57 protein-coding genes, 1 other RNA gene and 1 riboswitch (2 of these 59 cut by a window edge) are annotated in these 54,943 nt (G+C 65.7%); of the genes, 37 read left to right on the top strand and 21 right to left on the bottom strand.

The window, feature by feature from the left end:
- Together BMG00_RS04540 and nudC are read right to left on the bottom strand one after the other, a co-directional pair.
- On the bottom strand, positions 1-182 hold the beginning of the coding sequence (locus BMG00_RS04540; protein ID WP_078524854.1) for an SRPBCC family protein. Its footprint begins 283 nt before the window's first position; 182 of the gene's 465 nt are visible here — the first part of the coding sequence; the start codon lies at positions 180-182; its stop codon lies beyond the left edge, outside the window.
- Positions 183-238: 56 nt separating this feature from the next.
- Entirely contained in the window at positions 239-1,255 is a 1,017-nt protein-coding gene (nudC, locus tag BMG00_RS04545) for an NAD(+) diphosphatase (protein ID WP_425443996.1), read from the bottom strand.
- A gap of 217 nt (positions 1,256-1,472) precedes the next feature.
- On the opposite strand from nudC, the gene BMG00_RS04550 reads away from it, so the two are divergent.
- From BMG00_RS04550 to BMG00_RS04610, 13 genes are all read left to right on the top strand, one after another.
- Positions 1,473-3,395, top strand: coding sequence for a 5'-nucleotidase C-terminal domain-containing protein (locus BMG00_RS04550; protein ID WP_078573507.1), 1,923 nt, complete (start codon positions 1,473-1,475; stop codon positions 3,393-3,395).
- A 172-nt stretch (positions 3,396-3,567) separates the two neighbouring features.
- Positions 3,568-4,581 carry an ABC transporter substrate-binding protein gene (locus BMG00_RS04555; protein ID WP_078573508.1) on the top strand — a complete coding sequence of 338 codons (1,014 nt, stop codon included), beginning with the start codon at positions 3,568-3,570 and terminating at the stop codon, positions 4,579-4,581.
- 71 nt (positions 4,582-4,652) lie between these two features.
- A complete protein-coding gene (locus tag BMG00_RS04560; RefSeq protein ID WP_078573509.1) occupies positions 4,653-5,441 on the top strand; it encodes an ABC transporter ATP-binding protein in 789 nt (262 codons plus the stop codon).
- Entirely contained in the window at positions 5,441-6,202 is a 762-nt protein-coding gene (locus BMG00_RS04565) for an ABC transporter permease (protein WP_078573510.1), read from the top strand. The genes BMG00_RS04560 and BMG00_RS04565 overlap by 1 nt, the downstream gene beginning before the upstream one ends.
- 178 nt (positions 6,203-6,380) lie before the next feature.
- Positions 6,381-6,477, top strand: an RNA gene (gene ffs / locus BMG00_RS04570) — signal recognition particle sRNA small type.
- A gap of 89 nt (positions 6,478-6,566) precedes the next feature.
- A complete protein-coding gene (locus BMG00_RS04575; protein ID WP_158521678.1) occupies positions 6,567-7,478 on the top strand; it encodes an MBL fold metallo-hydrolase in 912 nt (303 codons plus the stop codon).
- A 63-nt stretch (positions 7,479-7,541) separates the two neighbouring features.
- Entirely contained in the window at positions 7,542-9,278 is a 1,737-nt protein-coding gene (locus tag BMG00_RS04580) for a DNA polymerase III subunit gamma/tau (protein ID WP_078524868.1), read from the top strand.
- A 250-nt stretch (positions 9,279-9,528) separates the two neighbouring features.
- Positions 9,529-9,873: a YbaB/EbfC family nucleoid-associated protein gene (locus BMG00_RS04585; protein WP_078524870.1), complete on the top strand. Its 345-nt coding sequence runs from the start codon at positions 9,529-9,531 to the stop codon at positions 9,871-9,873.
- A 1-nt stretch (position 9,874) separates the two neighbouring features.
- Positions 9,875-10,474 carry a recombination mediator RecR gene (recR, locus tag BMG00_RS04590; protein ID WP_078524872.1) on the top strand — a complete coding sequence of 200 codons (600 nt, stop codon included), beginning with the start codon at positions 9,875-9,877 and terminating at the stop codon, positions 10,472-10,474.
- A 169-nt stretch (positions 10,475-10,643) separates the two neighbouring features.
- Positions 10,644-11,309, top strand: coding sequence for an FtsZ-binding protein FzlA (fzlA, locus tag BMG00_RS04595; protein ID WP_078524874.1), 666 nt, complete (start codon positions 10,644-10,646; stop codon positions 11,307-11,309).
- A 76-nt stretch (positions 11,310-11,385) separates the two neighbouring features.
- On the top strand, positions 11,386-12,411 hold the full coding sequence (gene queG / locus BMG00_RS04600) for a tRNA epoxyqueuosine(34) reductase QueG (protein ID WP_245794951.1): 1,026 nt from the start codon (positions 11,386-11,388) through the stop codon (positions 12,409-12,411).
- A 42-nt stretch (positions 12,412-12,453) separates the two neighbouring features.
- The gene (locus BMG00_RS04605; protein WP_078573513.1) at positions 12,454-13,395 is read left to right on the top strand and encodes a DMT family transporter; all 942 of its coding nucleotides are present in this window, start codon (positions 12,454-12,456) and stop codon (positions 13,393-13,395) included.
- Between the two features lie 102 nt (positions 13,396-13,497).
- Positions 13,498-13,683 (top strand): hypothetical protein, encoded by a 186-nt coding sequence (locus BMG00_RS04610; RefSeq protein ID WP_078524880.1) that lies wholly within the window; start codon positions 13,498-13,500, stop codon positions 13,681-13,683.
- 97 nt (positions 13,684-13,780) lie between these two features.
- Here BMG00_RS04610 and BMG00_RS04615 read toward each other — a convergent pair whose 3' ends face one another.
- Positions 13,781-14,650, bottom strand: a complete 870-nt coding sequence (locus tag BMG00_RS04615; RefSeq protein ID WP_078524882.1) for a branched-chain amino acid aminotransferase — start codon at positions 14,648-14,650, stop codon at positions 13,781-13,783.
- A gap of 153 nt (positions 14,651-14,803) precedes the next feature.
- On the opposite strand from BMG00_RS04615, the gene BMG00_RS04620 reads away from it, so the two are divergent.
- From BMG00_RS04620 to BMG00_RS04645, 6 genes are all read left to right on the top strand, one after another.
- On the top strand, positions 14,804-15,301 hold the full coding sequence (locus BMG00_RS04620) for a MarR family winged helix-turn-helix transcriptional regulator (RefSeq protein ID WP_078524884.1): 498 nt from the start codon (positions 14,804-14,806) through the stop codon (positions 15,299-15,301).
- A complete protein-coding gene (locus BMG00_RS04625; RefSeq protein ID WP_078573514.1) occupies positions 15,301-16,014 on the top strand; it encodes a response regulator in 714 nt (237 codons plus the stop codon). The genes BMG00_RS04620 and BMG00_RS04625 overlap by 1 nt, the downstream gene beginning before the upstream one ends.
- A 319-nt stretch (positions 16,015-16,333) precedes the next feature.
- Complete coding sequence (petA, locus tag BMG00_RS04630; protein ID WP_078524888.1) at positions 16,334-16,894, top strand: ubiquinol-cytochrome c reductase iron-sulfur subunit; 561 nt, start codon at positions 16,334-16,336, stop codon at positions 16,892-16,894.
- Between the two features lie 12 nt (positions 16,895-16,906).
- Positions 16,907-18,223 carry a cytochrome b gene (gene petB, locus BMG00_RS04635; protein WP_078524890.1) on the top strand — a complete coding sequence of 439 codons (1,317 nt, stop codon included), beginning with the start codon at positions 16,907-16,909 and terminating at the stop codon, positions 18,221-18,223.
- Positions 18,224-18,243: 20 nt separating this feature from the next.
- Positions 18,244-19,050, top strand: a complete 807-nt coding sequence (locus BMG00_RS04640) for a cytochrome c1 (protein ID WP_078524892.1) — start codon at positions 18,244-18,246, stop codon at positions 19,048-19,050.
- A gap of 162 nt (positions 19,051-19,212) precedes the next feature.
- The gene (locus tag BMG00_RS04645) at positions 19,213-19,986 is read left to right on the top strand and encodes an NYN domain-containing protein (protein WP_078524894.1); all 774 of its coding nucleotides are present in this window, start codon (positions 19,213-19,215) and stop codon (positions 19,984-19,986) included.
- Positions 19,987-20,002: 16 nt separating this feature from the next.
- Here the strand turns inward: BMG00_RS04645 and BMG00_RS04650 are convergent, their stop codons facing one another.
- Positions 20,003-20,620 carry a TetR/AcrR family transcriptional regulator gene (locus BMG00_RS04650; RefSeq protein WP_078524896.1) on the bottom strand — a complete coding sequence of 206 codons (618 nt, stop codon included), beginning with the start codon at positions 20,618-20,620 and terminating at the stop codon, positions 20,003-20,005.
- Between the two features lie 198 nt (positions 20,621-20,818).
- Positions 20,819-21,919, bottom strand: a complete 1,101-nt coding sequence (gene aroC, locus BMG00_RS04655) for a chorismate synthase (RefSeq protein WP_078573515.1) — start codon at positions 21,917-21,919, stop codon at positions 20,819-20,821.
- 214 nt (positions 21,920-22,133) lie between these two features.
- Positions 22,134-22,240, top strand: a riboswitch (TPP riboswitch).
- A 36-nt stretch (positions 22,241-22,276) separates the two neighbouring features.
- Between aroC and thiB the strand changes: the two genes are divergently transcribed.
- From thiB to BMG00_RS04670, 3 genes are read left to right on the top strand one after another with little or no spacing between them, the layout of a single operon-like run.
- The gene (gene thiB / locus BMG00_RS04660; RefSeq protein WP_078573516.1) at positions 22,277-23,269 is read left to right on the top strand and encodes a thiamine ABC transporter substrate binding subunit; all 993 of its coding nucleotides are present in this window, start codon (positions 22,277-22,279) and stop codon (positions 23,267-23,269) included.
- Complete coding sequence (locus BMG00_RS04665; protein ID WP_078524903.1) at positions 23,245-24,795, top strand: thiamine/thiamine pyrophosphate ABC transporter permease ThiP; 1,551 nt, start codon at positions 23,245-23,247, stop codon at positions 24,793-24,795. Before thiB ends, BMG00_RS04665 begins: the two co-directional genes overlap by 25 nt.
- Complete coding sequence (locus BMG00_RS04670) at positions 24,779-25,492, top strand: thiamine ABC transporter ATP-binding protein (protein WP_078573517.1); 714 nt, start codon at positions 24,779-24,781, stop codon at positions 25,490-25,492. The genes BMG00_RS04665 and BMG00_RS04670 overlap by 17 nt, the downstream gene beginning before the upstream one ends.
- Here BMG00_RS04670 and irrA read toward each other — a convergent pair.
- Positions 25,489-25,914 (bottom strand): iron response transcriptional regulator IrrA, encoded by a 426-nt coding sequence (gene irrA / locus BMG00_RS04675; protein WP_210401907.1) that lies wholly within the window; start codon positions 25,912-25,914, stop codon positions 25,489-25,491. The two genes, BMG00_RS04670 and irrA, sit on opposite strands and share 4 nt — an antisense overlap.
- A gap of 149 nt (positions 25,915-26,063) precedes the next feature.
- Here irrA and fabA point away from each other — a divergent pair, with 149 nt between their 5' ends.
- The 5 genes from fabA to BMG00_RS04700 all read left to right on the top strand — a co-directional run bounded on the left by fabA (position 26,064) and on the right by BMG00_RS04700 (position 30,304).
- Complete coding sequence (gene fabA, locus BMG00_RS04680) at positions 26,064-26,573, top strand: bifunctional 3-hydroxydecanoyl-ACP dehydratase/trans-2-decenoyl-ACP isomerase (RefSeq protein WP_078524910.1); 510 nt, start codon at positions 26,064-26,066, stop codon at positions 26,571-26,573.
- Between the two features lie 32 nt (positions 26,574-26,605).
- Entirely contained in the window at positions 26,606-27,835 is a 1,230-nt protein-coding gene (gene fabB / locus BMG00_RS04685; protein WP_078524912.1) for a beta-ketoacyl-ACP synthase I, read from the top strand.
- A 27-nt stretch (positions 27,836-27,862) separates the two neighbouring features.
- Positions 27,863-28,651, top strand: a complete 789-nt coding sequence (locus tag BMG00_RS04690; RefSeq protein ID WP_078573518.1) for an enoyl-ACP reductase FabI — start codon at positions 27,863-27,865, stop codon at positions 28,649-28,651.
- Positions 28,652-28,787: 136 nt separating this feature from the next.
- Positions 28,788-29,567, top strand: coding sequence for a pyrroline-5-carboxylate reductase family protein (locus BMG00_RS04695; RefSeq protein WP_078573519.1), 780 nt, complete (start codon positions 28,788-28,790; stop codon positions 29,565-29,567).
- A gap of 65 nt (positions 29,568-29,632) precedes the next feature.
- On the top strand, positions 29,633-30,304 hold the full coding sequence (locus tag BMG00_RS04700; RefSeq protein WP_078573520.1) for a haloacid dehalogenase type II: 672 nt from the start codon (positions 29,633-29,635) through the stop codon (positions 30,302-30,304).
- Positions 30,305-30,353: 49 nt separating this feature from the next.
- On the opposite strand, the gene BMG00_RS04705 is transcribed toward BMG00_RS04700, so the two are convergent.
- Positions 30,354-30,944, bottom strand: a complete 591-nt coding sequence (locus BMG00_RS04705) for a hypothetical protein (RefSeq protein WP_078573521.1) — start codon at positions 30,942-30,944, stop codon at positions 30,354-30,356.
- Positions 30,945-31,005: 61 nt separating this feature from the next.
- On the opposite strand from BMG00_RS04705, the gene BMG00_RS04710 reads away from it, so the two are divergent.
- A complete protein-coding gene (locus BMG00_RS04710) occupies positions 31,006-31,827 on the top strand; it encodes an alpha/beta fold hydrolase (RefSeq protein WP_078573522.1) in 822 nt (273 codons plus the stop codon).
- 3 nt (positions 31,828-31,830) lie between these two features.
- Positions 31,831-32,727 carry a DMT family transporter gene (locus BMG00_RS04715; RefSeq protein WP_078573523.1) on the top strand — a complete coding sequence of 299 codons (897 nt, stop codon included), beginning with the start codon at positions 31,831-31,833 and terminating at the stop codon, positions 32,725-32,727.
- A 6-nt stretch (positions 32,728-32,733) separates the two neighbouring features.
- Here the strand turns inward: BMG00_RS04715 and mnmH are convergent, their stop codons facing one another.
- The 3 genes from mnmH to BMG00_RS04730 form a co-directional block, all read right to left on the bottom strand.
- A complete protein-coding gene (gene mnmH, locus BMG00_RS04720) occupies positions 32,734-33,786 on the bottom strand; it encodes a tRNA 2-selenouridine(34) synthase MnmH (protein ID WP_078573524.1) in 1,053 nt (350 codons plus the stop codon).
- Entirely contained in the window at positions 33,786-34,364 is a 579-nt protein-coding gene (locus BMG00_RS04725) for a L,D-transpeptidase (protein WP_078524928.1), read from the bottom strand. The genes mnmH and BMG00_RS04725 overlap by 1 nt, the downstream gene beginning before the upstream one ends.
- 111 nt (positions 34,365-34,475) lie before the next feature.
- Entirely contained in the window at positions 34,476-34,685 is a 210-nt protein-coding gene (locus tag BMG00_RS04730; protein ID WP_078524930.1) for a YgaP family membrane protein, read from the bottom strand.
- A 139-nt stretch (positions 34,686-34,824) separates the two neighbouring features.
- On the opposite strand from BMG00_RS04730, the gene BMG00_RS04735 reads away from it, so the two are divergent.
- Both BMG00_RS04735 and BMG00_RS04740 read left to right on the top strand, forming a co-directional pair.
- Positions 34,825-37,257, top strand: a complete 2,433-nt coding sequence (locus BMG00_RS04735) for a heavy metal translocating P-type ATPase (protein WP_078573525.1) — start codon at positions 34,825-34,827, stop codon at positions 37,255-37,257.
- Positions 37,258-37,358: 101 nt separating this feature from the next.
- Positions 37,359-37,820 carry a lytic transglycosylase domain-containing protein gene (locus BMG00_RS04740; protein ID WP_078573526.1) on the top strand — a complete coding sequence of 154 codons (462 nt, stop codon included), beginning with the start codon at positions 37,359-37,361 and terminating at the stop codon, positions 37,818-37,820.
- 132 nt (positions 37,821-37,952) lie between these two features.
- On the opposite strand, the gene BMG00_RS04745 is transcribed toward BMG00_RS04740, so the two are convergent.
- Entirely contained in the window at positions 37,953-40,460 is a 2,508-nt protein-coding gene (locus BMG00_RS04745) for an ABC transporter permease (RefSeq protein WP_078573527.1), read from the bottom strand.
- Positions 40,457-41,146, bottom strand: a complete 690-nt coding sequence (locus BMG00_RS04750; RefSeq protein WP_078573528.1) for an ABC transporter ATP-binding protein — start codon at positions 41,144-41,146, stop codon at positions 40,457-40,459. The genes BMG00_RS04745 and BMG00_RS04750 overlap by 4 nt, the downstream gene beginning before the upstream one ends.
- Between BMG00_RS04750 and BMG00_RS04755 the strand changes: the two genes are divergently transcribed.
- The gene (locus BMG00_RS04755) at positions 41,145-41,852 is read left to right on the top strand and encodes an arylesterase (RefSeq protein WP_078524940.1); all 708 of its coding nucleotides are present in this window, start codon (positions 41,145-41,147) and stop codon (positions 41,850-41,852) included. The two genes, BMG00_RS04750 and BMG00_RS04755, sit on opposite strands and share 2 nt — an antisense overlap.
- A gap of 17 nt (positions 41,853-41,869) precedes the next feature.
- Here BMG00_RS04755 and BMG00_RS04760 read toward each other — a convergent pair whose 3' ends face one another.
- Complete coding sequence (locus BMG00_RS04760; protein WP_078573529.1) at positions 41,870-43,183, bottom strand: MFS transporter; 1,314 nt, start codon at positions 43,181-43,183, stop codon at positions 41,870-41,872.
- Positions 43,184-43,280: 97 nt separating this feature from the next.
- Here BMG00_RS04760 and BMG00_RS04765 point away from each other — a divergent pair, with 97 nt between their 5' ends.
- Complete coding sequence (locus BMG00_RS04765; RefSeq protein WP_078573530.1) at positions 43,281-43,841, top strand: acyl-CoA synthetase family protein; 561 nt, start codon at positions 43,281-43,283, stop codon at positions 43,839-43,841.
- 7 nt (positions 43,842-43,848) lie between these two features.
- On the opposite strand, the gene hemC is transcribed toward BMG00_RS04765, so the two are convergent.
- Positions 43,849-44,802: a hydroxymethylbilane synthase gene (hemC, locus tag BMG00_RS04770; RefSeq protein ID WP_093469903.1), complete on the bottom strand. Its 954-nt coding sequence runs from the start codon at positions 44,800-44,802 to the stop codon at positions 43,849-43,851.
- 96 nt (positions 44,803-44,898) lie between these two features.
- Here hemC and hemE point away from each other — a divergent pair, with 96 nt between their 5' ends.
- A complete protein-coding gene (gene hemE, locus BMG00_RS04775; RefSeq protein WP_078524946.1) occupies positions 44,899-45,930 on the top strand; it encodes a uroporphyrinogen decarboxylase in 1,032 nt (343 codons plus the stop codon).
- Here the strand turns inward: hemE and BMG00_RS04780 are convergent.
- Both BMG00_RS04780 and hemF read right to left on the bottom strand, forming a co-directional pair.
- Positions 45,927-46,556 (bottom strand): LysE family translocator, encoded by a 630-nt coding sequence (locus tag BMG00_RS04780; protein WP_078573531.1) that lies wholly within the window; start codon positions 46,554-46,556, stop codon positions 45,927-45,929. The two genes, hemE and BMG00_RS04780, sit on opposite strands and share 4 nt — an antisense overlap.
- Before the next feature lie 112 nt (positions 46,557-46,668).
- On the bottom strand, positions 46,669-47,568 hold the full coding sequence (hemF, locus tag BMG00_RS04785) for an oxygen-dependent coproporphyrinogen oxidase (protein WP_078573532.1): 900 nt from the start codon (positions 47,566-47,568) through the stop codon (positions 46,669-46,671).
- 112 nt (positions 47,569-47,680) lie between these two features.
- On the opposite strand from hemF, the gene BMG00_RS04790 reads away from it, so the two are divergent.
- Positions 47,681-48,088, top strand: a complete 408-nt coding sequence (locus BMG00_RS04790; protein WP_078524952.1) for a hypothetical protein — start codon at positions 47,681-47,683, stop codon at positions 48,086-48,088.
- Positions 48,089-48,120: 32 nt separating this feature from the next.
- Here the strand turns inward: BMG00_RS04790 and BMG00_RS04795 are convergent, their stop codons facing one another.
- From BMG00_RS04795 to clpS, 3 genes are all read right to left on the bottom strand, one after another.
- Positions 48,121-48,930 (bottom strand): SDR family NAD(P)-dependent oxidoreductase, encoded by an 810-nt coding sequence (locus tag BMG00_RS04795; protein WP_078524954.1) that lies wholly within the window; start codon positions 48,928-48,930, stop codon positions 48,121-48,123.
- 40 nt (positions 48,931-48,970) lie between these two features.
- On the bottom strand, positions 48,971-50,038 hold the full coding sequence (locus BMG00_RS04800) for a class I SAM-dependent methyltransferase (RefSeq protein ID WP_078573533.1): 1,068 nt from the start codon (positions 50,036-50,038) through the stop codon (positions 48,971-48,973).
- 73 nt (positions 50,039-50,111) lie between these two features.
- Positions 50,112-50,435, bottom strand: coding sequence for an ATP-dependent Clp protease adapter ClpS (gene clpS / locus BMG00_RS04805; protein WP_093470013.1), 324 nt, complete (start codon positions 50,433-50,435; stop codon positions 50,112-50,114).
- 125 nt (positions 50,436-50,560) lie between these two features.
- Here clpS and BMG00_RS04810 point away from each other — a divergent pair, with 125 nt between their 5' ends.
- Positions 50,561-51,259: an HAD family hydrolase gene (locus BMG00_RS04810; protein WP_078524958.1), complete on the top strand. Its 699-nt coding sequence runs from the start codon at positions 50,561-50,563 to the stop codon at positions 51,257-51,259.
- Positions 51,260-51,500: 241 nt separating this feature from the next.
- Complete coding sequence (locus BMG00_RS04815; protein WP_078527124.1) at positions 51,501-53,387, top strand: D-alanyl-D-alanine carboxypeptidase family protein; 1,887 nt, start codon at positions 51,501-51,503, stop codon at positions 53,385-53,387.
- A 95-nt stretch (positions 53,388-53,482) separates the two neighbouring features.
- Here the strand turns inward: BMG00_RS04815 and ccoS are convergent, their stop codons facing one another.
- Together ccoS and BMG00_RS04825 are read right to left on the bottom strand one after the other, a co-directional pair.
- Positions 53,483-53,644: a cbb3-type cytochrome oxidase assembly protein CcoS gene (ccoS, locus tag BMG00_RS04820; RefSeq protein ID WP_038072065.1), complete on the bottom strand. Its 162-nt coding sequence runs from the start codon at positions 53,642-53,644 to the stop codon at positions 53,483-53,485.
- Between the two features lie 12 nt (positions 53,645-53,656).
- A protein-coding gene (locus BMG00_RS04825) for a heavy metal translocating P-type ATPase (protein WP_078573534.1) crosses the window boundary here: on the bottom strand, positions 53,657-54,943 show its 3' portion. The gene runs 939 nt beyond the window's last position; only the last 1,287 of its 2,226 coding nucleotides appear in the window; its start codon lies off the right edge, out of view; it ends in the stop codon at positions 53,657-53,659.

Here is a 54,943-nt window from a genome sequence, read left to right on the forward strand (position 1 = left end):
TTGCCGCGAAAGCGAAAGCCGATATCCCAGGACATGCCCGCCCCCGGCTCGGTCAGCGCATCAAGGCGCTGGAGCGTGATCCCGCGACGCAGCGCCACCCGCTCGAAAGACCCGAAATCGGCCAGACGCTCGAAGACGAACTCCGCAGGCGCTGCGATGTCGGTGCGGGTCGAGAATTTCATCGGCGGGCTCCTTGCGCGTCAGTGCGGGGCATCCCCCTTCGGACGGCAAAGTGGCGTCAATCGAGCCGGTCCGCAAGCCACTCGCGCATCAGCCATCCCGCAATCGCACCGGCGCGCGGCGGACTGATCTCCGGATCACGCCCGGCCAGCACGCACAGAAGCCGCTCGCGCGAAATCCAGCGCGCATCGGCGATCTCGACCGGGTCGATGGTGATCTCGGAACTGGTGGCGATGCCGTGACAGCCCAGCATCAGCGAGGCCGGGAAGGGCCAGGGCTGCGAGGCGACGAAGCGCACCGGCCCGACATGCACGCCCGCCTCCTCGAACACCTCGCGGCGCACGGCCGCCTCAAAGGTCTCGCCCGGCTCCATGAAGCCCGCAAGCGCCGAATACATGGTCTCGGGCCAATGCGGACCGCGCCCCAACAGCACTTCGTTGCCGCGCGTGATCAGCATGATCACCACCGGGTCGGTGCGCGGAAAATGCGGCCGCTCGCAATCGGGGCAACGGCGTTGCCAGCCCGACTGCTCGGGCACGCTCGCGGCACCGCAAAATGAACAGAAGCTGTGTGAGCGGTGCCACTCCAGCATCGCCCGAGCGGTCGCGGCGATTTCGGCCTCGGCCGGGGTCAGCAATCCCATCCGGCCGCGCAGCTCGGCGAAGACGACGCCTTCGGGCAGGTCCGGATGGCGCTGCTCGCTCGGATCGAAGAAAGCCGCGCCGTCGGGACGCTCTCCCTCGGGCTCGAACGCCGAGAGATCCCGGGCGAAAATCGCGCGGCCATCGGCGAGCCCCACGAACAGCTCCAGCCCATCAATCCCGGCAAGGACCGGATCGGCACAGGGCAACAGATGAAGCCCCTGCGCATCGAACAGCGGCCGCCCACGCCAGAGCCCGATCACCCGCGATTGCGGATCCGCGCGAAACGCCGCAAGCGCCTCGGCGTCCCCGCGCAGATGGGCGGCTCGGTCCAGCCCGCCTTGTGGATTGACGAAAGCCAGCCCCCTCGGGTCGAGACGCCCTCCCCTTGCGGGCGGCATGGCAGAGGCGGCGGCGGGGCGAGGATCGGTCATGGGAGGCTCTCCTTTATCCAAAGGCTTCTCACAGCACAGACGGCGAAGCCAGAGCGCAATCGACATACAAGCACCCCGCTCGCGCAAAAGAGAAAATCAATGTTGCGCGCAATTTAGCTACTAGCGAAGTGCAAACCTCTACTTTAGGTTGACTCGAAGAATGTTGGCCTATTTCGGTCAGGGCGCGATCGCGGCAAACCGCGACTAAGGGAAGAAGATGGGGCAACGACCTCACCGGGCAACCGGGCAGAATGCTGATCTGCGTTGTGCGACGCTTTCGCTGAGGCTTCTTGAAACCACGGACCTCCACGGCCAGCTGCGCGCCTACGACTATTTTGCCGACCGGCCCGCGCCCCATACAGGGCTTGCCGCTCTTGCGCCCGAAATCGCGCAGGCACGCTCCGAGGTCTCCAACTGCCTTCTCTTCGATTGCGGCGATTTCCTGCAGGGCACGCCGATCACGCAGATCTGGGGCGATGGCGATCCCGCCCTCGCAGACAGCCCGAACCCGATGATCGCGGCGATGAACGCGGTGGGATATGACGCGGCTGCGCTTGGAAATCACGAGTTCGATTTCGGCCTCGCCCAGCTCGAAAGGGCCGTGGCCGAGGCGAATTTCCCGCTCGTCTGCGCCAATCTCGAACGCGCCCCCCACAGCGAGAGCCCCGAAGCCCGGGGCAAGGTCGTACCCTGGCTGATGATCGAGCGCGAGATGCAAGACGACGCAGGCCAGCCGCAGCCAATGCGCATCGCGGTGATCGGCGTGCTGCCGCAACCGACGCTGGGCTGGATGCAGAAACGTCAGTCCAATGAGATGACGACGACCTGCCTCGAGCAGGCCTTGCGCCACCATCTCGTGCATATCCGCGAAACTCGCCCCGATCTGGTGATCGTGCTGGCCCACACGGGGATTGCGCCGCTCGAAGCGGGCGAGCACGACCGCGCTCGCGACGCCGAGCATGCAGCGCTGGCAGTGGCAGAACTGGACGGGGTCGATGTCGTGCTCGCAGGCCATGACCACCGTCTCTTCCCTGATCGCACCCGCCCCGCCACTCCCGGAATCGATCCGATCGGAGCGACACTCGCCGGAAAACCCGCGATCAACGCCGGCGCGGCAGGAACCCGTCTGGGCGTGCTCGATCTGACGCTGGAGCGCCGCGACGGGCGCTGGCAGATCGTCCGACACACCGCAGCCCTGCGCCGCGTCCGCCCCGGCGAGCCACGCGAATGCACCGAGATCCTGAACGCGAGCGCCCCCGCCCATGCCGCGACGCTTGCCCATATGCGCCGCGAGATCGGCGAGAGCACGGTGCCGCTGCACAGCTATTTCAGCATGATCGCCCCGGACCGCAGCCTCTCCTTGAAGGCGCGCGCGGGCTTTTCCCATGCCGCCGAACGGTTGCGCGGGCACCCGCTCGAAGCACTCCCGCGTCTGGCCGCCGTCTCGATTTTCAAATCCGGCGGGCTTGGCGGTGCGGGCAATTTCATCGACATTCCCGCGGGCAAGCTGCGGGTGAGCCATATTGACGATCTCTACCTGTTCAACAACGGCATCGGCGCGGTCGAGATCACCGGCGCGGAACTGCTCGACTGGCTTGAACAATCGGCCTCGGTTTTCGTCCAGCTCACCCCGGGCGAGGATGCGCCGCGCCTGCGAGACCCAAGTTTCGCGAGCTACCAGTTCGACGTGATCTCGGGGCTGCGCTACGAGATCGACCTGAGCCAGCCGCCCCGCTACGCCGCCGACGGGCGTTGCATCGCGCCCAGCGCCACGCGCATTCGCAACCTCACCCATGCGGGCCGCCCCATCGCCCCGGCCGACCGCTTCGTCTTGCTGAGCAACGATTTCCGGCTCTCGGGTGGCAACGGCTTCCAGCTCCGAGGGCGACCGATCGGACTTGATCCAGAACCGGTTCTGGTTCGCGAACTCCTGCAACGCGAAATTCGGGCCGCGACACCCGCCCTCGAAATCGAGGCCGAGCCGATATGGCGCTTCGCGCCGATGCCGGGCACGCGGGTCATCTGCCTTACAGGGCCGGGCGCGCAGGCCCATCTGCACGAGCTTGCGGCCCACGGGGTGCGTGCCACCCCCCTGCCTCTCGATACTGACGGCTTCCTGCCACTGCAGATCGCTCTGTGACGCCGCAACGCGGCGCCCAATTTTCTTGCAATAGCAAAACTCACCGCCCAAAACTTAATCACACAACCGTGAGCCCGCGCTCCGAGCCCGCGCCGTGTCCGGTTTCGATTTACCCTCCGGCGCGCGTGGAGAGGATCGGGCTCGACATCCGATCAGATCAGTGAGGGACACCATGCTGCATATCAAACCGGGCCTCTTCGCGGCCCTCGCGCTCGGCCTCTCGGCCACGTTCGCGCAAGCTGAAACCAAGATGCCTTTCGCGCTCGACTGGAAATTCGAAGGCCCCTCGGCGCCCTACTTCCTCGCCGTTGACGAAGGCTTCTACGGCAATGCCGGGCTCGACGTGGAGATTGCCGAAGGCAAGGGCTCGCTCGACGCGATCCCGAAAGTCGCGACCGGCGCTTATCCGGTTGGCTTTGCCGATATCAACTCGCTGATGAAATTCCTAGACCAGAACCCCGGCGCGCCGGTCACGGCGGTGATGATGGTCTATGACAAGCCGCCTTTCGCCGTCGTGGGCCGCAAGTCGCTGGGTGTGAACGAACCCAAGGATCTCGAAGGCAAGGTGTTGGGGGCCCCGCCGCCGGACGGCGCCTGGGCGCAATTCCCGATCTTCGCCAAGGAAACCGGCCTCGACATGGACAAGATCAAGGTCGAGCCCGTCGGCTTCCCGACCCGCGAGCCGATGCTGGCCGAAGGCAAGGTCGATGCGGTCACCGGCTTCTCCTTCTCCTCGACGCTCAACCTCAAGCGCCTCGGCGTGGCGATGGACGACCAGTCGGTGCTCTTGATGGCCGATTACGGCGTGGCGCTTTACGGCAACGCGATCATCGTGAACACCGATTACGCAAAAGCCCATCCCGAAGAGATCACCGGCTTCATCAAGGCCACTGCCGAGGGCTGGAAAGCCGCCATCGCCGATCCGGGCAAGGCGGTCGACTCGCTTCTCAAGCGCAACCCGGCAGCCGACAAGGCGCTGGAGACCGAGCGCCTGCAGATGGCGATCGACGCGAACGTGCTGACCGATTACGTCAAGGCCAACGGCATGGGCGGGATCGACGCGGACCGCATGGCCACCGCGATCGAGCAGACGAAAACCGTCTACGAGTTCCAGAACGCGCCCGACGCGGCCGCTTATTTCGACAGCGAATACCTGCCCGACGCGGCGGATCTGAAGATCGACTGATCCTTCCTCTTGGGGGCGGACCTCCTCCCGTATCGTCCGCCCCCTCTTTTTCTTTCTCTTCCCGGCCCCTCATGGAAAACCTCATCGACATTCGCGGCGTCACCCACGCCTACAAGACCAAGCATGGGGCGCTGCCGGTGCTCGACAATCTCGACATCCAGGTGCCGCAGGGCGAGTTCTGCGCCGTCGTCGGCCCATCGGGCTGCGGCAAGTCCACGCTGACGCGGCTCGTCGCCGGGCTGATGAAACCCGATCAGGGCGAAGTCTGGTTGCATGGCGAGAAGGTCACCTCCCCGCGCAAGACCGTCGGCATGGCCTTCCAGAACCCGGTGATGCTGGAATGGCGCTCGATCATCGACAACGTGATCCTGCCGCTCGAGATCGTCGCCCCCTCGATGTCCAAGGCCGAGAAATACGCCCGCGCCGAACACCTGCTCGAGATGGTCGGCCTCAAGGGGTTCAGCAACAAGCGCCCCTCTGAACTGTCGGGCGGCATGCGTCAGCGCGCCTCGCTGTGCCGCGCCATCGTGCACAAACCGGACGTGCTGATCATGGATGAACCCTTCGGCGCGCTCGACAATTTCACCCGCGAGGACCTGTGGCAGACGATGCGCGACCTGCGCGCCGCCGAACCCTTCACCGCCGTTCTCATCACCCACGACCTGCGCGAGAGCGTGTTCCTCGGCGATCAGGTCATCGTGCTCTCGGGCCGCCCCGCCCATACGCAATATGTGCTGGATGTGGACCTGCCCGCAGATCGCACGATCGACATTCTCTACGAGCCGAAAGCCGTCGACATGCTGCACCTGCTGCGCGACCAGATCCGGATCGCACAGGGCCGCGACGGGGAGGTGCACTGATGGACTTCAAGAAAATCCTCACCCCGATCCTGTCGATCATCGCCTTCCTCGCGCTCTGGGAGTTCATCGTTTGGGTCAATGGCTGGCCAAATTACGTGATGGCCTCGCCCTCGGATCTGCCCGCCGCCTATATCCGCTACTGGCAGCTGTTCCTGATCGACAGCTGGCAGACGCTCTGGCGCACCGTCGCGGGGCTCGCGCTGGCCATCGTCTTCGGCACGTTCCTCGGCATGGTGATGGGCTTTTCCAAGACCGCCCGCGACGCGCTCTACCCGCTGCTGGTGGGCTTCAACGCGATCCCGAAGGCGACCGTGGTGCCGGTTCTGGCGCTCCTTTTCATCGGCGCGCATGACTTCAACACCGTGCTGATGGCCTTCATGATCTCTTTCTTTCCGATCGCGGTGTCGGTGGGGATTGGCCTGTCGACACTCGAGCCCGAATATCGCGACATCCTCGGCGCGCTCGGCGCGTCGAAATTCACCATCTTCCGCAAGATCGCCCTGCCGAAGACGCTTCCCGAATTCTTCGGCGCGCTGAAGGTCTCGGTGACGCTGGCCTTCATCGGCACCAACCTCGTCGAGATCATCTCGCCACACGGAAAAGGCCTCGGCGCGCTGTTTCTCTCGGGCCAGACCAACGGGGATTACCCGCTGATGTTCGCGGTCCTCATCGCCTTGGCCTTCCTCGGCATCCTTCTTTATTACGCCGTCGTCGCGCTGGAGAAGATCTTCGCCGGCTGGGCCGAGCGGCAACCGGGCTGAGGGGGCGCTGCCCCCTCTGGCTTTGCCATTCACCCCCGGGATATTTGAGCCAAGAGGAAGTAACCGGTCTTCATCTGGCCGAAAATACTCCAGGGGGAGGTGCGGCGCGCACCGGGGGCAGAGCCCCATTCACGCTCCGCGCTTGCGAATCTGGTTCGGGTTTCCTATATCGCCTCTCGAGAGGTTGGCGCGGGCGAGCGCCTCGCCAACCCGGTCAGGTCCGGAAGGAAGCAGCCGCAACGAGCCCCGCTTGGGTCGCTGTCCAGCCTCTCACCTTATCCCCCCGAAATGGCGCCGCGTCACCATGCCAGCTTGTGAGCGCTCGCCTCTTCGCTAATCTTCGCGTCAAATGGGAGGATTTGCCATGTTCCGTATCGCTTTGGCCGCTCTGGCCTTTCTGCCTGCGCCGCTCTTCGCGGGCACGCTCACCACGGTCGAGGTCGCGCCGAATATTTATGCCATCGAAGGCCCGTTCGGGCAGCGCGACGCCGAGAACCTCGGCAACAACGCAACCTTCGGGCTGATCGTGACGGAGGAGGGCGCGGTTCTGGTCGATGCGGGGGGCTCCTACAAGGGGGCAGCGGCGCTTGACGCGGTGATCGGCACGCTGACCGATCAGCCGGTGAAATACGTCATCGACACGGGCGGGCAGGATCACCGCTGGCTCGGCAATGGCTACTGGAAAGAGCACGGGGCCGAGATCATCACTTCGGAGGACGCGCTCGCCGATCAGAAGGCCCGCGCCTCGATGGAGCTGACGATGCTCGACGCGCTGCTGGGCAAGGAGGCGCTTGCGGGAACCGAGCCGGTCTATGCCGGAACCACTTTCGACGAGAGCTACACGCTTACCCTGGGCGGGCGCGAGATCGCGATCACCCATCCCGGCCCCGCCCATACGCCCGGCGACAGTTTCGTCTGGCTGCCTGCGGAGAAGGTGATGTTCACCGGCGATATCGTCTTCGTCGGCCGTATCCTTGGCGTGCTCGACATGTCCTCGTCGAAAGGCTGGGTCGAGGCGTTCGAAGCCATGGCCGCGCATGAGCCCACCCATGTCGTGCCCGGTCACGGCCCAGCCACCGATCTCGCCACAGCCACCCGCGACACCTATGATTACCTGACCAATCTGCGTGCCCGGATGGCCGAGTATATCGATGGCGGCGGCGATATCATCGGCTCGGTCGACGTGGACCAGTCGCAATTCGAATACCTTCAGGATTTCGACACGCTCTCCAAGCGCAACGCGCAGGCTGTGTTCAGCCAGATGGAATGGGAATGAGCCGGGTGGACGCCGGAGGCGCGGGGGCCTAATCTGGCGCCTGCGCAAGACACCGGAGCCCCGATGACCGACACCCAATACCAGGTTCTCGCCCGCAAATACCGCCCCGCCACCTTTGCCGACCTGATCGGTCAGGATGCCATGGTGCGCACGTTGAAGAACGCCTTCGCCGCCGACCGGATCGCGCAGGCCTTCATCATGACGGGGATTCGCGGCACGGGGAAAACGACCACGGCGCGGATCATCGCGAAGGGGCTCAATTGCGTGGGCCCCGATGGTCAGGGCAACCCCACCACCGAGCCCTGCCTGCAATGCGAGCATTGCAAGGCCATCGCCGAGGGCCGCCATGTCGACGTGATGGAGATGGACGCCGCCTCGCGCACGGGCGTCGGCGATATCCGCGAGATCATCGAGTCAGTGCATTACCGGGCGGCCTCGGCGCGCTACAAGGTCTATATCATCGACGAGGTTCACATGCTCTCCACGAGCGCGTTCAACGCGCTTCTGAAGACGCTGGAGGAACCGCCCGCCCATGTGAAATTCATCTTCGCCACGACCGAGATCCGCAAGGTCCCGGTGACGGTGCTCAGCCGCTGCCAGCGCTTCGATCTGAAGCGGATCGAGCCCGAGGTGATGATCGACCATCTCAAACGGATCGCGGAAAAGGAAAACGCGCAGATCGCGCATGACGCGCTGGCGCTGATCACCCGTGCGGCAGAAGGCTCGGTGCGCGATGCGATGTCGCTGCTCGATCAGGCCATTGCCCACGGTGCAGGCGAGACCACGGCCGAGCAGGTCCGCGCGATGCTGGGCCTTGCCGATCGCGGCCGGGTGCTCGATCTTTTCGACATGATCCTGCACGGGCAGGCCGCCGAGGCTCTGACGGAACTCGCCGCGCAATATGCCGACGGGGCCGACCCGATGGCGATCCTGCGCGATCTGGCCGAGATCACGCATTGGGTCTCGGTGATCAAGGTGACGCCCGAAGCCGCCGAAGATCCGACCGTCCCCCCCGAGGAGCGCAATCGCGGCCAGGAGATGGCCGCCGCCCTGCCGATGCGGGTCCTGTCGCGGCTCTGGCAGATGCTCCTGAAGGCGCTGGAAGAGGTCGCGGGGGCACCCAATGCGATGATGGCGACCGAGATGGCGGTGATCCGCATGACCCATGTGGCCGACCTGCCCGACCCTGAAACGCTGATCAAGAAGATCCAGCAGGGCAGCGCGCAGACGCAAGCTGCGGGCCGTGGCCCCGCGCCCTCGACCGGCCCTGTCCATGGCGCGACGCTGCGCGCCCGGCGCGCCGGTGGCGGCGCGGTCGCCGCCGCAGCCCCTGCCCCGCAGCACGACCCGATGGCCGATGCGCTCGCGCGCTTTGCCAGCTTCGACGACGTGGTCGACCTGATCGCCCGGATGCGCGACATGACCCTGCTGCTCGAGGTCGAGAGCAACCTGCGCCTCGTGAGCTACCGCCCCGGCCGGATCGAGTTCGAACCGACCCCGCGGGCCTCGCGCGATCTCGCCGCGACCCTTTCGGCACGGCTGCAAGGCTGGACCGGCGCGCGCTGGGGGGTCTCCGTGGTCTCCGAAGGCGGCGCGCCCACCATAGCCGAGGTGAAAGCCGCCGAGATGGCCAAGGCGCAATCCGAGGCGATGGCGAACCCGCTAGTCGCCGCGATCTTCGAAGCCTTCCCGCAAGCGCAATTCGACGAGATTGCAACCGCCGAGGACCTGGCCGCCGAGATCGAGACCGAGGCACTGCCCGAGGTCGAGGATGAATGGGATCCCTTCGAGGAAGGGTGAAGCCGCTCCCTGCGGCTCGGGCGACCAGCCCGGACCGCTCCCGACCGGCCTCCGGAAAGGCTCATTCGCAAGAAAACGCGGGTACGCGCGCCTTCACGACAAAGCGCCAGACCACATCTACCAGCCATGCACCCCAGAGGATCGGGCGAGAAGCATACGGACTTCGCCAATCGTTTTCCCGCCTTCTCCCTTGTCCGTCCCCGCGCCGATGCGTATCTCTGGACCCAAGCCAAACGTGACGGAGTGAGCGATGTTCAAGGGATTGGGCGCCATGGGCGACATGGCCAAGATGATGAAGGCCGCCAAGGAAATGCAGGAGAAGATGGGCCAGCTCCAGGAGGAGCTGAAATCCATCGTGGTCATCGGCGAGGCCGGGGCCGGCCTCGTGCAGGCGCGCGCTACCGCCAAGGGTGAGCTGACCGGCCTCTCCATCGACCCCTCGATCCTTCAGGCCTCGGAAAAGGAAGTCGTCGAGGATCTGATCCTCGCCGCGATCAAGGACACGCAGGCCAAGGCGAAGATCCGCGAGCAGGAAGAACAAAAGCGCCTCCTGCGCGAGCTCGGCCTGCCCGAGAACATGGACCTGCCGGTCTGAGATGACGGGCGGGCGCGACGAGATCGAGGCGCTGATCGCCCTGATGGCGCGGCTGCCGGGGCTCGGGCCCCGCTCGGCGCGCCGGGCGGTGCTGCACCTGATTTCGAAACGCGCCCAGTTGATGGGACCCTTGGCCGAATCCATGGCCGGGGTCGCCCGCACGGCGCGTGAATGCGCGCGCTGCGGCAATATCTCGACCTCCGCCATCTGCGACATCTGCGAAGACGAGCGCCGTGCCACGGGCGAGATCTGCGTGATCGAAGACGTGGCCGATCTCTGGGCGATGGAACGCGGCCACGCCTTCAAGGGTCGCTACCATGTGCTGGGCGGCACGCTTTCCGCGCTCGACGCGATCGGGCCCGAAGACCTGCGCATCCCCGATCTTTTGGAACGGGTCGCGGCCGAGGGGATCTCGGAAGTGATCCTCGCGCTCAACGCGACCGTCGAAGGCCAGACGACCGCTCATTACATCGCCGAAGCGCTCGAGGGGCGCGGCGTCACGGTCACCAGCCTCGCGCAAGGCGTGCCGATCGGGGGCGAGCTCGACTATCTCGACGATGGCACGATCCAGGCAGCCCTTCGCGCCCGCAAGGCGTTCTGAACGCCTCCTTCCTCTTGGCTGAAATATCCCCGCCGGAGGCTCCTGCCCCGGCCTGCTCGCACTATCGTCAGGCAGGAGCTTGCCGGGTTGCGGCTGCCCACCATTGAACCCGCGCGCGGCCCTCGCTATCAGGGATGAAACCCCAACGAGAGATGAGAACTTCGAGCCGATGATCCGCCTCTATCATGTCGCCCTCTCCCCGTTCTGCCGCAAGGTCCGCCTGACGCTGGCCGAGAAGAAGCTCGAAGTCGAACTCGTCGAGGAGCGCTACTGGGAGCAGCAGCCCGATTTCCTGCGCCGCAACCCGGCGGGCAAGGTGCCGGTGCTGAAGATGGACGGGATGGTCATGGCCGAGAGCCAGGCGATCTGCGAATATATCGAGGAAACCCACCCCGAGGCCCCACTGATGCCGCGCGATCCCGCCGCGCGCTACGAAGTGCGCCGTCTTTGCGCCTGGTTCGACGACAAGTTCAACGACGAGGTTACCGCGAAGGTGATGGGCGAGCGGGTCTGGAAGAAGGTCCGCAAGGAAGGCTATCCCGACAGCAAGACCGTGAAGGCGGGGCTTTCGGCGATCAAGTATCACCTCGACTACATGGGCTGGCTGCTCGATCAGCGCCGCTGGCTCGCAGGCGATGTGATGACGCTCGCCGATTTCGCCGCCGCCGCGCATCTGAGCTGCCTCGACTATATCTCGGATGTGGACTGGAACCGTCAGGAGGCGGTGAAGGACTGGTATGCGAAGATCAAGTCGCGCCCGGCCTTCCGTTCGCTTCTGGCCGATCAACTGCCGGGCATGCCGCCCGCGCCGCAATATGCGGAGCTGGATTTCTGAGATCCGGCGTCGAGGGGCGCTGCCCCGCTCCCTGCGGGAGCCCCCGGGATATTTTCGCCAAGAGGAAGAGGCCGCCGTGGACGATCTGAAGACACGGTTGGTCGCGAGGGCCCTCGAAGAAGGGTTCTCGAAGGCGCGGGTGACCACGCCCGATGCGATCCCGCAGGCCGCCGAGCGGTTGGAAGCCTTTGTGGATGCCGGGATGCATGGTCAGATGGGGTGGATGGAGGAGCGCCGGAACTGGCGTGGCAATCCGGCGGCGCTCTGGCCCGAGGCGCGCTCGGTCGTGATGCTGGCCGAGGCCTATACGCCGGATTACGACCCGCTGGACTTACTGGCGAGGCGCGACCGTGGCGTGATCTCGGCCTATGCGCAGGGCAAGGACTATCATGATCTGGTGAAGAAGCGACTCAAGCGGGTCGGGCGTTGGCTGCTCGATCAGGTCGAGGGCGAGGAGATCAAGGTCTTCGTGGATACCGCGCCGGTGATGGAGAAGCCCTTGGGACAGGCGGCGGGACTTGGCTGGCAGGGCAAGCACACGAACCTTCTGGCGCGCGATCTGGGGAGCTGGTTTTTTCTCGGTGCGATCTTCACCACCGTCGAACTGCCGCCCGACACGCCTGAGATCAGCCATTGCGGGTCCTGCACGGCCTGCCTCGACATCTGCCCGACCGACGCCTTCCCCGCGCCCTATCAACTCGATGCGCGGCGCTGCATCTCCTACCTGACGATCGAGCACAAGGGGCAGATTGCGCCGGAGCTTCGCACGAAACTCGGCAACCGGATCTATGGCTGCGACGATTGCCTGGCGGCCTGCCCGTGGAACAAGTTCGCCGCCGAAGCGCGGGAGTTGCGCTATCACGGGGGCGTCGGCGCGCCGCCGCTGGCGGAGCTCGCGGCCCTTGACGATATGGCGTTCCGGGCACGTTTCGCGGGCTCGCCGATCAAGCGGATCGGGCGGGATCGGTTCTTGCGCAATGTGCTTTATGCGATCGGAAATTCCGGCGATCCGACGCTGCGCGACGCGGCCCGCCCCCATCAGAACGACCCCGACCCGGTGGTGGCCGAAGCGGCCGCCTGGGCCCTGATGCGACTGGCGTAAAATCGCGATTGCAAGCCCGGCGCGCCGCGCTAGCTTGGCGGCATGACCAGTTCTGCGCTTCCCACACCTTCGCCGATGACCGGCATCAGCCTCAAGCTCGGAGCCGTGATCGGTTTCGTGGTGATGCAGGCGATGATCAAGGCCGTGGCCTCGGAGGTGCCTCCGGGCGAAGCGGTCTTCTTCCGGTCGTTCATCGGGATTCTCCCGATCCTGATCTGGCTGGCCTGGCGACACGAGCTGGGACAAGGGCTGCGCGTGGCCAAGCCGATCAATCACGTGATGCGCGGGGTGATCGGGACGACGGCTATGGGCATGGGCTTTGCCGCGCTTGCCTTCCTTCCCCTGCCCGAAGCGACCGCGCTCGGCTATGCGGCCCCGCTTCTCACCGTGGTCTTCGCGGCGCTCTTGCTGAAGGAAACGGTGCGCGTTTTCCGGATTTCGGCGGTGGGGCTCGGCCTTCTGGGCGTGCTGATCGTGCTCTGGCCCAAACTCGGCGGCGAGGGCCCCGATGCCGGCGCCGAAGCGTTCGGCGCGGCGCTGGCATTGTCCGGGGCCACCTGCGCGGCGCTGGCACAGATCCAGATCCGGCGCATGGTCGGCACCGAGCGTGCCTCGGCCATCGTGTTCTGGTTCTCGGCCACCGCGAGCGTGCTGTCGCTTCTCTCCCTGCCCTTCGGCTGGGTGATGCCCGGACCACGTGAGGCGGCGCTTTTGATCGGGGCGGGGCTGCTGGGCGGGACGGCGCAGATTCTGCTCACCTCGGCCTATCGCTTTGCGGATGCCTCGGTCGTGGCCCCCTTCGATTACGCCTCGATGATCTTCGCGCTGGCGATCGGTTATTCGGTCTTCGACGAGATCCCGACGGCGGCGACGCTTTGGGGGGCCGCGCTGATCATCGCGGCGGGGATTGCGATTATCCTGCGCGAACATTGGCTTGGACTGGAACGACGCCGAGCGCGCAAGGCTGGCACACCCCAAGGTTGAGCCGCTTTCCGCCTGCGACGAAAAAACGTCGCCCCAAGCATCCCCGACTCATTACAAATCTGTTATAAACACGGCGTAGCGATGAAGAGAGGAGGAAGATCCATGTCCCGTCACATCATCGACCACGCCAAGCCGAATTCCGACGGTTCGCGTCTCAAGCGGTTCCTCGAACTGCAGCGGCGTGAGGGCATCCATCCCGCGATCAAGGAGCTCAGCAAACGCGAGCAGCCCGTCAACGGTGCGCGCATGAAGCAGTTCCTCAAGATCGAGCGGGCCGAAGCGACCTGAGCACCGCACGACAGGGCCTTCTGCGGAAGACCGGCATAGCAAAAAGGGCGCGCCCGATCCGGTGCGCCCTTTTCCGTTTGTCTGGCGTTGAGGCGCGTCAGGCGCGCACGAGTTTCTCGTAGGTCTCGGCGATATCGCGGGTGAGCGCACCGACCTCGAAGTTGAACTCGCGGATCTGGCTCACGGGCGTGACCTCGGCGGCGGTCCCGGTCAGCCAGCACTGTTCGAACTCGGCCAGTTCGGTCGGCTCGATCAGGCGTTCATGAACGGTGACGCCCTTCTCCTTGAGCAGCCCGATCACGGTCTGGCGGGTGATGCCGTTGAGGAACACGTCGGCCTTGGGCGTATGCACTTCGCCATCCTTCACGAAGAAGATGTTCGCGCCGGTCGCCTCGGCCACGTAGCCGCGCCAATCCATGAAGAGCGCGTCCGAATAGCCACGATCCTCGGCCGCGTGCTTGGACATGGTGCAGATCATGTAGAGACCGGCGGCTTTCGCCTCGGCCGGGATCGTGCGCGGGTCGGGGCGGCGCCATTTCGCGATGTCGAGCTTGGCGCCCTTCATCTTCGCGTCACCGTAGTAGTTGCCCCATTCCCAGCCGGCCACGGCCAGACGGACCGGGTTCTTGCGCGCCGAGACACCCATGTCCTCGCCCGCACCGCGCCATGCCACCGCGCGCACATAGGCGTCGGTCCAGCCATTGGCCTTGAGCATGTCGTATTTCGCCTTTTCGATCTCTTCGACCGAATAGGGGATCTCCATGTCGAGCAGGTTGGCGGACTTGCGCAGGCGCTCGGAATGCTCGACGCCTTTGAAGATCTTGCCATTGTAGCAACGCTCGCCCTCGAATACCGAGGAGGCATAATGCAGCGCGTGGGTCAGAATGTGGACATTGGCGTCGCGCCATTCCACCAGTTTGCCATCCATCCAGATCTTGCCATCACGATCCTCATACGACCCGGCCATCATACCCTCCTTGCGGCTATGCCGATTTACGAATATTGCGCAATATTAGTCCGGTTCGGACATATTCTTGCGCGAAAACTGTCGCTCGGTAACAGTTGAGTCTTGGAAAGTCAACAAGGCTGACATAAAGTCACGCAAAAGAGAGGGAGAGAGATGGCCGAAAGCGGAAGCCCCGGGGGCGAAACCCTTCTGTTTCTGACCGACGAGCAACTGCGCAAGGGAATCGAGGCGATGTTCTTCGCCTATCGCGCCTTTACCGCGGATCCCGACCGGCTTCTCGAGGAACACGGCTATGGCCGCGCTCATCACCGGGCGCTGCACTTCATCAACCGCCAGCCGGGCCTGACCGTGACCACGCTGCTCGCGGTGCTCGGCGTGACCAAGCAATCGCTCAACCGAGTGCTGCGCACCCTGATCGAGGACGGGCTCGTCGAAAGCCGGGTCGGCAAACGCGACAAGCGCGAACGCCGGCTGCATCTCACCGAAGAGGGCGAGGCGCTGGAGCGGGCGCTCTCGGAGGCCCAGCGTGGTCGGATGCGCGCCGCCTATCGCGCGGCGGGGCCGCAGGCGGTGGCCGGCTTCCGGCAGGTTCTCGAGGCAATGATGGGGCCGGACCTGCACAAGCTCTACCAGATGATGAAAGACGAGTGATGCCCTACTCTGCCGATCCTCACCTGCTCATAATCGATGACGACGAGCGCATCCGCACGCTGCTGAAAAGCTTCTTGCAGCGTAACGGCTTTCTGGTGACGGCCGCGCGCGATGCCACGCACGCGCGAGCGCTTCTGGCGGGGCTCGAGTTCAGCCTGATCGTGATGGATGTGATGATGCCCGGCGAGGACGGCCTGAGCCTGACGCGCGACCTGCGCAGGACGATCGCGACACCGATCCTGCTGCTGACCGCGCGCGGCGAGACCCGCGACCGGATCGAGGGGCTCGAGGCGGGCGCGGATGACTACCTGCCCAAGCCTTTCGAGCCCAAGGAACTCTTGCTGCGGATCAACGCGATCCTGCGCCGCGTGCCGCAAGAGGCCGAGACGGGGCCGAAATTCCTCTCGCTGGGCCCGCTGAAATACGATCAGGACCGGGGCGAGCTCTGGGACGGCGAAACCCCGGTGAAATTGACCGCGACCGAGGTCCAGCTGATGAAAATCTTCGCCTCCCATGCCGGAGAGGTCGTCAGCCGAACCGCATTGATCGAAGAGCTCGGGCGCGAACGCACGGCGAGCGAGGATGGCGCGGGCGGCGACCGCGCGGTCGACGTGCAGATCACCCGCCTGCGCCGCAAGATCGAGCGCGATCCACGCGAGCCGCGCTACCTTCAGACCGTACGCGGGCTGGGCTATATGCTTGCGCCGGACTGAGTTTTCGGCAGCGCCCCGCCAAAGATGTGAAATCGCTGTATGATTTCACAAGATTGATTCGTTTTGTCGCAGAGCGCAAAGGTCGCAGACCGGACCGCTCAAGGCAGTTGGTGCTCGCAGTCGCCTATTCACTCGAATGACCCGGCGTGACGTGTTGCAAGAGCGTCATTTACCTTGGTTGAGCCGACGTTGAGACCGAATGACTTCTGGACTGACAAATTCGTGATTGCTATGAGAGCGGCCATGTTGGGCGGCACTTCGCACGTGCCCCGGCACGTCACTATCGGCCCATCCCACGGGCCCGGGAAGGAGAGACAACGTGTCCCACGCAGATAATAACGCAGGCTCCCGGAGGGATTTCCTCTACTACGCCACCGCCGGCACCGGCGCGGTCGTCACCGGGGCGGCCGTTTGGCCGCTGGTGAACCAGATGAACGCCTCTGCCGACGTCAAGGCGCTCTCGTCGATCTTTGTGGACGTTTCGGGCGTCGAGACCGGCACCCAGCTCACGGTGAAATGGCGCGGCAAGCCCGTCTTCATCCGCCGCCGGACCGAAGAAGAGATCAACATGGCGCGTGAAGTCCCGCTCGACGAGCTGACGGACCGTTCCGCCGAGAACGCCAACAAACCGGGCGCGGACGCCTCCGACGAGAACCGCGCGCTCGACGAGGCGGGCGAGTGGCTGGTGATGATCGGCGTGTGCACCCACCTGGGCTGCGTGCCGATCGGCAATGGCTCGGGCGACTACCATGGCTGGTTCTGCCCCTGCCACGGCTCGCATTACGACACTGCCGGGCGGATCCGCAAAGGTCCCGCACCGCGCAACCTCGATATCCCGGTGGCGCAGTTCACCGACGAAACCACGATCCTGCTGGGCTGAGGAGGCACTGAGATGTCGGGCATTCCCCACGACCATTACAAGCCCAAGACGGGCGCCGAGAAATGGGTGCATTCGCGCCTTCCGATCATCGGGCTGATCTATGACACGATCATGATCCCCACCCCCAAGAACCTGAACTGGTGGTGGATCTGGGGTATCGTGCTGGCTTTCTGCCTGGTGCTGCAAATCGTCACCGGCATCGTCCTGGTGATGCATTACACCCCGCATGTTGACCTGGCCTTCGCCTCGGTCGAGCACATCATGCGTGACGTGAATGGCGGCTACGCGCTGCGTTACATCCACGCGAACGGCGCCTCGCTGTTCTTCCTCGCCGTCTATATCCACATCTTCCGCGGCCTGTATTACGGCTCCTACAAGGCGCCCCGCGAGATCACCTGGATCGTCGGCATGATCATCTACCTGTGCATGATGGGCACGGCGTTCATGGGCTACGTGCTGCCCTGGGGCCAGATGTCCTTCTGGGGCGCGACCGTGATCACCGGCCTGTTCGGCGCGATCCCGGGCATCGGTCCGGACATCCAGGCCTGGCTGCTCGGCGGCCCGGCGGTGGACAACGCGACGCTGAACCGCTTCTTCTCGCTGCACTACCTGCTGCCCTTCGTGATCGCCGCGCTGGTCGTGGTCCACATCTGGGCCTTCCACACCACAGGCAACAACAACCCGACCGGCGTTGACGTCCGCAAGGGCTCGAAGGCGGAAGCCGAGAAAGACACCCTGCCCTTCTGGCCCTACTTCGTGATCAAGGACCTGTTCGCGCTGGCCGTCGTGCTGCTGATCTTCGCCGCGGTCGTGGGCTTCATGCCGAACTATCTCGGCCACCCCGATAACTACATCGAGGCGAACCCGCTGGCGACGCCTGCGCATATCGTGCCCGAATGGTACTTCCTGCCCTTCTACGCGATCCTGCGCGCCTTCACCGCCGATGTCTGGGTCGTGATGCTCGTGAACTGGATCACCTTCGGCATCGTCGACGCGAAGTTCTTCGGCGTGCTCGCGATGTTCGGTGCGATCATCGTGATGGCGCTGGCACCGTGGCTCGACACCTCCAAAGTGCGTTCGGGCGCCTATCGCCCGATGTTCAAATGGTGGTTCTGGCTGCTCGCGATCGACTTCGTGGTGCTGATGTGGGTGGGCGCGATGCCGACCGACGGGATCTACCCCTACATCTCGCTGATCGGCGCGACCTACTGGTTCGTCTACTTCCTGGTCATCCTGCCGCTGCTGGGCCTGATCGAGAAGCCGGCGCCGTTGCCCGCGACGATCGAAGAAGACTTCAATCATCACTACGACATCAAACCGGCCGAGTGAGTAAGGAAGAGGGACGCAAAATGAAAAATCTTCTGATCTCCGCCATTTCGGCACTGGCCATCGGCACCGGCTTCTTCGCCGGTCCCGCTCTGGCCGCGGGCGGTGGCGAAAGCCATGTCGAGAATATCGACTTCTCTTTCGAGGGCCCCTTCGGAACCTTCGACCAGCAGCAGCTGCGTCGCGGCTTCCAGGTCTACCGGGAGGTCTGCTCGGCCTGCCACGGCATGAAGTTCGTGCCCTTCCGCACGCTGGCCGATGAAGGCGGCCCGATGATGGACCCGGCTTGGGTTCGTGCCTACGCCGCCGAGTTCGACATGGTCGACAAGGAAACCGGCGAGGACCGTCCCGGCAAGGAAACCGACCACTTCCCGAAAGTGACCGGCGAGGGCATGGGCCCGGACCTGTCGCTGATGGCGAAGGCGCGGGCGGGCTTCCACGGCCCCTACGGCCTCGGCCTCAACCAGCTCTTCCGCGGCATGGGCGGCCCCGAGTACATCTTCTCGATCCTGACCGGCTATACCGGCGAGGAAAAGGAAGAGGCGGGCTCGATCTTCTACGGAAACCACACCTTCGCGGGTGGCTGGATCGCGATGCCGCCTCCGCTTTCGGAAGACCTCATCGAGTATGAGGACGGCACCCCCGCGACCGTCGAGCAGATGGCGCAGGACGTCGCGGCCTTCCTGATGTGGACCGCGGAACCCAAGCTCGAGGCGCGCAAGCGCTGGGGCTTCGTGGCCGTGATCATGCTCGTGCTGCTCAGCTCGCTTCTCTACCTGACGAACAAGAAGCTCTGGGCCCCGCACAAGGGCAAACATGTCGATCTGTGATCGCTGCTAAATCGAGATGAGAGACGCCCCCTCGGACACGAGGGGGCGTTTTTCGTTGGAATACTGCAGGTCGCCGCCGCCCCGCCACGCGATCCGCACCACGAACGGTTGCCAAGCAAGGGGCAGCGCCTTACCTCACAGGGGACAACGTCAGGAGAGACAATGCCCGAGCTGCCCGACTTCCCCCACGCCTCGCCCGCCGCCCGCGCGCCACGGCTCTGCGTGCTGATCGACGCTGACAACGTGCCTGCCTCCTACGCCGAGGCGATCTTCGAGGAGATCGCCTCGCTGGGCGAGGCCTCGGTACGCCGGATCTATGGCGACTGGTCGGCGCAGCGCCTGGCGGGTTGGGCAAAGCGCGTGGCCGAGCTCGGCCTGGTCGCGGACCAGCAATTCGCCAATACCAAGGGCAAGAACGCCTCCGATATCGGCCTCGTCATCGCGGCGATGGATTTCCTGCATTCCGGCCTCTTCGACGGGTTCGTGCTGGTCTCCTCCGACAGCGATTTCACCCGGCTCGCCGCGCGCATCCGCGAGCAGGGTCTCGATGTCTACGGCATCGGCGAGCAGAAAACCCCCGAGGCCTTCCGCAAGGCCTGCAAACGCTTCATCTATGTCGAGAACCTCGGCAATGGCGAGACGCCCGGCCCCAGCGCGAAACCCAGCCCCGGTAAAGGCAGCGCACCGAAATCCACCGGCGGCAAGCAGGAGCCGAAAGAGGCGATCCCGATCATCACCAACGCGATGAAGGCGATCGGCCTGGAAGAGGAATGGTATTCGCTCGGCCAGCTCGGCCAGTTCATCACCCAGGCGAACCCGGATTTCGACACCCGCACCTATGGCAGCGCGAAACTCTCGGACCTGCTGATCAAGACGGGTCGGTTCCAGCTCCAGCGCGGCGAAGGCAATCAGTGGATGGTGCGCGACCTGGCCTGACCAGCCCCGCGCGCCGTCAGCCTTTCGTGCCGTAGCGCGCGAGGAACATCTCGACCGCGCCCTTGATCACGCGCTCCTTGTCGAGAGAGGAACAAGAGCCCATCCCGAAAAGCAGCTTGGCATGCAGCTCGGCCTTGCACAGCTCTGCGAAAAGATGCGCCGCAAGATCGAGATCGTCGATCTCCAGCTCCCCCCGTGCGACCGCCTGCTCGAGATAGGCGCAGATCTTGTCATGCACGAGCTGCGGGCCCGAGGCATAAAAGGCCCGGCCCAGATCGGGGAAGCGTTCGACCTCGGCCACGCAGAGCCGGTAGATCCCCTGCCCCAGATCGGAGGCCATGAAATCGATGATCTGCTCGGCCGCCAGAGGCAGCACCACTTCGGGCGGCTGGCTGAAATCGATCGTCTCGCTCGCCTGCTCGGCCTGACGCTGGCACTCGGTTCGCGCCACCTCGAGAAACATCAGCCGCTTGTCGGGGAAATAGCTGTAGAGCGTGGCCTTGGAGACGCCCGCCTCCTTCGCGATATCGTCGACCGAGGCACCGTCAAAACCGTCGCGCAGGAAGATCTCGCGCGCGCCTTCAAGCACCTGATCGAATTTGCGTCCGCGATGGATCTGATCTGCGTCGGCCATTCACCTCTCCACTCCCGGGCGAAGCGGCCCGGACCTTCAGAATAAACCGTCCCGTTCAGTCCCTGCAAGGCGGCGCAACGTCACGTCATGCCTGCCATGCATCAGACCGGCGGGAGGTGGCGCTTTTCGCGCCTTCGAATTGGCAGAAATATCCCGGGGTGAGGCGCGCAAGCGCCGAGGGGCAGCGCCCCTCTCCCTTTACCCGATCGTGCCGCGAATCCCGCCCGTCTGGGCGCGGTCCATCAAGAACTGATCGAGGATCACGCAGGCCATCATCGCCTCGGCCACCGGCACCGCGCGGATACCGACACAAGGGTCGTGGCGGCCCTTGGTGATCACTTCCACCTCTTCGCCCGCGACATTGACCGAGCGGCGGGGCGTCAGGATCGACGAGGTCGGCTTGACCGCGAAGCGCACGAGGATCGGCTGGCCGGTCGTGATCCCTCCGAGGATGCCGCCGGCGTGGTTCGACAGATATTCCACCCCGTTCGGCCCCATCACCATCTCGTCGGCATTGTCGACGCCGGTCAGCGCCGCTGCCGCCATCCCCTCGCCGATCTCGACACCTTTCACCGCGTTGATCGACATCATCGCCGCGGCGAGTTCGGTATCCATCTTCGCATAGATCGGCGCGCCGAGACCCGCCGGGCAGCCTTCCGCCACAACCTCGATCGCGGCGCCCACCGAGTTCTGCCCCTTGCGGATCGCGGCGAGGTAATCGGCCCATTCGTCGACCGCCTCGGCATCGGGAATGAAGAAGGGGTTTTGCAGGATCTGGCTGCGGTCGAAGCGCGCGCGGTTTATATGCTTCGCACCCATCTGGACCATGTAGCCGTAGATCTTCAGATTAGGGACCAGCTGGCGCAGCACCGCGTGCGCCACACCGCCAGCGGCAACACGGGCCGCCGTCTCGCGGGCGCTCGAGCGCCCGCCGCCGCGATAATCGCGCACACCGTATTTCTGGTGGTAGGTGATGTCTGCATGACCGGGGCGGAACTGCCGCGCGATCTCGCCGTAATCCTTAGACCGCTGGTCGGTATTCTCGATCATCAGCTGGATCGTGGTGCCTGTCGTCTTGCCCTCGAACACGCCCGAGAGGATGCGCACCGCATCGGGCTCCTTGCGCTGGGTCGTCTCCTTCGACTGGCCCGGACGGCGGCGGTCGAGGAATTGCTGGATGAACCCCTCGTCGATCTCGATCCCCGGAGGGCAACCATCCACCGTCGCGCCCAGAGCGGGCCCGTGGCTTTCGCCCCAGGTGGTGACGCGAAACAGGTGACCAAATGTGTTGAAGGACATGGGCGCGGCCTCGATCGGGTATGTTTGGCGTCTGCTTTAGCAACCGGGGCGTGGCGAGGCAACGCGGATGGTGGTGCGCAACATAGGAAAGGCGCGCCACGAGGCGCCGCCGCGGAGCGCTTGGCGAATGCCCTCTCACCACTCTATCGCACCATGACCTGCGCCGGCGCCCTCGCCTTCATACTTGCACCGCCCTGCGCCTGCCCTTAGGTTGCGCCTCACCTCGGGGTGCCGGCGCAAGGCTGGCTGAGATGCGATCTTCGCGAACCCGTTGAACCTGAACCGGTTAAGACCGGCGGAGGGAAGGTAGCCGGATCCCCCGGCCCCACTCCGCCCGGCAAGCCCAAGGAGTGAGGCATGAAAACCCACCTGATGCTTGCGGGAGCCCTGAGCCTGATCGCCACGATGGCGGCGGCCGAGGACAAGCCCGTGCTCACCGTCTACGCGCCCGACTACTTCACGAGCGAATGGGGCCCCGGCCCCGCGATCGAGAAGGGGTTCGAGGCGATCTGCGACTGCGATCTGAAATTCGTGGCAGGCGATGTGCTGCCGCGCATCCTGCTCGAAGGCGACAAGACCCAAGCCGATATCGCGATTGGTCTCAATACCGACGTGACCGCCAAGGCGCGCGCCACCGGCCTCTTTGCACCGCATAACGAGGATACTTCCGATCTGACCATGCCGGTCAAATGGGACGATCCGATCTTCCTGCCCTTCGACTGGTCCGAGCTCGCTTTCATCTATGACAAGACGAAGCTGCAAAACCCGCCCAAAAGCTTCGAGGAACTGCTCGACGCTCCGAAAGACGCCTACAAGATCGTCATCGAGGATCCGCGCAGCTCGATCGCGGGCCTGTCGCTGCTGCTCTGGGTGAAGGATATCTACGGCGACAAGGCCGAGGCTGCCTGGGAAAAGATGGCCCCCAAGGTGCTGACCGTGACGCCGGGCTGGTCCGAAGCCTACGGGATGTTCACCGATGGCGAAGCGGACATGGTTATGAGCTACGTCACCTCGCCCGCCTATCACATCATGGCGGAAGAAGATGACAGCAAGGTCGCGGCGATCTTCCCCGAGGGGCATTACTTCTCCCCCGAACTGGTCGCGCAGCTCAAGACCTCGAAGCACCCGGAGCTGGCGCAGAAATTCCTCGATTACGTGCTGAGCCCCGATTTTCAGGGCATGATCGCGACGGCCAACTGGTCCTTCCCGGCGAAGCTGCCGCATGCCCAGCTGCCCGAGGTCTTCCAGACCCTGCCGATGCCCGACAAGACGCTCTATCTGGGCGAGGACGAGGCTGAGAAACTGCGCGGACCGGCGCTGGAAGAATGGCAGCGCGCCTTCGCGAAATAACGCCTGCGGCCCTGGCGAGCGCGGCTCTGGTCGCGCTCGTTCTGGGCACGCTGGCGGCGGTGGCGATCCGAGCAGGCGGGCTGACCGGGCTGCGCGCAACCGATCTCGCCGCGATCCGCTTCACGCTTTGGCAGGCGGCGCTTTCGGCGCTGATCTCCTGCGTGCTCGCGATCCCGGTCGCGCGCGCGCTTCACCGCCGCCGCTTTCCCGGGCGCGGGGCGCTGATCTCGCTGCTTGGCGCACCCTTCATCCTGCCGGTGATCGTCGCCGTCTTCGGCCTGATCGCGGTTTTCGGGCGGCGCGGGCTGGTCAACGCCATGCTTGCGCCTCTGGGGATCGAGCCGATCACGATCTACGGGGCGCAGGGGGTGATCATCGCCCATGTCTTCTTCAACCTGCCGCTGGCGACGCGGATGATCCTACATGGCTGGCAGGCGATCCCTGCCGAGCGCTTCCGCCTTGCCGCGACGCTTGGCTTCGGCCCGTCCGAGGTCACCCGCCATCTCGAACGCCCGATGTTGCGCTCTGTCCTGCCCGGCGCGTTCCTCGCGATCTTCCTCGTCTGCCTGACCTCTTTCGCGGTGGCACTGACCCTTGGCGGCGGCCCGCGCGCCACCACGGTGGAGCTTGCGATCTATCAGGCCTTCCGCTTCGATTTCGACATGGGCCGCGCCGCGAGCCTCGCGCTGGTGCAGGTCGCGATCTCGGTCACGGCGCTGCTGATCGCGGCGCGCGTAACGATGCCCGCGAGCTTCGGCGCGGGCCATGACCGCACAACGCGACCCATCCCGCAACTCGCAGGTGGTGCGGGGCGCACCTCCCTCGACGCGCTCGCGATCGTGCTCGCCGCCGCCTTCCTGCTCGCCCCGATCGGCGCGGTCTTCGCGCGTGGTCTGCCCGCCCTGCCCGAGCTGCCCGCGATGATCTGGCCCGCGACGCTGACCTCACTTGTGATCGCGCTCGCCTCCACCCTCGTCACGCTCATCATCGCCCTGCCGCTGGCGCTGGCCGCCACCCGCCACCGCTGGGCCGAGATCGCGGCGATGCTGCCGATGACGGCCTCGGCGCTGGTGATGGGCACGGGCGCGTTTCTCATTGCGCGGCCCTTCATCAACCCCACGAGCCTCGCCCTGCCGATGGTACTGCTGACGAATGCCGCGCTGTCGATCCCCTTTGCGACCCGCATCCTGATGCCCGAGATCCGCACGCTGCAATCCGACTACGACCGGCTCGCCGCCTCGCTGGGGATGCGCGGGATCGCGCGGCTGCGCCTGCTGACGCTGCCGCGTCTCGCCCGGCCTCTGGGTTTCTCGGCAGGGCTCGCGGCGGCGTTTTCGATGGGTGATCTCGGCGTCATCACGCTTTTCTCCGATGGCCAGACCCGCACGTTGCCGCTGGCGCTGTTCCAGCTGATGGGCTCCTATCGGATGGATCAGGCGGCGGGCGCGGCGACGCTCTTGCTGTCACTTACATTCGCGCTCTTCTGGGCGCTCGACCGCGCAGGACATCATGCTGACTCTCGATAAACTGGCCATCGAACAGGGCGACTTCCGCCTGAGCGCCGATCTTGAGATCGAAACCGGCGCGAGCGTCGCCGTGATCGGCCCGTCGGGCGCGGGCAAATCGACGCTGCTTTCGGTGATCGCCGGATTTCTTGCGCCGAGTGCGGGACGGGTGCTCTGGGACAGTGCAGAGATCACCGGCACTGCGCCGGGAGAACGCCCGCTGTCGATCCTGTTTCAGGATCAGAACCTCTTTCCGCATCTGACGCTTGAAACGAACCTCGCCCTCGGCCTGAACCCGAAAGGCAAAATCGACCGCGCGGCACGCGCGCAGATCGAGGGAGCCCTTGCCCGCGTCGGATTGGAAGGGTTGGGCAAGCGCAAGCCGGGGCAGATCTCGGGGGGACAGCAAAGCCGGGCGGGCCTTGCGCGCGCTCTGCTGCGGGCGCGACCGATGCTGCTGCTCGACGAACCTTTCGCCGCCCTCGGTCCCGCGCTGAAGACGGAGATGCTTGCGCTGGTGGCCGAGATCGCGCGCGAACAGGGAACGACCGTTCTGATGGTCAGTCACGATCCCGAGGACGCGCGCGTGCTCTGCCCGCAAACCGTTCTCGTGGCCGAAGGCAAGGCGCATCCGCCGCAGGACACGACCGCGCTGCTGGCCGATCCGCCGCCAGTGCTGAGAGAATATCTGGGCGAAGGGGCGCGGCCGCGCGATTAGGTCTTGCGGACCCGGATCACCACATCGACGCGGGTGATTTCTGCGCCTTCGGGAGGCTTGGGCACCGAGAGAAGTTTGAGTTCCTCGGCAGGCGCGTCCGACAGGCGGTTGTCATCTTCCCAGAAGAAATGCGGGTGATCGTCCATCCGGGTGTCGAAATAGCTCCGCGATGCATCCACGGCGATCTCATACATCAGCCCCGCCTCGCAAAAGGCCTTGAGGGTGTTGTAGACGGTCGCGAGGGAAACTTTCTCGCCGCGCTCAAGTGCGGAGGCATAAAGGCTCTCGGCAGTGACGTGACGGTTGTTGCCATCGCCCACGAGAAGCGTCGCCAGCGCAAGACGCTGACGGGTCGGGCGCAGCCCGCCCTTGGCGAGCCATTCCTGCCCGCGACGCTGTTCTGTCGAGCTTTTCACAGCCATGTTGGCCCTCCTCGTCATCTTATATGCGACTTTTCGCCTCGGGTTTCAATGGAACCGTTCGGATGCGCCCGCGCCGTTACCCTTGCGCCGCTCAGCCGCGCGGTGATAGAGGGTTTTCAAAAGCACGCCAAAACCGGGAAGGAGCGCCAATGGCAGGGTTTCCGACGAGCTTCGGGAAAGAGGATCTTCTGAAATGCGCACGCGGGGAGCTGTTCGGCCCCGGCAACGCGCAGCTTCCGGCTCCTCCGATGCTGATGATGGATCGCATCACCGAGATCTCGGGCGATGGCGGTCTGCACGGCAAGGGCCATGTGGTCGCCGAGTTCGATATCACCCCCGACCTGTGGTTCTTCGAGTGCCATTTCCCCGGCAACCCGATCATGCCCGGCTGTCTCGGCCTCGATGGCCTGTGGCAGCTCACCGGGTTCAACCTAGGCTGGCGTGGCTGGCAGGGCCGCGGCTATGCGCTCGGCGTGGGCGAAGTGAAGCTCACCGGCATGGTCCGTCCCGATCGTAAAATGCTGACTTACAAGGTCGATTTCACCAAGGCCGTGCAGACCCGCCGGCTGACCATGGGCGTCGCCGACGGGATCGTCGAGGCCGATGGCGAAGTGATCTACCAGGTCAAGGACATGAAGGTCGCTCTCTCCGAGAGCTGACCCCCATTCGAGACAAAGACAGGAGGCCAGCCATGCGCCGCGTCGTCATCACCGGGTTGGGCATCGTCTCGCCCATCGGCAACAATGCCAAAGAAGTCACCGCCAGTCTGAAGGCCGGCAAGTCCGGCATCGTCTTCGCCGAGGACTACGCCGAACGCGGGTTCCGCAGCCAGGTCAAGGGCCAGCCGCAGATCACGCTCGAGGACCATATAGATAAGCGCAACCTGCGCTTCATGGGCCCCGGCGCCGCTTATAACTTCATCGCGATGGAGCAGGCGCTGGCCGATAGCGGCCTGGAAGACGGCGACATCTCGAACCCCCGCACCGGCCTCATCATGGGCTCGGGCGGTCCGTCGACCTCGAACTTCTTCGAAGCGCACCGCATCGTCATGGAGAAGGGCTCGCCCAAGCGCATGGGGCCGTTCATGGTCACGCGCTGCATGAGCTCGACCAACTCGGCCTGCCTCGCGACGCCGTTCAAGATCAAGGGCGTGAACTACTCGATCACCTCGGCCTGCTCGACCTCGGCGCATTGCATCGGCAACGCCGCCGAACTGATCCAGATGGGCAAGCAGGACATCATCTTCGCCGGTGGCGGCGAAGAGCTCGACTGGACGCTGAGCTGCCTCTTCGACGCGATGGGCGCGATGTCGTCCAAGTATAACGACACCCCCGAGACCGCCTCGCGCGCCTTCGACGCGACCCGCGACGGCTTTGTCATCGCGGGCGGCGGCGGCGTTGTCGTGCTCGAAGAGCTCGAGCACGCCAAGGCGCGTGGCGCGAAGATCTACGCCGAAGTCACCGGCTACGGCGCGACCTCGGACGGCTATGACATGGTGGCCCCCTCGGGCGAGGGTGGCGAACGTTCGATGAAGCTCGCCGTCTCGACGCTGCCCGAAGGCCGCAAGATCTCCTATATCAACGCGCATGGCACCTCGACGGTGGCAGGCGACGTGACAGAGATCGAGGCCGTACGCCGCGTCTTCGGCGAAGGCAACGTTCCGAAGATCTCGTCCACCAAGTCGCTGACCGGCCACTCGCTCGGCGCGACCGGCGTGCATGAGGCGATCTATTCGCTGCTGATGATGGAGAACAACTTCATCGCGGCTTCGGCCAACATCACCGAGCTCGACCCGGCGATCAAACCGGAAGAGATCGCCATGCAGCGCATCGACGATATCGAGCTCGACTCGGTCCTGTCGAACAGCTTCGGCTTCGGCGGCACCAATGCGTCGCTCGTGATGAGCAAATATCGCGACTAACGGCAAGAAACGGCGGCAGGGACGGGAATGGCGGAACTGATGAAGGGTAAGCGCGGCCTCGTGATGGGCGTCGCCAACGAACGTTCGATTGCCTGGGGCATCGCGAAGGCGCTGGCCGACGAGGGCGCGGAGCTTGCATTCTCCTATCAGGGCGAGGCCTTCGGCAAGCGGGTCGAACCGCTCGCCGAGAGCGTCGGGTCGACCCTGCTGCTCGATGTGGACGTGAATGACGACGCCTCCATGGATGCCGCCTTCGCCAAGCTGAAGGCGGAATGGGGCTCGATCGACTTCGTGATCCATGCAATCGCCTATTCCGACAAGAACGAGCTTGCGGGCCGCTTCATCAACACCACCCGCGACAACTTCAAGAACTCGCTGACGATCTCGTGCTACAGCTTCATCGACGTGGCCAAGCGCGCGTCCGAGCTGATGACCGAAGGCGGCTCAATGATCACGCTGACCTATATGGGTTCGCAGCGCGTGACGCCGTTCTACAACGTGATGGGCGTGGCCAAGGCCGCGCTGGAATCGGCGGTGCGCTACCTCGCGGCCGATCTCGGCCCCGATGGCATTCGCGTGAACGCGATCTCGCCCGGTCCGATGAAAACGCTCGCGGGCGCGGCCATCGGCGGCGCGCGCAAGACCTTCCGCCACACCGAGGCCAACGCGCCCTTACGCCACAACGCGACGCTCGAGGCGATCGGCGGTACGGCTGTCTATCTGTGCTCTGACTATGGGGCCTGCACGAGCGGCGAAATCATCTCCGTCGACAGCGGCTATCACGTGCTGGGCATGCCTGCGGCCGAAAACCTGTAAGGGGCGGACCTCCAGCAGGGCGCGCGCCCTGCGGCTTCGCCGCGCATCGGGCGCGAGCGCATGCTTGAAGACACCTCTCTCTTTCGTCCGTCGATCCCCCACGCTAGGCTCGCCCAGATCCATCAGGGAGGCGCGCATGGCACTCGATTTCACCATCGGCATCATCGGCTCGGGCATGCTGGGCGCGGCCATCGCAGAGGCGCTGAGGCGGGCGAAGCCGCAGGCGCTGTTCGTGGCGAACCGCTCGGGCAAGGCGCCCGACATCCCCGGCTTTCCCGCTGAGAACGTGCTGACCGACCCGCAGGCTCTAGCGGATCGTTGCGATGTGGTGATCCTCTGCGTGCCGCCCGCCGCCGCGCGCGACCTGACGATAGACGCCCCGGACAAGCTGGTGATTTCGGTCATGGCGGGCGTGCCCCTGGCCGAACTCACCCGCATCTCGCGCAGCCCCCGCGTGATCCGCGCCATGTCCAGCCCCGCGGCGGCCCGTGCTCTCGCCTATTCCCCATGGATCGCAAGCGAAGCTGTCACTGACACGGACCGCACCCGCACGCGCGCCCTATTCGAGACCTGCGGGCAGACCGACGAGATCCACGACGAGGCCCAGATCGACCTCTTCACGGCGCTGATCGGCCCGGTTCCGGGCTTCGTCGCCGCCTGCGCGGCGGCCATGGCGCGCCATGCCGAAGCCGAGGGTGTGCCGCCCGAGGTGGCCGATCGGGCCGTGCGCCAGCTGTTTCGCGCGTCAGGGGCGATGATGGCCGAGGGGCCGCGCCCCGAGGCGCATGTGCAGGAGATGATCGATTATGCGGGCACCACCGCCGCAGGCCTCATCGCCTTGCAAGATGCCGGGTTCGACGGGCTGATTGCGAGGGGGCTAAAGGCGGCCACGAAAGCATCGCGCGAGATCTACTGACCCTTGCGGCGCGGCGCCCCTTCGCTAGGTTGGAGCCCGCGACGATTACGGGGAGGATCACCACCATGTCCATTCAGCTTTGCGTCTTCGATGCCTATGGCACGCTCTTCGATGTCGATGCCGCCGCACGCGAACTGGCGCTGGAAGAGCCGCGCCTGAGCGAGATCTGGCCGCGTCTCGCCGCTGACTGGCGGCGCAAGCAGCTCGAATACAGCTGGCTGCGCGAGGTGATGGGCGATTACGTCGATTTCTGGCAGCTCACCCGCGACGGGCTCGACTGGGCGATGGAGGCGCAGAGCCTCGACGATCCCGATCTGGCCGATCGTCTGATGGCGCTCTATCGCGAACTGCCCGCCTATCCCGAAGTCCCTGAAATGTTCGACGCTCTGCATCATCGCGGCATCGGGCGCGCGATCTTGTCGAATGGCGCGCCGGAGATGCTCGACGCGGCAGTGCATGCGGCGGGCGTGGGGCACCTGCTCGACGAGGTGATCTCGATTCACGCGCTCGGCCACTACAAGCCGCGCGGCACAGTCTATGAGCTGATTGCGCAGAAGATGGGTGTCGCACCCGAACAGACCTGTTTCGTGTCCTCGAACGGCTGGGACGCGGCCGGTGCGGCCAAGGCCGGGTTCCGGGTGCTCTGGGTCAACCGCGCGGGCTTGCCGGTGGATCGGCTGCCCTACAAACCCGCGGCCGTGCTCAAGGATCTGCGCGCCGTTCCCGATTGGGTGTGAGGCCCCTGCCCGCCCCGACGATGGCCCGGGCACATCCCGGGCCATGTCTTCATTCCTTCATCTGCCGCAATGCCTCGCGCAGCCGCATGGTTTGCGACTGGAACGCCTCTGCATCGGCATAATCCACGAAATCGCGATAACGCAGATGCGGGCCCTTCACCCGCCGCGAATGCTTGATCGGGCACCAGTATTGCTCGGTCCGCCCGGCGATCTCACGCACGTAACTCAGCAGCCCGTTGCAATAGCCGCAATAGATGCAGTTGAGCTTTTGCAGCCCGTTCAGATAGGCCAGATGCTGGCGGTCGATCGCGATGTGGCTGGACCGCTTCACCTTCGCGATCTTGTAGATCGGAAAACAGATCCCCTGATAGACCGTCACGAAGAGATCGAGCAGCGCGAAGGGCACGATCAGCGAATAGATCACCGGCGCGCTCAGAACCACCGTCGGCCGGGTGTATTTCAGGAATTGCCACAACCGCACCCGCGCCTTGCGATGGGCCTCGCGCACGTTTTGCTCGAACACCACCTTGTTGCGGTCGAGGTGAAACTGCATCGCCTCGCGCCGGCGATCCCATTCCTGCTCGATCTCATCCTCAAGCGCGTTGAGCCTGGCTTGCAATTTGTCGAGCGTTTCAGACATGGCGATCTCCTTCGCGAGCACTATGATCGCACGAAGAGCAGCAATCCAGAGGAGACGCGCAATGAAGTTCTTCACGGCAGATGACGGGGCGAAGCTGGCCTATCTCGACGAGGGAGAGGGTGTGCCGGTGCTCGCGCTGTCAGGTCTGACCCGCAATGTGCAGGATTTCGACTATGTCGCCCCGTATCTGGGCGGTGTGCGTTTCATCCGCATGGATTATCGCGGGCGCGGGCAAAGTGCATGGACGGGCGAGGCGAGCTATACCGTACCGCGTGAAGGGGCCGATGCGCTTCAATTGCTCGACCATCTGGGGGTTGAGAAAGTCGCGATCCTCGGCACATCGCGCGGTGGTCTCATCGGGATGTATCTCGCCGCGACCGCGAAGGACCGGTTGACGGGGCTGTGCCTGAACGATGTCGGTCCGGTGCTGGAGATGGACGGTCTGAACAAGATCTTCGACTATATCGGGCGCAACCCCGCGGCGAAGAACTATGCGGATATGGTGGCGAAGCTGCCTGCCGCGATGAAGGGGTTCGAGGGTGTGCCGGAAAGCCGCTGGATGGAGGAAGTCCGCCACCATTACCTCGAGACCGAAACAGGGCTGAAGATCAATTACGACCCGGAGCTGCGCGAGGCGTTCCTTGCCGCCTTCAAGGGCGGCGTGAGCGAGGCCTGGCCGCTCTTCGAAGCAGCCGAAGGCCTACCGCTCGCGCTGATCCACGGAGCGAATTCCGATCTGCTGAGCGACGCCGCCGCGCAGGAGATGCAGCGCCGCCGCCCCGATATGATCTATGCAAAGGTGCCCGGCCGCGCGCATATCCCCTTCCTCGACGAACCCGAGGCGCTTGCTGCGCTCAAAGCCTGGATCGCGAAGCTCGGCTGAAGGATGCGCGAGGGGCGGACGATTTTTCTGGCAAGCGTCATCACCCTTCTCACCGGGGCTTTCTGGGGGCTCTACTGGCTGCCCGTCCGGGCGCTCGATGCGCGAGGGCTGGCAGGCGCGTGGGGGACGGTGGGGGTCACGCTCGCGGCGCTTGTACTTCTCGGCCCCTTTGCCTGGCGGAGGAGGCACGAGATCGCGGTGACCTCGCCGGTGGCGCTGGCTTCGATCGCGCTGGGGGGCGGGGCCTTCGCGCTCTACTCCATCGGCTTCGTCTATGGGCGCGTGGCGCTGGTGATCCTGCTGTGGTTTCTCACCCCGGTCTGGTCGACGCTGATCGGCCGCTTCGTCATGGGCTGGCCGACGCCGCGCCTGAGGCTCTATGCGATCGCGCTCGGGCTGGCCGGGCTGGCGCTGATACTGGGCGCGGGGGGCGGGTTGCCGCTGCCGCGAGACTTAGGCGAATGGATGACACTGGCGGGCGGAGTACTCTGGTCGATCTCGACCACCGGCATCCGGGCGACTTCGCGACTTTCCCCCGCCCCTTCGGCCTTTGTCTTTTCGTTGGGGGCAGCACTGGCGAGCCTGATCCTCGCGCCGATCCTCGCGCCTCTGCCATCCGTGGTCGAGGCCTTACCCGCCACGCTCGCCCTCACGCTCGGGACCGGGGCGATCTGGTGGGGGCTGTCGCTCGCGGCACTGATGTGGGCGACGGTGCGGCTGGAGCCCGCGCGCGTCGGCATCCTTCTGATGACCGAGGTCGTGGTCGGGGCGATCTCTGCCGCGCTGCTCGCTCATGAGATGCTCTCGCCGATGGAACTGGCGGGCGGGCTTCTGGTGCTGGGCGCTGGCGTGCTGGAGCTGTGGCCGGTAAAGGGCACGAACGCCGAAAGCCGTCCCTGAGCCTCGTCAGGCTGTCGGGGTCAGCGTCGTTGCTTCGGAAATAACGCGCTCTGCCAAACCGACAATCGCCTCGGGCGCAAGACTGTCAGCCTCGATCAGCCGTTCCGTGTCGACATGGCGCGCGCGGTGCTTTTCATAACGCGGGTCGTAATGGTCGCGCATCAGCTCTCCGGCGAGCGCCGCATATTCCCCGGCGACGGCCTGCGCCTGCCACGCGGCGATCCGCTCGGCCGGCTGGAAAGGGCGCAGCTGGTCGATCACCGACAGGAGCCGCTCGGGATCGGCGGTGATATCGGCATAGGCGCGCGCGAGATAGGCGGCGCGTTCGGCCAGAGGCGCCTTGACCCGAATGCGTGGCGCATCCTTGATCGCGGCCCAGATTCCCTTGGGCAATTGCAGATCGCCGATCTTCGAGCTTTCCGCCTCCAGCAGCACCGGGCGCGACGGGTCAAGCGCCGCAATCTCCATCGCCAGCCGGGTCTCGAAATCCTTTTGGCTCGACTGTCCGCCCGCCATCGCGCCGAACAGCGAGCCGCGATGATTGGCGAGCCCTTCGAGGTCGATCACCTGTGCGCCCTGCGCCTTCGCCGCTTTCAGGATGTCGGTCTTCGCGCTGCCGGTATTGCCGTCGAGAACGACCACCGGGCAGGGCATCGGCGCATTGCCCGCCTCGACGACAAGCGCACGGAACGCCTTGTAGCCGCCTTCGACCAGCTCCACCCGCCAGCCGATCTGCTTGAGGATCGTCGCGAAACTCCCCGAGCGTTGCCCGCCGCGCCAGCAATAGACGAGTGGACGCCAGCCGCCCTCCTTGTCCGCGAGCGGCCCGCGCAGGTGCTTCGCCGCGTTCGCGGCCACGATCGCCGCCCCGATCTTGCGCGCATCGAACGGCGAGACCTGCTTGTAGATCGTGCCGACCTCGGCGCGCTCGGCATCGTCCATCACCGGCAGGTTGATCGCCCCGGGAATGTGATCCTCGGCGAATTCCGAAGGCGAGCGCACGTCGATGATCGTGTCGAAATCGAGCGCAGCGACCCCGGCCAGAGAGGTGAGTTGCATCAGTAGACGGTGACCTGCGTGCCTACGGGAACCGAGTTGAAGAGCTCGATCACATGGTCATTGACCATGCGGATGCAGCCGTTCGATACCGCATGGCCGATCGAGCTCGGCGCGGTCGTGCCGTGGATGCGGATCGCGGTGTCGCGGCCGTTCTGGTAGAGATACATCGCCCGCGCGCCCAACGGGTTCTTCGGACCACCCGGCATCCCGTCGGCATATTTCGCATAAGAGCCCGGATCGCGCTCGATCATCTCGGGCGTGGGCTTCCAGCTGGGCCATTCGACCTTGCGGCCGACGGTCGCGGTGCCGCGGAACGTCAGCTCGGCCTTGCCGACGGCCACGCCATAGCGCATCGCCTCGCCCGGTGCGACGATGTGGTAAAGGAAGAACTTGTCCGACAGCACGATGATCGAGCCCACCGGCAGATCAGGTTTCACACGCACCTTGGTCGGGTAATATTGCGAGCCGATCGGCCAGCGTTTCGCGGACTCGGCTTCGGGTTCGACCTCGAGGGCGAAAGCGGGCAGCCCCGCGAAAGGCAATGCGGCCAGCGACAGCACAAAGGCACGACGATCCATCGGCAGCTCCTCGTAAAAATGACTAAGGGCGAAGCTAGCAAAGCCGCTCCGCCCCCTCAAGCTTATGCGTCGCCCCCGCACGAATGCGGGACCAAGCGTTGCGCCTCTGCCTTACTTGTCGCCGAAGGCGCAGCCGGCCTTGATGCCGAACAGACCGAAGATCTTGGCAGCCGGGCAGAAGCCGGTGAAGGCCGATTGCAGCAGGTTCACACCGATGAAGGCGGTGAACCACAGCCAGTAGATGGAGACATAGACGGCCAGCGCGAGGCTGATCAGGATCATCACGCCGGCGAAGGCGAAGATGGCGCGGTCGAGATTCATGGGATCGCTCCGGGAAAAAAGAAGTTTGTCGTTGCGCGCTCCATACCATTCCCTCACAACAAATTCAATCCTGCGCATATGTCACGCGGCGCTTGACCACCGCCCCCTTTCCCCCAGATCTGGAGACAGGAGAGACGCGATGACGAAAACCAGCTTTACCATCGACGCGATGCATTGCGGCGCCTGCACGGGCCGGGTGGAACGTGCGCTTCTGGCCGAGCCGGGGGTAAAAACGGCCGCTGCGAACCTGATGGCACGCAGCGCCAGCGTCGAATTCGAGGCCCCCGCCACCCCGGCGAGCCTGCGCGCGGCGCTCGAAAAGGCGGGCTACCCGGCCTCGGGCGGCACCGCGCGGCTGGAAATCGAGGGTATGACCTGCGCCAGTTGCACCGGCCGCGTCGAGCGCGCGCTGACCGCCCTGCCCGGCGTCACCTCGGCCAGCGTCAATCTCGCGACGCAAAGCGCGCAGGTCTCCTTCGACGAAGCGACGCTCACGCCCGAGGATCTCGCCCGCACCGTGACCGAGGCCGGATATCCCGCCCGCATCGCCGACCGCAGCGCGCCCACGGCGCCCGCCGCCGAACGCCAGGCCGCCGAGGCGCGCAAGCTCAAGCATCAGTTCCTGCTCTCGCTCGTCCTGACCTTTCCGGTCTTCGTACTCGCGATGGGCGCGCATATGATCCCCGGCGTGCATCACCTGATCGCGTCCAGCATCGGCGAGCGCGCGAGCTGGTGGATTCAGTTCATCCTGACGGCCGCCGTTCTCGCCTTCCCGGGGCGCATGTTCCTGCGCATCGGCATCCCCGCCCTTCTGCGTGGAGCGCCCGAGATGAATTCGCTCGTCGCGATGGGGTCGCTCGCGGCATTCCTCTATTCCGCGCTGGTGACCCTCGCCCCCGGCCTGCTGCCCGAAAGCGCCCGCGCCGTCTATTTCGAAGCCGCCGCCACCATCGTCACGCTGATCCTGCTGGGCCGCTGGCTTGAGGCGCGCGCGAAGGGCCGTGCGGGCGAAGCGATCTCGCGGCTGATCGGCTTGCAGCCCAAGACCGCCCGCGTGCAGACAGAGACCGGCGTCGAGGAACGTTCCATCGCGGAACTCGCCCCGGGCGACGTGCTGCTGCTTGCCCCGGGCGAGCGGGTGGCGCTCGACGGGGTGATCACCGAAGGCGCGGGCCATGTCGATGAAAGCATGCTCACGGGTGAGCCCCTGCCCGTCTCGAAATCCGAGGGCGACAAGATCACCGGGGGCACTGTGAATGGCGAGTCCGCACTCAGCTACCGCGTCACCGCCACCGGCGCCGATACCGTACTCGCCCGCATCATCGCGATGGTCGAGGAGGCACAGGGCGCGAAACTCCCCGTTCAGGCCTTGGTGGACAAGGTCACACGCGTCTTCGTGCCGGTGGTGATGGCGCTGTCGCTTCTGACCTTCGCGATCTGGATGGTTGCGGGGATGGGCTTCACCCATGCTTTCGTCGCCGCGATCTCGGTGATGATCATCGCCTGTCCCTGCGCGATGGGGCTGGCCACGCCCGTATCGATCCTCGTGGGCACCGGGCGCGGCGCCGAGCTGGGCTTGCTGTTCCGCCGCGGCGACGCGCTGCAACGGCTTTCCGAGGTCACGCTGGTGGGCTTTGACAAGACCGGCACGCTGACCGAAGGCCGGCCCGCGCTGACCGATCTGGAGCCGCTCGCGGAGCTTTCGGAAGGCGACATACTCGCGCTCGCCGCCGGTGCCGAGAGCCGGTCCGAACACCCGCTCGCCCGCGCGATCCTCGCCGAGGCCGAGGCGCGCGGCATCCCCCATGCCCCGGTCAAACGCGTGAAGGCGCTCTCGGGCAAGGGGCTGCGCGCGCAGGCCGAGGCGGGCAAGCTCTGGATCGGCAATGCCGCCGCGATGGCGGAGGCCGAGGCCGATATCGCGCCTTTCGCGGAGCGCGCCGCCGCCCTCGCCGCCAAAGGCCGCACCCCGGTCTGGATGGCGCTCGAGGACCGGCCCGTCGCGCTGATGGCGCTGTCGGACCCGATCAAAGCCGAGGCGCGCGAGGCTATCGCGGCGCTGCACAAGGCGGGCGTGCAGGTCGCGATGGTGACCGGTGACACCCGCGCCACCGCGCAAGCCGTGGCCAACGCGCTCGGCATCGACCGGGTCGAAGCCGAAGTGCTCCCCGAGGGCAAACGCGACGCGGTCGAGAGCCTGCGCGCAACCGGCGCCGTGGCCTTCGTCGGCGACGGGATCAACGACGCGCCCGCTCTGGCCACCGCCGATGTCGGCCTCGCGATCGGCACCGGCACCGATGTCGCGATCGAGGCGGCCGAGGTGGTGCTGATGCGCGGCGATCCGACGGGCGTGGCCAAGGCGCTCGATCTGTCGCGCGCGGTGATGCGCAACATCAAGCAGAACCTGTTCTGGGCCTTTGCCTATAACGTCGCGCTGATCCCGGTCGCGATGGGTATCCTCGTGCCCTTCGGCGGCACCGGCCTGTCGCCGATGCTGGCGGCGGGCGCGATGGCGTTTTCCTCGGTCTTCGTGGTCTCGAACGCGCTGCGCCTGCGCCGCGCGGCCCGCTGATCCGGGCGCTGATCGGCGGGAGCGCGCCGAGGCGGAATTTCCCGACTTCCCAAGCGCGCCGCCGCCCGGTTAGCTGCATGCGACCCGACCGGAGAGCATGCATGCTGACACGCCGCCTTTTCCTTCTCTCGCTGAGTGCGCTCGCCGCATGCGGCGGCTCTCCCCGCCCGATGGCGAAGCCCGATTACAACCCACCGCTTCATCCCGGCGAAACGCCCGAACTGCGCGTGTTGATCAACCACTATTCCGATCACTACGGCGTGCCGCGCAGCCTCACGCACCGGGTGATCCAGCGCGAGAGCCGCTACCGCGCGAACGCCCGCAACGGCCCCTATTACGGGCTGATGCAAATCCTGCCCCAAACCGCGCGGGGGATGGGCTTCAAGGGAAAGCCGAACGACCTGCTTGATGCCGAGACGAACCTCAAATACGCGGTGAAATACCTGCGCGGCGCCTGGCTTCTGGCCGATGGCTCGGAGGATCGCGCGGTGATGTGGTATGCGAAGGGCTATTATTACGAGGCCAAGAGGCGCGGGATGCTGAAGGCGACCGGATTGCGCTGACCCGGCGCGCGCGCCTGTGGCGGGATGAGGACGCTCCGCGGGGGATATTTGGAGCAGTTGGAAACGAGAACCCGTCTTCCAACTGCTCCAAATATCCCCGCCGGAGGCATCCGCCCTCTCAACCCGCGCGCCTTATTCCGGAGCGCGCAACACCCCCGCAGGCCGCGCCGCCAGCGGGCGCAGCGCGAAGACCAGCCCCGCAAGCAGCGTCGCGATCACCCCGCCCGCCACGATCAAAAGCGCGGGGATCGGCGCGAAGCGGAACTCCGCCCCCATCACCAGATCGACCACGGCCCAGCCCGCGAGCCCGCCGAAGAGGATCGCGACGAGACCCGCCGCCGCTCCCATCAGGGCCGAGCGCAGGGCAAAACTTGCCAGGATCGCGCCGCGGGTGGCGCCCAGCGTTTTCAGCATCGCGGCTTCCCAGGCGCGCTCGCGCTCGCCGGCCGCCGCGGCTCCGATCAGCACGACGAAACCGGTCAGCAGCGTCACGCCTGCCGCAAGCGAGGTGGCGCGCGCGATGGCCGAGAGGGCCTCGGTCACACGGGCGATGGCGTCGCGCACGCGGATCGCGGTGATATTGGGGAAGCGCTCGGCCAGATCGCGCATCACCTGTGCTTCGGCCTTGGGCGGGGCGTAAATCGTCGCGAGCCAAGTATGGGGCGCGCCGCGCAGGGCCGCCGGGTCGAGGGTCAGCACGAAACCGATCCCGCCGGTCGAGAAATCCACATCGCGGAAGGAGGTGACCTTCGCGGTGATGTCGCGCCCGAGGATATTCACGGTGATGTCGTCGCCGAGGTTGAGCCCGATCTCCTGCGCTTCCTTGGCGGAAAAACTGGCAAGCGGCGGGCCGTTGTAATCCGCGGGCCACCATTCGCCCGCCGTAAGTTTCTCACGTGGGCTATCCGCATAGGTCACGCCGCGATCGCCGCGCAGCACCCAATGCTCGCCATGGGTCTTGCGCGCATCCTCGCCGTTGATCTTGGTGATAACGCCGCGCAGCATCGGCACGCTTTCGACCTTGGAGACCTCCGGCATACCCGCCAGCAGATCCTTGAAGGGCTGGATCTGGTCGGGCTGGATGTCGATGACGAAATAGGCGGGGGCAACCTTCGGCAGGTCGCGGTCGATGGCGCCGCGCAAGCCGCTATCGACCTGGCCGACGGCGGCCAGAACCGAGAGGCCGAGGCCGAGCGAGAGGATCACCGAGCGCGCCTCGGAGCGTGGCCCGCCGATCGCCGCAAGGGCTGCACGCAGGACCGGGCGGCCGCGGGCAAGGCGCTGGCCTGCACGCGCGGCGCGGCGGATCACCGAAGCCGCAAGCGTCAGGATCAGCAGCGCGAAGGCGATGCCGCCAAGGCTCGCGAGCGTCAGAGTCCAGAGGCCGGAGAACCAGGCGGAGACGCCCACGATCACCGCCAGAAGCACGACCGTCAGTGTCAGGGTCGGCCAGCCCGGCAGGCGACGGCCCGCGCCGGTGTCACGATAGAGCGTGGCCGCGCGCATCCTCGACATGCGCGAGAGCGGCCAGAGCGCGAAGAGCGCGGCGACCAGCGCGCCGTAAAGGGCGGCCTCGCCCAGCGGGCCGGGATCGAGGGTGATCGCGACGGGCAAGGGCAGCGCGCGCTCGATCAGGCTCGAGGCGCCGAGCACCAGCCCCGCCCCAAGCACGAGCCCCGCGAGAATGCCGATCGCGCCGAGGGCCGCAAGCTGGATGAGGAAGGCCGCACGGATCGTGCGGCCGGTTGCGCCAAGCGCGCGCAGCGTGGCGATGGTGGGGGCCTTGCGCTCGATCCAGGCGGCCACCGTGGCAGAGATACCGACGCCGCCCACAGCGAGGCCCGCGAGCCCCACCAGCACGAGGAACGAACCCAGCCGCTGCACGAAACGCTCGGCGCCCGGTGCGGCCCGCCTGCGATCCGACCAGCGCATGCCCGCACCTTCGAACCGCGCCTCGGCCTGTGCCTGCATCGCGGCGAGATCGGTCTGGGCCGGAAGGGTCACGCGATACTGCGTCTCGAACAGCGAGCCCGGCGCGAGCAGCGGCGTTTGCGCGATGGCCGAGAGCGCAACGATGGAATGCGGCCCAAGCCCCATCCCTGCCCCGGTCGAATCCGGCTCGCGCAGGATCCGGGCCATCATCACGAAATCCTGCCCGCCCAGCTGGACCTTGTCGCCCGGCTTGAGACCAAGGCGGTCGGCCAGGATCGGATCAAGGAAAATCCCCGGAACGCCCCCCTCGCCTTTCAGCGCCTGAGGCGTCACGGGCGGATCGAGTTGCAGCTTTCCGGTCAGCGGATAGGCCCCGTCCACCGCCTTCACCTGCGTCAACGCTCGGTCGGCGGGATCGATGCCGGTCGAAAGCATCGAGCGGAAGTCGATCACCTCGGACACGGCCGTCGCGTGATCGGTGATCCATTGCAGCTCGTCGGGTTTGGCGCGACGATAGGTGAATTCGTATTGCGCATCGCCGCCGAGCAGCACCGCGCCCTGATCGGACAGCGCGCGCTCGATCGCGGAACGCACCAGCCCGACCGAGGCGATCGCGGCAACCCCCAGCATCAGGCAGAGCAGCATCACCCAGAAGCCGCGAATGCCGCCGCGCAGCTCGCGCCGGGCGATGGTCAGCGACAGGCTCATGCGGGCGCGCCCTCGGGGGTGACGACCTTGCCGTCGCGCAGCTCCACGATCCGGTCGCAGCGCGCTGCGAGATCGGGCGCATGGGTCACGAGAACCAGCGTCGCGCCGTGTTTTTCCTGAAGGCCGAACAGCAATTCGATGATCGTTTCGCCCGTCGCGCTATCGAGGTTCCCCGTGGGTTCATCGGCCAGAAGGATCGCGGGGCGCGGCGCGACGGCACGGGCCAAGGCCACGCGTTGCTGCTCGCCACCCGACATCTGGCTGGGATAGTGATCGAGCCGATGGGCGAGTCCCACCGCCTCCAACTCGGCCGCCGCACGCTCGAACGGGTTCTCGACACCGGCGATTTCCAGCGGCATCGCGACGTTTTCCAGCGCCGTCATCGTCGGGATGAGGTGGAAGCTTTGGAAAACCACCCCCATATTACCCCGGCGGAACCGGGCCAGCGCATCTTCGGACATCGTCGAAAGATCGTGCCCCAAAGCCGTGACAGACCCGGAGGTGGCTTGCTCAAGCCCCCCCATCAGCATCAGGAGCGACGATTTGCCAGAACCAGACGGCCCCGTGAGCCCGACGCTTTCCCCCTTGGCCACCGTCAGGTCGATCCCCCGCAGGATCTCCACCGGGCCGGTATTGCCGTCAAGCGCGAGCCGCGCGTCTTTCAGTTCAAGGATGGTCTCGCTCATGCGCCACTGTCTTTCTTTTGCTTCAAAGGGATATGGGCCGGTCCTCGGGATACGCAAGCGTCTGGCGGCGGGTTTTATCGTCGCGGGGCTGGCCTTTGGCGCGGGTCCGGCGCTGGCGCAGGTGTCGATCCTCGCGCTCGGGGACTCGCTGACGCAAGGGTATGGGCTGGACAATCCCGAGGACGGGCTGGTGCCCCAACTGCAGGGCTGGCTGCGCGATCACGGGCAGGATGTGACGGTCATCAATGGCGGCGTGTCGGGCGACACCACCGCAGGCGGGCTGTCGCGGATCGACTGGCTGCTGACCCCGCAGCCCGATGCGGTGATCGTGGCGCTTGGCGGCAATGACCTGCTGCGCGGGCTTCCTCCCTATCAGGCGCGGGAAAATCTCGACGGTATTCTGGCGAAGTTGCAGGCCAAGGGCATCCCCGCGCTGCTGGCCGGGCTGCCCGCGCCGGGGAATTTCGGCACCGACTACCAGAAGGAATTCGACGCGATCTATCCCGATCTGGCGCAGAAATACGGTGCGGTTCTGGTGCCCAACCTGCTCGCCCCGATCATGAAGACCCCGATCGAGGAGCGTGCGAGCACCGACCTGATGCAGCCAGACAATATCCATCCATCCCCCGAGGGCGTGCAGAAGGTGGTCGCGGCGCTGGGGCCGAAAGTTCTGGAGTTGCTGGCGAAGGTGAAGAGCGGGAGCTGAGGCCGCAAACGCCTCGGCTACGATCGCGCCGCGCGCCGGTCCAGAGCCCAGAGAGCACCCGCCCCGGCCACGCCCAGAAGCGCCCCGGCCGCGGCGGCCAGCTCATAGCCCGCCAGTGCCGTTCCGATCGCGAAAACGGCGGCCGAGAACCCGTCGCCTGCGAGCTTTTGCAGTGCCATGAGCGAGGCGCCCGCTCCGGGCCGATTCGACAGAAGGTCTTGCAGATAGGCCATCGGTTGCGTCAGCACGACCGCGCCGCCGATAGCGCCCGGCAAGGTCAGCAGCCAGACGAAGGGCGTCGGGGCCAGAAGCGGGATCAACCCCAGATGGGTCGCATAAAGCGCCGCCCCGATCCAGATCAGCGCGGTGCGCTCGATCCGGCCCAGCACCAGCGGCAGGGCCAGCATGAAGGGCACCTCCAACCCCGCCATCAGCCCCGCGTAAAGCGCGGTATCGGCGGCGCCGCGCCCGGGGGTCGCCTCGAAGACCAGCCCCATCACGACGAGATAGAGCATCACTGCGCCGTTGATCGTGCCAAGCGCCACGACACGGGCTAGGATCGGCAGGTTCGCCATCTCGTGCAGCGACTGGCGAAAGCTCAGCCCCGATTTCGGATCGGGCCAGCGCGTCGCCCCGTCGCGCGGCCAGAACAGGAAGGTCAGGGCGACGATCGCGGCACCGAGGCTCAGCGTGACCGGGTAGATCGCGGTGAGCGGTGCGCCCTGATCGAACACCACCGACCAGATCGGCAGCACCACGACCCAAGGCAGCGCAAACAGCGCCCGCAGGGTCGACAGGATCGCGGGGCGGTCGGCTTCGGGATGGGTCGAGGCCGCAAGCCGCGACAACGCGAAGAGCTGGCCGAAGATCGAGGCCGAAAGCGGCAGGATCAGCGCGTTCGCGATCACGAAGACGACCCAGTTCTCGCCCGCCAGAACCAGCCCGGACCCCACGATCAGCATCGCCGAGGTACCAAGCGCGATGGCACGTCGGTTCGCGCGCTGGTCGGCAAGGATGCCAAGCCCGACCGAGGCCGAGACCGACAGCACCGAGGCTACCAGCAGCACCCCCGAATAGGCGCGGTCCGACAGCCCGAACACCTTGATCGCGAGCGCCGAGACATAAGGCCCCATCGTCGCCGCATGGGCTCCGAACAGCACCAGAAGCACCGCGGCAAGCCGCAATGCAGGGTCGGAGAGGACAAGGCGAACGGGGCGGAACATGGGGCCGCTTTGCGCCTCTTGGCGCGCGAGTTCAAGTGGGGTTTCGAAGCCGGGCGCGAAGAGGTGACCCGGCAAACCCTTAGCGATCGCACAGGCTTGGCGTTCCATCGGCAGGTTTCCGCTGCGTCAGATGACGCGGCGACCCGGCGCGCTAACTGAATTGAAAGGGCGGAGAGAGGACAGTCACAGGCAGAAAGGTTCCGACATGCTCTCACGCCATATCGCTCTCAAGTTCGACACGGCGATCCGCAATATCCTGACGCGTGCGGAGGGGCCGAGGGCGGATGTGATGACGCCTCGGCTGGGTCGGCTCGAAGATGCCGAGACCGCGCAGGAGCAGGCTTGCGCGCGCATCATACAGGCCATGGAGCCAGATGAGCGTGCGGTGTTGTGCCTGACCTATGGGCTGACGGGCCACAAGCCGATCCCGCCCCACTGCGCGGCAGATGTGCTGGGCTGGTCGCTGATACAGGTGATGACGGTCGGAGAAGGCGCGATCTTGCGGCTGCGAAACGCGGCCAGCGCGCGGGCTGCGTTAGAGCCCCTTCTGCAAAGCCTCCACCCGCGCCTGCTGGCCGTGGCCGACGAGATTTACGAGATGCGCTTGGCCGATATCCCGCGGCGCAAGCGCGATCTGGTGCTCAAGCGGTTCTGGTGCGATCTGACACCGCTGGAACGGCTCGCCCTGCGCGGCTATGGCGAGGGCGAGGTACCGGAGATGGAGCACGCCTTGCAGCGGCGCGCATCCGGCCAGTTGCTGTGCTAAGCGGCGCTCAGCGCCAGTCGAAGAAACCTTCGCCCGCCTGAGACAGCAGGTCGCGCGCGAGGTGTTCGCCCATCGCGGCCCCATCGTCGATATCGCCCCAACGCTCGCCCGAGATCGCCTCGGAACCATCGGGCCGCAGGATCTCGCCGCGCAGCCAGAGCCGGTCGCCTTCGATCAGCGCCAGACCCGCGATCGGGGTTTCGCACGACCCGTCGAGCGTCGCGAGGAAGGCCCGCTCCGCCGCCAGACGCTGCGCCGTAGGCACATCGTGGATCGGATCGAGCAGCGCCTCGGCGCGCCCATCCGACATCCGGCGTTCGATCCCGATCGCACCCTGTGCCACGGCGGGCAGCATCTCTTCGGGCTCGATCGCGCAGCGCGCCACATCGGTCATGCCCAGACGGTTCAGCCCCGCCATCGCGAGGAAGGTCGCCGCCGCCACCCCGTCTTCGAGCTTCTTGAGCCGGGTCTGCACGTTGCCGCGAAACTCCACCAGCTCCAGATCGGGGCGCACATGACCGAGCTGCGCGCGGCGGCGCAGGCTCGACGAGCCCACTTTCGCGCCCTCGGGCAGCGCCTTGATCGAGTCGTGAAGCAGCGACACGAAGGCATCGCGCACATCTTCGCGCGGCAGGTAGCAATCGAGCACCAGCCCCTCGGGCTGCTCGGTCGGCATGTCCTTCATCGAATGCACGGCGATGTCGATGCGGCCATCGACCATCGCCTCTTCGATTTCCTTGGTGAACAGCCCCTTGTTTCCGATCTCCTTGAGCGGCGTGTCGGACGCGATCAGTGCCCGGTCGTCGCCCGTGGTCTTGATCACCACGATCTCGAAAGCCTCTTCGGGCAGACCATGCGCAGCCATCAGCCGCTGCCGGGTCTCGTAGGCCTGCGCAAGCGCCAGCGGCGAGCCGCGGGTGCCGATCTTGAGCGGGGATTTCGCATCGAGCATCTGTGTCATGGCACCGGAATATCCGCGACAGATGGCCCGTGCAATGGGGCTCGCGCTTGACATGACGCCTCAGGTGGCGATGAAGGGGGCAAAGAGGAGGCGCGAATGACCGACAAGACGATCCTGCGGGCTTTGAATGGCGAGGTTCTGCCCACCCCGCCGGTCTGGATGATGCGCCAGGCGGGCCGCTATCTGCCCGAATATCGCGCCACGCGCGCTCAGGCAGGCGATTTCCTGTCGCTTTGCTACACGCCGGATCTCGCCGCCGAGGTGACCTTGCAGCCGATCCGCCGCTACGGCTTCGACGCGGCGATCCTGTTTGCCGACATTCTTCTGCTGCCGCAGGCGCTTGGTGCCGATCTGTGGTTCGTCACCGGCGAAGGCCCGCGCCTCTCGACCACCACGAGCGCCGCCGATTTCGCCAAGCTCAAGGGCAAGGATGACATCCACGAAACCCTCGCCCCCGTCTACGAGACCGTCGGCATCCTGAGCCGGGAACTGCCGCGCGAGACGACGCTGATCGGCTTTGCCGGCGCGCCCTGGACGGTCGCGACCTACATGATCGCGGGCCGCGGCACGAAGGATCAGGGCCCGGCGCATGCGCTCAAGGCCGAGGATCGCGAGACTTTCTCGAAGATCATCGACCTGCTCACCGTCTCGACCATCGAATATCTCTCGAAACAGGTCGAGGCCGGGGCGGAAGTCGTGAAGATCTTCGACAGCTGGGCCGGGTCGCTCAAGGGCCAGGATTTCGAGGATTTCGCGGTCGAGCCCGCCCGCAAGATCATCTCCGAGATGAAGGCGCGCTTCCCCGGCCTGCCGATCATCGCCTTCCCGCGCGAGGCGGGCGAGGGCTATATCGGCTTCCACGAGAAAACCGGCGCCGATTGCGTGGCGCTCGACAATTCGGTGACGCCGGAATGGGGCGCGGCCAACGTGCAGATCTCGGGCTGCGTGCAGGGCAATCTCGACCCCAAGCACATGGTCACCGGCGGTCAGGCCCTGATCGACGAAACCCGCCATGTCGTCGAGGCCTTCAAGAACGGCCCGCATATCTTCAACCTCGGCCATGGCATCACCCCCGATGCCGATCCCGAGAATGTGGCGCTGATGATCGAGACGATCCGCAACGGTTAACGTGCGGTCTTAACCGCGAACCAGACCGCCACCGCCGCCAGAGCCAAGGAGAGCACGCGCCCGAGAATAAGGGCGCGTCTCGGATCCTCGAAGAACCGATGCGCGGCACCCGCTGCAGTGACGATCGCCAAGTGGATCGCGGTGGCGACGAAGACATAGATCGCGGTGAGGACGAATACCTCGCGCAGCGCATCGGACCGTGCGGCGAGGAAGGTCGGCAGCACCGCGATATAGAACACCGCCGCCTTGGGGTTGAGCAGGTTGGTGATCAGACCGCGCCGGAAATAGCGCCAGTTCGACGATCCGAGCGGCGCGAATTGGGCGGCCTCGTTGCCTGCCCCGCGCCAGCCATCCCAGGCGAGCCAGAGCAGGTAAAGCACGCCCGCCCAGCGCAGCCCCTCATAGGCGGCGTTCGACGCGCTCACCAGCGCCGCCACCCCCAGCGCCGCCGCGATCCCGATCAGCGCCAGCCCCAGAGCCACGCCTGACACCGCCGCATAGCCCGGGCGGCGTCCCTGCGAGGCGGCGACCAGCGCGAGATAGGCCATGTTCGGCCCCGGCGTCAGCTCGATCAGCACCGAAGCCAGGGTGAAGGCGAAGAGCGTATCGTAACTCAGGGATCCCATGTGCCTCTTCGGCCCTGTAAAAATATCCCGGAGTGAACGGCATCATCCGAGAGCGGCCGCGCGCCTTTCATTCGAAGCTCGCAGGCCGCTGAAGGGGGTGTGGGCCACCCCCTCAATACCACTTCGCCACAGGCGGCAGGCTCATCAGTACCGCATCGGCATTGTGTCCGGTCTCGAGCCCGAATTTCGTGCCCCGGTCATAGACCAGATTATATTCGGCATAGAGCCCGCGATGGCGCAGTTGGGTCTCGCGATCCTCCTCGGACCAGTCCTGCACACGGCGCTTCTCGACCAGCGGCTGGAAGGCAGGCAGGAAAGCCGCGCCAACCGATTGGGTGAAGGCGAAATCCTCGTCCCAGTCATCGGTGTTCAGGTCGTCGTAGAAGATGCCGCCGACGCCGCGCGCGCGACCGCGATGGGGCACGAAGAAATACTCGTCCGCCCAGGCCTTGAAGTGGTCGTAATAGCTCTTGTCATGGGTATCGCAGGCCGCTTGCATCTGAGCGTGGAAATGCTCGGTATCCTCGTCATATTCGAGGCAGGGATTGAGATCCGCACCGCCGCCGAACCACCAGGCTCCGGGCGTCCAGAACATGCGCGTGTTCATGTGCACGGCGGGGCAATGCGGGTTCTGCATGTGGGCAACGAGGGAAATCCCGCTTGCCCAGAAGCGCGGGTCTTCCTCCATCCCCGGCACCCCGCGCGCCGCCATCGCCTTTTGCGCGCGCGGAGCCAGCTCGCCCCAAACGGTCGAGATATTGACGCCGACCTTCTCGAAGACCCGGCCGCCGCGCATCACGCTCATCTTGCCGCCGCCGTGGTCCTCGCCGTTCGGGCCCTTGCGCTCGGTGGGCGTGACTTCGAACCGGCCCGGTGCCTGATCGGCGAGCGGGCCGTCGGCGTGACTGTCCTCGAGACCTTCGAATGCGGCCACGATCCGGTCGCGCAGATCCGAGAACCATTGGCTCGCCCGGGCCTTGCGGGCGTCGAAATCCTCAACCGTGTCAGTCATGCGGGGCCTCCCATAGCTTTGGCGCGATCCTTAGCAGGCCGGTGCGCGTGCGGAAAGGGCGCGATTGATCACACGCGCGCACAGGCGTAGGCTGGAAGAAAGGAGATGCCCGATGCGTGCTGCCCTGTTCCTGATCCCGCTTTTTCTTCTGGCCGCCTGCGGCACACCGCAGGAGCGCTGCATCCGGCAATCGACCGCCGAATTGCGCCGGGTGACCCAACTGGTCGCAGAGGTGCGCGGCAATCTCGCGCGTGGCTATGCCTGGCAGGAATACGAGACCGAAACGAGCCGCTGGGAAATCTGCGGCTATGACACGATCACCAAGGGGGACAAGGTGATCAGGCGGCCGCGCATGTGTCTGGAGGATTACACGGTGACCCGGGAGCGCCCGGTGCCGATCGACCCTGTCGTGGAGAAACGCAAGCTCGAAAACCTGCTCAAGCGGCAGGCCGAGCTTAGCAAAGCCGCCGAGGCGCAGATCGCGGCCTGCAAGGCGGCCTATCCGGAAGATGCGCAGTAAGCCGCGCAGGCCCTAGCCTTTAAAAGGGCCCCTTAGAATGCCGGGACCTGCACCCGGTCCAGAAGACCGCGCCCGCCATCGACATTGATGATCTGACCGGTCACGAAGCTTGCGCCCGAGGAGGCCAGGTATTGGACCGTCTCGGCCAGTTCCGAGGGAGGAGCGATGCGTCCCAGAGGGGTGCCTTCGCAGATCGCCTCGCGCCAGTCGTGGTTTTCCTTCAGCGCATCTTGCAGCGAGCGGCTCATCACCGAGGCGAAGCTCACCCCGTTCACGCGGATACGATGCGGCGCCAGCGCGACAGCGAGCGAGCGGATCGCCTGATCCTGTGCGGCGCAGGCGATGGAATAGGCCATCAACTCGGGCTGGGTGCGCGCCGAGGCAAGCGTCGAGACATTGATGATCGTGCCGATCTCGCCCTCGGTGCGGCCCTCGTCCTCGGCCTGTTTGATCATCCGTTTTGCGGTCAGCTGCGACACCCGCAGGGCCGATTTCATGTTCTGCGCGAGCATCGCGTCGAGCACCTCGGTCGAAGGCTCCAGCGGATCGCAGGGCGCGAAGGTGCGCGCGCAATTCACGAGGATGTCGATCCGATCGAACGCGTCCACCGTGGCCGACAGCAGGTTCTTCACCGTCAGCTTCTCGCAAAGGTCGCCCGAGAAGTAACGGGCGGATCCTTCGGACTTCGCCTCGTCACCGAGTTCGGAGAGCAGTTTCTCTTCGTCGATATCGGCAAACATGACCTGGGCGCCACGGTCGATGAAATGGCGCGCGATGGCGAGGCCGATACCGTGGGCCGCGCCCGTGACGATGGCGGTCTTGCCGGAAATGGAAAGGGACATGGGAGGTCTCCCTGGGTGGTTTGGCGCAGGTTAGGCGAGCTCAACGCCGCTTGCGAGGGGCGAGGCTGCGTTTGGGCGCGTCTGTGGCGCGTTTGCTCGCCACCTGTTTTGCCGAAAGCGGCTTGGCCGCGCGGATAATGCGAAACCGGGTCGAGGGGCCGGTCGGCGGAGTGATCTCCTCGACCTCCTGGAACGCCTCGGAGAGCGCATCGGCATAGGGAAGGTGACGGTTCGCGACCATCCAGAGCGTGCCCGAAAGAGAGAGCATCCGTTGCGCGGCATGGATGAAGGCCAGCCCCAAACCAGGCTCGGCGCCGCGCGCGGCGCCATGGAAAGGCGGGTTCATCACGACGGCATTGTAGCGGTCTTCGGGCATATGGCGGGTCGCATCGGCCCAGAGGAAATGGGCGCGCGGATCGGAGATGTTGCGCTTGGCGCACTCGAGCGCGACCGCGTCCGACTCCACGAGATCGAGCTGTTCCACGCCCTTGCGCGCGAGGATCTGCGCCGAGAGCCAGCCCCAGCCAGCGCCAAGATCGGCGACCCGCGCGGGCAAAGTCTCGGGAAGGCATTCGGCCAGCAGCGCCGATCCCTCATCCACCGCATCGGCGGAAAACACGCCGGGACGGGTCACGAAACCCTCAGTCGGATGCAGGTCCGTTGCAGCCCAATCCGCAAGCGGTGCCGGGTCGGCAGCGAACCACGCAATCTTGCCATGCGCCTTGGCGATCGGGGCGGAGAGATCCACCCGGCCGCGCAATTCCTTGATCAGCGAGTCGATCCCCTCGGTCTTTACCCCGTCGACGAAAACCGGGCCGCCATCGGTGACGCGCGCGGCAGCCTCGGCAAGAAGCGCCTTGGCCTCGGCCTTGGCGCGCGGCGCGAAGACGATCGCTGCGGCATAGTTGCCTTCGGGCGCAACGCTCACCCGAACCCCGCGCGCGGACAGCGCATCGTAGTCGGGCTTCTCGCCCTGGATGGCGACGAGCCGCTCCAGCGGCAGCCCGCCCAGATCGAGCGTGCCCGAGGGTGCGAACAGCGCGATGTCGCCCGTCTCCGGCAGAGAGCCGGGCAGTTCGAGCGCAAGCGTCAGGCGGGGATGGCTCATCGGCGGACCTCCGGAAAGAAACGAGCCCGCCAGATAGGCGGGCGGCGCAGATTCTGCAAGAAAGCGCGGAACGTCAGTCCTTCTCCATCGTGCATTGCAGAGGGTGCTGGTGGCGGCGGGCGAAATCCATCACCTGCGCGACCTTGGTTTCGGCGACCTCGAAGGAGAACACGCCGACGACGGCCAGTCCCTTCTTGTGCACGGTCAGCATGATCTCGAAGGCCTGCGCGTGGTTCATGCCGAAGAAACGCTCGAGGATATGCACGACGAATTCCATCGGCGTGTAATCATCGTTGAGCAGCATCACCTTGTACATCGGCGGGCGCTGCGTCTTGGGCCGGGTCTTGGTCGCGACTCCGGTTTCGTCTTCGCTGTCGTCCTTGTTGTCGTCGGACATCATTTGAAGCGGCTCGATCACGGGCACTCCGGCAATCAGGAATCGTTGAGGGGCTCTGGCGGAATATAGGCTCTTCGTGACATATGAAAAGCCTTTGAGGCTTGAGAGTGACGAAAGGCGAAACGATGCGGCTCACGGTGATCGGGTTCGATGCGGATGATACGCTGTGGCACAACGAGCGCTTCTTCCAGCTAACGCAGGCGCGCTTTGCCGAACTGATGGCCGATCACGCGGGCGCCGACCATCTGGGCGAGCGTCTGATCGAGGCTGAGAAACGCAACATCACCCATTACGGATTCGGGGTGAAGGGCTTTACCCTCTCGATGATCGAGACCGCAATCGAGGTGAGCGAGGGGCGCGTGCCGGCCTCGGTTCTGGCCGAGATCCTCGCTGCGGGCCGCGAAATGCTCTCCCACCCGATCGAGCTCTTGCCGCATGTGCGCAAGGTGATCGAGTCGCTTTCGGATCACTACCGGATCATGCTTGTGACCAAGGGCGACCTGATCGATCAGGAGCGCAAACTGGCGCAATCGGGCCTGGGGGATCTCTTCGACGCCGTCGAGATCGTTTCGGACAAGAAGCCAGCGGTTTATGCCGAGGTTTTCGCACGCCACGGCGCGGGGGCCGAGCACGGATTGATGGCCGGCAACTCGTTGAAATCCGATGTCATCCCGATGATCGAAGCCGGTGGCTGGGGGGTGCATGTTCCCCATGAGCTGACATGGGCGCTCGAACATGCCGAAGCCCCGGTGGCGCACCCGCGTTTCGCCGAACTTCCCGACCTCAGCGGCCTGCCCGCGTTGATCGAACGGATCGAGAGCTGAGCGCGACTTTTCCGCCCTCACGAAATCGCGATCAACCCCTAGAGGGGTGCCTGCGGGTCAGCCCACCACATCTTGCGGTATTGCATGAATGTCGCACTGAAACCGCTTGAAAATAGATGGTTTTCAGCTCGCAGGGCACGTGTTACGCTGATCGCAGCAAGTCCCGAAAGCCGTCAACGATGCGGCACATAAGACAAGGGGCGCGAGAGGCAGTAAAAAGGTGAGAGCCGTGACCACGCTGATGCGCTGGGTCCGTTCAGGGCTGTTCGTATTTCTTCTGACAATTTTCGCCCCGCTTGCGGCGATGGCTGCGCCTTACGCGGCGATGGTGATGGATATGCGCACCGGCGAGGTGCTCTACTCCAAGAATGCCGATACCCCGCTGCACCCCGCCTCACTGACCAAGATGATGACGCTCTACATCACCTTCCAGGCGATCGAGCATGGGGAGATCAGCCTCGACGAGATGGTCACCGTCACCAAGCATGCCGCCTCTCAGCCACCGTCGCGACTCGGTCTGCGGCCGGGCCAGAAGATCGCCGTGCGCTACCTGATCCGCGCCGCCGCGATCAAATCGGCCAATGATGCGGCCGCAGCGCTTGGCGATTTCATCGGCGGCTCCGAGGAGGGCTTTGCCGACCGCATGAACCGCACCGCCCGTCAGCTCGGAATGACCAACACCCATTTCGTCAATGCCAACGGCCTGACCCGCAAGGGGCACCTGTCCTCGGCCCATGACATGACGATCCTCGGGCGCCACCTGTTCTTCGACTTCCCGCAATATTACAACATCTTCTCGCGCCGTTCGGCCGATGCGAAGATCGCGACCGTCTATTCGACGAACCGCCGTTTCCTGAACGCCTATCAGGGCGCGGACGGGATCAAGACCGGTTACACCTCGGCGTCGGGCTTCAACCTGACCGCCTCGGCCAAGCGCGGCAACGAACGCGTCATCGCCACCGTTTTCGGCGGCACTTCGACCGCGCAGCGCAACGCCAAGATGGCGGAGCTTTTGGACCTGGGCTTCAAGCGCGCGCCCTCCAAGGCGCCGACCCAGCGCCCGACCCCGCCGCGCTACATGGAACCGCAGGACGGCGGCCAGCCGATGCTTCTGGCAAGCGCCAAGCCGCTTGCTCCGAAGGAAAGCCCCCGCCCCGATGCCCGCCCCGCGCCGCCCAGGGCCGACAGCGATGCGATCGCGCTGGCCCTCGCGGAAGCCGTGCAGGCCGATCAGGCTGACGACAATGCGACGGATGTCCCCGAAGACGTGGCCGAGGAAAGCGATGCGCCCGCAGCTGACACCCAGCTCGCGGCCCTCGAGACCGATGCGCCCGGCGAGGCGGCCGCAGACGCGCCGGATGCGGAAGATATCGTCGTGGCCGAGGCCGGAACGGTCGGGATCGGTACCGACATCATCGCGAGCCCGCGCCCGATGCCCGCGCCGCGCCCGGTCATGATCGCCGAAGCCACACAATCGCTGCCCGCCGCCGTGACCAAGGCCACTCCGCTCGCACAGGCGCAGGCCAGCGACGCGGCCGCGCGCGCCGAGGCCGATGCCGCAGCCGAGCCCAGCGATATCCAGCTCGCCTCCTACGAGCCTCAGGCAGATGCGCCGAGCGGACCGAAATTCATCCAGAGCACCGAGCCGCAGCCCGAGACGCAGGAGCTTGCGCAGGCGCGCACGCTTGATCTGGGCGACGAAAGCCTTGCCGAAGGCGACGCAGTGCCCCCCACCCCTGGCTTCCTCCAAGTGACCGCACCTCAGCCCGAAACCGTCGCCATGGCCGATGCACCCGAAGCGCGGCCCTCGACGATGATTCTCGCGGCACTCACGCCGCCTGCCCCCGCGCCGCAGGCCAAACCGCGCATCGTGGCGCGCGTCTCCAGCTCTGGCGGGCGCAACTGGGGCGTCAGCCTCGGTCAATTCGGCTCACGTTTCGCGGCCGAGCGTCATATGCTGACGACGGCGCTGATGGAATCGGATACCTTGGGCGAGGCACTTCGCAAGGTCGCACAACGCAAGACCGGCTATGAGGCGAATTTCGTCGGGATGACCGAGGATATGGCTTCGCTCGCCTGCGCGCGCCTGCAGGCCCGCGCGATGGATTGCAAGGTGATCGGCCCCTGACCCCTCTTCCTCCGGTCGGGCCAGATCAGAGAAAGCCGCGCTTCGCAGGGCGCGGCTTTTCTCTTGCGTTGTTGGAGATCCGAGCCCCGGCCCGCTCAGTCCTGCTTGGGCCGGTCGTCAAACTCGTCCGAGAGGATGCGCTCGGCGTCGCCCTTCGGATCGTCATACTGGCGGTTCTTGATCGACCACCAGAAGGCGGCAAGGCCAATGCCGCCCAGCAGCAGCGAGATCGGGATCGAGTAGAGAAGTGCGTCCATCGTCAGTCTTTCTCAGCGCAGGCGCAGCGAGTTCAGCGAGACGGTGATCGACGAGGCCGACATCGCGAGCGCCGCCATCAGCGGGGTTGCGAGCCCGACCAGCGCCAGCGGCACCGCGATAATGTTATAGACGATCGAGATGCCGAAGTTTTCCTTGATCCGGCGGCGCGCGCGCACCGCGATCGACGCCGCATCCGCGACCGGGGCAAGCTCCTTGCCCAGCAGCACGATATCCGAGGCGGTGCGCGCGGCATCGAGCGCCGAGGCCGGAGAGACCGAGACATGCGCGGCGGCCAGCGCGGCCGTGTCGTTGAGCCCGTCGCCCACCATCAGCACGCGATGGCCCTCATGGGTGAGATCGTTCACCAGCTGCGCCTTTTCGAGCGGCAACGCACCGGAGCGGTAATTCTCGATACCCAGGCGAGCGGCGAGCTCGGAGACCGCGCCCTCGACATCGCCCGAAACCAGCCAGACCTGTTTGCCCTGCGCCTTGAGACCCGCCACCGCCTCTTCGGCGCCCGGGCGCAGGCTGTCGGCAAAGGTGATCGCGATCGGTGCGCCATTGCCGATCCGCAGATGGGTCGCGGTGGTCGCGCCATCCTCGGCCCCGATCCAGTTCGCGCGGCCCAGACGCACGGTCTGGCCCTGCCAACGGCCCTCGACGCCGTAACCCGGAACTTCGCGCAGATCCTCGAGAATGGCGGGCGCCGCCCCCTGCCCCAACGCAACGTCATGGAGCGCGCGCGCAAGCGGGTGAGCCGAGCCCTCGGCCAGAGCCATCGCGACCGATAGAGCCTCGGCGGAAAGCGCGGACAGGTTCTGCGGGCGCGGCGCCCCCATCGTCAGCGTGCCGGTCTTGTCGAAGACGACCGTGTCGACCTCGGCCAGACGTTCGAGCGCCGTGCCATCCTTGATCAGCAGCCCCTTGCGGAACAGCTTGCCCGACGCAGCCGTCACGACCGCAGGCACCGCGAGACCCAGAGCACAGGGGCAGGTGATGATCAGAACCGCGGCCGAGATGTTCACTGCCAGACGGAAATCCCCGCCCGTGATCCAGGCCCAGGAACAGAAGGCCGCGAAGGACAGCAGGTGAACGATCGGCGCGTAGAGGCGCGCGGCGCGTTCGGCCAGCGAGGTATATTTGGTCTTGGCGCTTTCCGCCATCGCCACGAGATCGGCCATGCGATGTAGCGAGCTGTCCTTGCCCGCCGCCGTGACGCGGATCGTCAGCGGGCCGGTCAGGTTCACTTCGCCCGCCGAAAGCACCATGCCCGGCGCGACCTGCACCGGCAGGCTCTC

Origin of the sequence: Thioclava marina, assembly GCF_002020135.1 — a bacterium.
Lineage (GTDB): Bacteria > Pseudomonadota > Alphaproteobacteria > Rhodobacterales > Rhodobacteraceae > Thioclava > Thioclava marina.

Bases quoted from the DNA above. Each gene is read 5' to 3' on its own strand.
- hemF (WP_078573532.1), bottom strand. From the start codon at position 47,568: ATGACTGACACGGTTGAGGATTTCGACGCCCGCAAGGCCCGGGCGAGC.
- BMG00_RS04760 (WP_078573529.1), bottom strand. From the start codon at position 43,183: ATGGAACGCCAAGCCTGTGCGATCGCTAAGGGTTTGCCGGGTCACCTC.
- BMG00_RS04780 (WP_078573531.1), bottom strand. From the start codon at position 46,556: ATGGGATCCCTGAGTTACGATACGCTCTTCGCCTTCACCCTGGCTTCG.
- BMG00_RS04715 (WP_078573523.1), top strand. From the start codon at position 31,831: ATGCGCGAGGGGCGGACGATTTTTCTGGCAAGCGTCATCACCCTTCTC.
- fabB (WP_078524912.1), top strand. From the start codon at position 26,606: ATGCGCCGCGTCGTCATCACCGGGTTGGGCATCGTCTCGCCCATCGGC.
- BMG00_RS04765 (WP_078573530.1), top strand. From the start codon at position 43,281: ATGCTCTCACGCCATATCGCTCTCAAGTTCGACACGGCGATCCGCAAT.
- aroC (WP_078573515.1), bottom strand. From the start codon at position 21,919: ATGTCCTTCAACACATTTGGTCACCTGTTTCGCGTCACCACCTGGGGC.
- BMG00_RS04800 (WP_078573533.1), bottom strand. From the start codon at position 50,038: ATGAGCCATCCCCGCCTGACGCTTGCGCTCGAACTGCCCGGCTCTCTG.
- BMG00_RS04550 (WP_078573507.1), top strand. From the start codon at position 1,473: ATGGGGCAACGACCTCACCGGGCAACCGGGCAGAATGCTGATCTGCGT.
- BMG00_RS04740 (WP_078573526.1), top strand. From the start codon at position 37,359: ATGCTGACACGCCGCCTTTTCCTTCTCTCGCTGAGTGCGCTCGCCGCA.
- BMG00_RS04620 (WP_078524884.1), top strand. From the start codon at position 14,804: ATGGCCGAAAGCGGAAGCCCCGGGGGCGAAACCCTTCTGTTTCTGACC.
- BMG00_RS04730 (WP_078524930.1), bottom strand. From the start codon at position 34,685: ATGAATCTCGACCGCGCCATCTTCGCCTTCGCCGGCGTGATGATCCTG.
- BMG00_RS04750 (WP_078573528.1), bottom strand. From the start codon at position 41,146: ATGAGCGAGACCATCCTTGAACTGAAAGACGCGCGGCTCGCGCTTGAC.
- thiB (WP_078573516.1), top strand. From the start codon at position 22,277: ATGAAAACCCACCTGATGCTTGCGGGAGCCCTGAGCCTGATCGCCACG.
- BMG00_RS04810 (WP_078524958.1), top strand. From the start codon at position 50,561: ATGCGGCTCACGGTGATCGGGTTCGATGCGGATGATACGCTGTGGCAC.
- irrA (WP_210401907.1), bottom strand. From the start codon at position 25,914: ATGGCTGTGAAAAGCTCGACAGAACAGCGTCGCGGGCAGGAATGGCTC.
- BMG00_RS04560 (WP_078573509.1), top strand. From the start codon at position 4,653: ATGGAAAACCTCATCGACATTCGCGGCGTCACCCACGCCTACAAGACC.
- BMG00_RS04565 (WP_078573510.1), top strand. From the start codon at position 5,441: ATGGACTTCAAGAAAATCCTCACCCCGATCCTGTCGATCATCGCCTTC.
- ccoS (WP_038072065.1), bottom strand. From the start codon at position 53,644: ATGGACGCACTTCTCTACTCGATCCCGATCTCGCTGCTGCTGGGCGGC.
- mnmH (WP_078573524.1), bottom strand. From the start codon at position 33,786: ATGCAACTCACCTCTCTGGCCGGGGTCGCTGCGCTCGATTTCGACACG.
- BMG00_RS04580 (WP_078524868.1), top strand. From the start codon at position 7,542: ATGACCGACACCCAATACCAGGTTCTCGCCCGCAAATACCGCCCCGCC.
- BMG00_RS04700 (WP_078573520.1), top strand. From the start codon at position 29,633: ATGTCCATTCAGCTTTGCGTCTTCGATGCCTATGGCACGCTCTTCGAT.
- recR (WP_078524872.1), top strand. From the start codon at position 9,875: ATGACGGGCGGGCGCGACGAGATCGAGGCGCTGATCGCCCTGATGGCG.
- BMG00_RS04755 (WP_078524940.1), top strand. From the start codon at position 41,145: ATGCGCCACTGTCTTTCTTTTGCTTCAAAGGGATATGGGCCGGTCCTC.
- hemC (WP_093469903.1), bottom strand. From the start codon at position 44,802: ATGACACAGATGCTCGATGCGAAATCCCCGCTCAAGATCGGCACCCGC.
- BMG00_RS04645 (WP_078524894.1), top strand. From the start codon at position 19,213: ATGCCCGAGCTGCCCGACTTCCCCCACGCCTCGCCCGCCGCCCGCGCG.
- fabA (WP_078524910.1), top strand. From the start codon at position 26,064: ATGGCAGGGTTTCCGACGAGCTTCGGGAAAGAGGATCTTCTGAAATGC.
- BMG00_RS04735 (WP_078573525.1), top strand. From the start codon at position 34,825: ATGACGAAAACCAGCTTTACCATCGACGCGATGCATTGCGGCGCCTGC.
- BMG00_RS04710 (WP_078573522.1), top strand. From the start codon at position 31,006: ATGAAGTTCTTCACGGCAGATGACGGGGCGAAGCTGGCCTATCTCGAC.
- BMG00_RS04795 (WP_078524954.1), bottom strand. From the start codon at position 48,930: ATGTCCCTTTCCATTTCCGGCAAGACCGCCATCGTCACGGGCGCGGCC.
- BMG00_RS04665 (WP_078524903.1), top strand. From the start codon at position 23,245: ATGGCAGCGCGCCTTCGCGAAATAACGCCTGCGGCCCTGGCGAGCGCG.
- BMG00_RS04615 (WP_078524882.1), bottom strand. From the start codon at position 14,650: ATGGCCGGGTCGTATGAGGATCGTGATGGCAAGATCTGGATGGATGGC.
- petB (WP_078524890.1), top strand. From the start codon at position 16,907: ATGTCGGGCATTCCCCACGACCATTACAAGCCCAAGACGGGCGCCGAG.
- BMG00_RS04815 (WP_078527124.1), top strand. From the start codon at position 51,501: ATGCGCTGGGTCCGTTCAGGGCTGTTCGTATTTCTTCTGACAATTTTC.
- BMG00_RS04585 (WP_078524870.1), top strand. From the start codon at position 9,529: ATGTTCAAGGGATTGGGCGCCATGGGCGACATGGCCAAGATGATGAAG.
- clpS (WP_093470013.1), bottom strand. From the start codon at position 50,435: ATGTCCGACGACAACAAGGACGACAGCGAAGACGAAACCGGAGTCGCG.
- fzlA (WP_078524874.1), top strand. From the start codon at position 10,644: ATGATCCGCCTCTATCATGTCGCCCTCTCCCCGTTCTGCCGCAAGGTC.
- BMG00_RS04650 (WP_078524896.1), bottom strand. From the start codon at position 20,620: ATGGCCGACGCAGATCAGATCCATCGCGGACGCAAATTCGATCAGGTG.
- BMG00_RS04790 (WP_078524952.1), top strand. From the start codon at position 47,681: ATGCGTGCTGCCCTGTTCCTGATCCCGCTTTTTCTTCTGGCCGCCTGC.
- BMG00_RS04640 (WP_078524892.1), top strand. From the start codon at position 18,244: ATGAAAAATCTTCTGATCTCCGCCATTTCGGCACTGGCCATCGGCACC.
- BMG00_RS04610 (WP_078524880.1), top strand. From the start codon at position 13,498: ATGTCCCGTCACATCATCGACCACGCCAAGCCGAATTCCGACGGTTCG.
- BMG00_RS04555 (WP_078573508.1), top strand. From the start codon at position 3,568: ATGCTGCATATCAAACCGGGCCTCTTCGCGGCCCTCGCGCTCGGCCTC.
- BMG00_RS04605 (WP_078573513.1), top strand. From the start codon at position 12,454: ATGACCAGTTCTGCGCTTCCCACACCTTCGCCGATGACCGGCATCAGC.
- hemE (WP_078524946.1), top strand. From the start codon at position 44,899: ATGACCGACAAGACGATCCTGCGGGCTTTGAATGGCGAGGTTCTGCCC.
- BMG00_RS04625 (WP_078573514.1), top strand. From the start codon at position 15,301: ATGCCCTACTCTGCCGATCCTCACCTGCTCATAATCGATGACGACGAG.
- BMG00_RS04670 (WP_078573517.1), top strand. From the start codon at position 24,779: ATGCTGACTCTCGATAAACTGGCCATCGAACAGGGCGACTTCCGCCTG.
- BMG00_RS04705 (WP_078573521.1), bottom strand. From the start codon at position 30,944: ATGTCTGAAACGCTCGACAAATTGCAAGCCAGGCTCAACGCGCTTGAG.
- BMG00_RS04575 (WP_158521678.1), top strand. From the start codon at position 6,567: ATGTTCCGTATCGCTTTGGCCGCTCTGGCCTTTCTGCCTGCGCCGCTC.
- BMG00_RS04725 (WP_078524928.1), bottom strand. From the start codon at position 34,364: ATGGATCGTCGTGCCTTTGTGCTGTCGCTGGCCGCATTGCCTTTCGCG.
- BMG00_RS04690 (WP_078573518.1), top strand. From the start codon at position 27,863: ATGGCGGAACTGATGAAGGGTAAGCGCGGCCTCGTGATGGGCGTCGCC.
- BMG00_RS04695 (WP_078573519.1), top strand. From the start codon at position 28,788: ATGGCACTCGATTTCACCATCGGCATCATCGGCTCGGGCATGCTGGGC.
- nudC (WP_425443996.1), bottom strand. From the start codon at position 1,255: ATGACCGATCCTCGCCCCGCCGCCGCCTCTGCCATGCCGCCCGCAAGG.
- BMG00_RS04745 (WP_078573527.1), bottom strand. From the start codon at position 40,460: ATGAGCCTGTCGCTGACCATCGCCCGGCGCGAGCTGCGCGGCGGCATT.